Annotated in this window: 47 protein-coding genes (1 of these 47 running past the window's edge); 17 read left to right on the top strand and 30 right to left on the bottom strand. The window is 58.6% G+C overall.

Features of this window, described 5'->3' with window-relative positions; genetic code table 11:
• On the top strand, window positions 1-30 hold the final stretch of the coding sequence (gene sstT, locus ABD827_RS00235; RefSeq protein WP_298718509.1) for a serine/threonine transporter SstT. 1191 nt of this gene lie to the left of the window's left edge; only the last 30 of its 1221 coding nucleotides appear in the window; its start codon lies beyond the left edge, outside the window; it ends in the stop codon at window positions 28-30.
• A gap of 76 nt (window positions 31-106) precedes the next feature.
• Here the strand turns inward: sstT and ABD827_RS00230 are convergent, their stop codons facing one another.
• From ABD827_RS00230 to ABD827_RS00215, 4 genes are all read right to left on the bottom strand, one after another.
• Entirely contained in the window at window positions 107-1516 is a 1410-nt protein-coding gene (locus ABD827_RS00230) for a YfcC family protein (RefSeq protein WP_344961261.1), read from the bottom strand.
• 66 nt (window positions 1517-1582) lie between these two features.
• Window positions 1583-2692, bottom strand: coding sequence for an NAD/NADP octopine/nopaline dehydrogenase family protein (locus ABD827_RS00225; RefSeq protein ID WP_344961259.1), 1110 nt, complete (start codon window positions 2690-2692; stop codon window positions 1583-1585).
• A gap of 193 nt (window positions 2693-2885) precedes the next feature.
• Window positions 2886-3815: a LysR family transcriptional regulator gene (locus ABD827_RS00220; protein ID WP_344961257.1), complete on the bottom strand. Its 930-nt coding sequence runs from the start codon at window positions 3813-3815 to the stop codon at window positions 2886-2888.
• Window positions 3816-3941: 126 nt separating this feature from the next.
• Window positions 3942-4814, bottom strand: a complete 873-nt coding sequence (locus tag ABD827_RS00215) for a LysR substrate-binding domain-containing protein (RefSeq protein ID WP_344961255.1) — start codon at window positions 4812-4814, stop codon at window positions 3942-3944.
• A 92-nt stretch (window positions 4815-4906) separates the two neighbouring features.
• Between ABD827_RS00215 and ABD827_RS00210 the strand changes: the two genes are divergently transcribed.
• Window positions 4907-5872 carry a TDT family transporter gene (locus tag ABD827_RS00210; RefSeq protein WP_344961253.1) on the top strand — a complete coding sequence of 322 codons (966 nt, stop codon included), beginning with the start codon at window positions 4907-4909 and terminating at the stop codon, window positions 5870-5872.
• Between the two features lie 36 nt (window positions 5873-5908).
• Here the strand turns inward: ABD827_RS00210 and ABD827_RS00205 are convergent, their stop codons facing one another.
• From ABD827_RS00205 to ABD827_RS00120, 18 genes are all read right to left on the bottom strand, one after another.
• Window positions 5909-8389 carry a bifunctional diguanylate cyclase/phosphodiesterase gene (locus tag ABD827_RS00205; protein ID WP_344961252.1) on the bottom strand — a complete coding sequence of 827 codons (2481 nt, stop codon included), beginning with the start codon at window positions 8387-8389 and terminating at the stop codon, window positions 5909-5911.
• A gap of 29 nt (window positions 8390-8418) precedes the next feature.
• Window positions 8419-8655, bottom strand: coding sequence for a hypothetical protein (locus ABD827_RS00200; protein WP_344961250.1), 237 nt, complete (start codon window positions 8653-8655; stop codon window positions 8419-8421).
• A gap of 245 nt (window positions 8656-8900) precedes the next feature.
• On the bottom strand, window positions 8901-9566 hold the full coding sequence (locus ABD827_RS00195; RefSeq protein ID WP_344961248.1) for a hypothetical protein: 666 nt from the start codon (window positions 9564-9566) through the stop codon (window positions 8901-8903).
• Window positions 9567-9598: 32 nt separating this feature from the next.
• Window positions 9599-10000 carry a hypothetical protein gene (locus tag ABD827_RS00190; protein WP_344961246.1) on the bottom strand — a complete coding sequence of 134 codons (402 nt, stop codon included), beginning with the start codon at window positions 9998-10000 and terminating at the stop codon, window positions 9599-9601.
• Between the two features lie 209 nt (window positions 10001-10209).
• Complete coding sequence (locus ABD827_RS00185; protein ID WP_344961244.1) at window positions 10210-11253, bottom strand: NADP-dependent oxidoreductase; 1044 nt, start codon at window positions 11251-11253, stop codon at window positions 10210-10212.
• A gap of 23 nt (window positions 11254-11276) precedes the next feature.
• Complete coding sequence (locus ABD827_RS00180; RefSeq protein ID WP_344961242.1) at window positions 11277-12434, bottom strand: iron-containing alcohol dehydrogenase; 1158 nt, start codon at window positions 12432-12434, stop codon at window positions 11277-11279.
• Window positions 12435-12530: 96 nt separating this feature from the next.
• Window positions 12531-13115 carry a TetR/AcrR family transcriptional regulator gene (locus ABD827_RS00175; protein WP_344961240.1) on the bottom strand — a complete coding sequence of 195 codons (585 nt, stop codon included), beginning with the start codon at window positions 13113-13115 and terminating at the stop codon, window positions 12531-12533.
• Between the two features lie 152 nt (window positions 13116-13267).
• Entirely contained in the window at window positions 13268-14629 is a 1362-nt protein-coding gene (gene mnmE / locus ABD827_RS00170) for a tRNA uridine-5-carboxymethylaminomethyl(34) synthesis GTPase MnmE (RefSeq protein WP_344961238.1), read from the bottom strand.
• Window positions 14630-15046: 417 nt separating this feature from the next.
• Window positions 15047-16708 carry a membrane protein insertase YidC gene (gene yidC / locus ABD827_RS00165; protein WP_344961236.1) on the bottom strand — a complete coding sequence of 554 codons (1662 nt, stop codon included), beginning with the start codon at window positions 16706-16708 and terminating at the stop codon, window positions 15047-15049.
• A 3-nt stretch (window positions 16709-16711) separates the two neighbouring features.
• Window positions 16712-16957, bottom strand: coding sequence for a membrane protein insertion efficiency factor YidD (gene yidD / locus ABD827_RS00160; RefSeq protein WP_181068175.1), 246 nt, complete (start codon window positions 16955-16957; stop codon window positions 16712-16714).
• Window positions 16918-17280, bottom strand: a complete 363-nt coding sequence (rnpA, locus tag ABD827_RS00155; protein WP_298718464.1) for a ribonuclease P protein component — start codon at window positions 17278-17280, stop codon at window positions 16918-16920. The genes yidD and rnpA overlap by 40 nt, the downstream gene beginning before the upstream one ends.
• A complete protein-coding gene (gene rpmH / locus ABD827_RS00150; protein ID WP_188630650.1) occupies window positions 17280-17414 on the bottom strand; it encodes a 50S ribosomal protein L34 in 135 nt (44 codons plus the stop codon). Before rpmH ends, rnpA begins: the two co-directional genes overlap by 1 nt.
• A gap of 276 nt (window positions 17415-17690) precedes the next feature.
• Window positions 17691-18443, bottom strand: a complete 753-nt coding sequence (locus ABD827_RS00145) for an amino acid ABC transporter ATP-binding protein (protein WP_344961382.1) — start codon at window positions 18441-18443, stop codon at window positions 17691-17693.
• Window positions 18444-18672: 229 nt separating this feature from the next.
• Entirely contained in the window at window positions 18673-19338 is a 666-nt protein-coding gene (locus tag ABD827_RS00140; RefSeq protein ID WP_344961225.1) for an amino acid ABC transporter permease, read from the bottom strand.
• Between the two features lie 3 nt (window positions 19339-19341).
• Window positions 19342-20100: an amino acid ABC transporter substrate-binding protein gene (locus tag ABD827_RS00135; RefSeq protein ID WP_344961222.1), complete on the bottom strand. Its 759-nt coding sequence runs from the start codon at window positions 20098-20100 to the stop codon at window positions 19342-19344.
• Window positions 20101-20290: 190 nt separating this feature from the next.
• A complete protein-coding gene (locus tag ABD827_RS00130; RefSeq protein ID WP_344961219.1) occupies window positions 20291-21211 on the bottom strand; it encodes a LysR substrate-binding domain-containing protein in 921 nt (306 codons plus the stop codon).
• A 63-nt stretch (window positions 21212-21274) separates the two neighbouring features.
• Entirely contained in the window at window positions 21275-23284 is a 2010-nt protein-coding gene (locus ABD827_RS00125) for a CocE/NonD family hydrolase (protein ID WP_344961217.1), read from the bottom strand.
• Window positions 23268-24869 carry a BCCT family transporter gene (locus tag ABD827_RS00120; protein ID WP_344961215.1) on the bottom strand — a complete coding sequence of 534 codons (1602 nt, stop codon included), beginning with the start codon at window positions 24867-24869 and terminating at the stop codon, window positions 23268-23270. The genes ABD827_RS00125 and ABD827_RS00120 overlap by 17 nt, the downstream gene beginning before the upstream one ends.
• A gap of 570 nt (window positions 24870-25439) precedes the next feature.
• On the opposite strand from ABD827_RS00120, the gene dnaA reads away from it, so the two are divergent.
• The 4 genes from dnaA to gyrB are packed head-to-tail and all read left to right on the top strand — an operon-like array spanning window position 25440 to window position 31467.
• Complete coding sequence (gene dnaA / locus ABD827_RS00115) at window positions 25440-26834, top strand: chromosomal replication initiator protein DnaA (RefSeq protein ID WP_344961213.1); 1395 nt, start codon at window positions 25440-25442, stop codon at window positions 26832-26834.
• Between the two features lie 13 nt (window positions 26835-26847).
• The gene (gene dnaN, locus ABD827_RS00110) at window positions 26848-27951 is read left to right on the top strand and encodes a DNA polymerase III subunit beta (RefSeq protein ID WP_344961211.1); all 1104 of its coding nucleotides are present in this window, start codon (window positions 26848-26850) and stop codon (window positions 27949-27951) included.
• Between the two features lie 2 nt (window positions 27952-27953).
• Complete coding sequence (recF, locus tag ABD827_RS00105) at window positions 27954-29045, top strand: DNA replication/repair protein RecF (RefSeq protein WP_344961209.1); 1092 nt, start codon at window positions 27954-27956, stop codon at window positions 29043-29045.
• A 4-nt stretch (window positions 29046-29049) separates the two neighbouring features.
• Entirely contained in the window at window positions 29050-31467 is a 2418-nt protein-coding gene (gene gyrB, locus ABD827_RS00100; RefSeq protein ID WP_344961207.1) for a DNA topoisomerase (ATP-hydrolyzing) subunit B, read from the top strand.
• A 245-nt stretch (window positions 31468-31712) separates the two neighbouring features.
• On the opposite strand, the gene ABD827_RS00095 is transcribed toward gyrB, so the two are convergent.
• Complete coding sequence (locus ABD827_RS00095; RefSeq protein WP_344961205.1) at window positions 31713-34226, bottom strand: CoA transferase; 2514 nt, start codon at window positions 34224-34226, stop codon at window positions 31713-31715.
• Between the two features lie 755 nt (window positions 34227-34981).
• On the opposite strand from ABD827_RS00095, the gene ABD827_RS00090 reads away from it, so the two are divergent.
• The 6 genes from ABD827_RS00090 (at window position 34982) to ABD827_RS00065 (ending at window position 43397) form a co-directional block, all read left to right on the top strand.
• Entirely contained in the window at window positions 34982-36541 is a 1560-nt protein-coding gene (locus ABD827_RS00090) for a BCCT family transporter (RefSeq protein WP_344961380.1), read from the top strand.
• Window positions 36542-36627: 86 nt separating this feature from the next.
• Window positions 36628-37785 (top strand): iron-containing alcohol dehydrogenase, encoded by a 1158-nt coding sequence (locus tag ABD827_RS00085; RefSeq protein ID WP_344961203.1) that lies wholly within the window; start codon window positions 36628-36630, stop codon window positions 37783-37785.
• A gap of 67 nt (window positions 37786-37852) precedes the next feature.
• Window positions 37853-39352, top strand: coding sequence for a CoA-acylating methylmalonate-semialdehyde dehydrogenase (locus ABD827_RS00080; protein ID WP_344961201.1), 1500 nt, complete (start codon window positions 37853-37855; stop codon window positions 39350-39352).
• 180 nt (window positions 39353-39532) lie between these two features.
• On the top strand, window positions 39533-40435 hold the full coding sequence (gene gcvA, locus ABD827_RS00075) for a transcriptional regulator GcvA (RefSeq protein ID WP_344961199.1): 903 nt from the start codon (window positions 39533-39535) through the stop codon (window positions 40433-40435).
• 83 nt (window positions 40436-40518) lie between these two features.
• Window positions 40519-42201, top strand: a complete 1683-nt coding sequence (ilvD, locus tag ABD827_RS00070) for a dihydroxy-acid dehydratase (RefSeq protein ID WP_344961197.1) — start codon at window positions 40519-40521, stop codon at window positions 42199-42201.
• A 770-nt stretch (window positions 42202-42971) separates the two neighbouring features.
• Window positions 42972-43397 (top strand): Hsp20 family protein, encoded by a 426-nt coding sequence (locus tag ABD827_RS00065; protein ID WP_298718418.1) that lies wholly within the window; start codon window positions 42972-42974, stop codon window positions 43395-43397.
• Between the two features lie 95 nt (window positions 43398-43492).
• On the opposite strand, the gene ABD827_RS00060 is transcribed toward ABD827_RS00065, so the two are convergent.
• The 4 genes from ABD827_RS00060 to glyQ all read right to left on the bottom strand — a co-directional run bounded on the left by ABD827_RS00060 (window position 43493) and on the right by glyQ (window position 48464).
• The gene (locus tag ABD827_RS00060) at window positions 43493-44758 is read right to left on the bottom strand and encodes a valine--pyruvate transaminase (RefSeq protein WP_344961194.1); all 1266 of its coding nucleotides are present in this window, start codon (window positions 44756-44758) and stop codon (window positions 43493-43495) included.
• 161 nt (window positions 44759-44919) lie between these two features.
• Window positions 44920-45261 carry an antibiotic biosynthesis monooxygenase family protein gene (locus ABD827_RS00055; protein WP_298718414.1) on the bottom strand — a complete coding sequence of 114 codons (342 nt, stop codon included), beginning with the start codon at window positions 45259-45261 and terminating at the stop codon, window positions 44920-44922.
• 212 nt (window positions 45262-45473) lie between these two features.
• A complete protein-coding gene (gene glyS / locus ABD827_RS00050) occupies window positions 45474-47543 on the bottom strand; it encodes a glycine--tRNA ligase subunit beta (protein WP_344961191.1) in 2070 nt (689 codons plus the stop codon).
• Between the two features lie 9 nt (window positions 47544-47552).
• Window positions 47553-48464, bottom strand: coding sequence for a glycine--tRNA ligase subunit alpha (gene glyQ / locus ABD827_RS00045; RefSeq protein WP_344961189.1), 912 nt, complete (start codon window positions 48462-48464; stop codon window positions 47553-47555).
• Between the two features lie 133 nt (window positions 48465-48597).
• Between glyQ and ABD827_RS00040 the strand changes: the two genes are divergently transcribed.
• Both ABD827_RS00040 and ABD827_RS00035 read left to right on the top strand, forming a co-directional pair.
• Window positions 48598-49167: a DNA-3-methyladenine glycosylase I gene (locus ABD827_RS00040; protein WP_344961187.1), complete on the top strand. Its 570-nt coding sequence runs from the start codon at window positions 48598-48600 to the stop codon at window positions 49165-49167.
• An 88-nt stretch (window positions 49168-49255) separates the two neighbouring features.
• Window positions 49256-49906 carry an OmpA family lipoprotein gene (locus ABD827_RS00035; RefSeq protein WP_344961185.1) on the top strand — a complete coding sequence of 217 codons (651 nt, stop codon included), beginning with the start codon at window positions 49256-49258 and terminating at the stop codon, window positions 49904-49906.
• A 166-nt stretch (window positions 49907-50072) separates the two neighbouring features.
• On the opposite strand, the gene tusA is transcribed toward ABD827_RS00035, so the two are convergent.
• The 3 genes from tusA to fadB form a co-directional block, all read right to left on the bottom strand.
• On the bottom strand, window positions 50073-50318 hold the full coding sequence (tusA, locus tag ABD827_RS00030) for a sulfurtransferase TusA (protein ID WP_344961183.1): 246 nt from the start codon (window positions 50316-50318) through the stop codon (window positions 50073-50075).
• A 622-nt stretch (window positions 50319-50940) separates the two neighbouring features.
• Entirely contained in the window at window positions 50941-52116 is a 1176-nt protein-coding gene (fadA, locus tag ABD827_RS00025; RefSeq protein ID WP_344961181.1) for an acetyl-CoA C-acyltransferase FadA, read from the bottom strand.
• Between the two features lie 21 nt (window positions 52117-52137).
• The gene (gene fadB, locus ABD827_RS00020) at window positions 52138-54282 is read right to left on the bottom strand and encodes a fatty acid oxidation complex subunit alpha FadB (protein ID WP_344961179.1); all 2145 of its coding nucleotides are present in this window, start codon (window positions 54280-54282) and stop codon (window positions 52138-52140) included.
• Between the two features lie 275 nt (window positions 54283-54557).
• Here fadB and ABD827_RS00015 point away from each other — a divergent pair, with 275 nt between their 5' ends.
• From ABD827_RS00015 to hemG, 3 genes are all read left to right on the top strand, one after another.
• Window positions 54558-55187 (top strand): YigZ family protein, encoded by a 630-nt coding sequence (locus ABD827_RS00015; RefSeq protein ID WP_344961177.1) that lies wholly within the window; start codon window positions 54558-54560, stop codon window positions 55185-55187.
• A 92-nt stretch (window positions 55188-55279) separates the two neighbouring features.
• Window positions 55280-56737, top strand: coding sequence for a TrkH family potassium uptake protein (locus tag ABD827_RS00010; RefSeq protein WP_298718399.1), 1458 nt, complete (start codon window positions 55280-55282; stop codon window positions 56735-56737).
• A 9-nt stretch (window positions 56738-56746) separates the two neighbouring features.
• Complete coding sequence (hemG, locus tag ABD827_RS00005; RefSeq protein ID WP_344961173.1) at window positions 56747-57271, top strand: menaquinone-dependent protoporphyrinogen IX dehydrogenase; 525 nt, start codon at window positions 56747-56749, stop codon at window positions 57269-57271.
• The last annotated feature ends 400 nt before the right edge of the window (window positions 57272-57671 follow it).

Genomic DNA, 57671 nt, shown 5'->3' with positions numbered 1-57671 from the left:
GCCTGTCAGGCGGAGCAGAACAAGGCCTGACCTCAGGCCCGGTGATCGACAAAGGCCGCGGGCGTTATGATGCCCGCGGCCTTTTTTATTGATTCTGAACGGTGAATTAATTACCCAGTATCACCCCCAGGCTGAGCATCGCCATTACCATCAGAGTCAGCACGCCGAGCAGGGGGCCGATAAATTTCAGCCAGACGCCGTAGGATACCCGGCCGATGGCCAGGCCGCCCATCACGATGCCGGAGGTCGGCGTCACCAGGTTGGGCAGGCCGGAGGCGGACTGGAAGGCGGTGACCACCAGATCGCGGCCGATGCCGGAAAAGTCGGCCAGGGGTGCCAGTATCGGCATCGACAGCACCGCCAGCCCGGAGGAAGAAGGCACGATCAGGCTCATCACCGCCTCTATCAGGTAAATGGCGTTGATAAAGGCGATCTGGTGCATCCCCGACAGCAGATCCTCGGCATAATGGAGTATGGTGTGGGTGATATTGCCGTTATCCATCACCACGACCAGGCCGCGGGCAATGGCGATAATCAGCGCCACTCCGAGCAGATCCCGGGCGCCATCGATGAAGCTGCCGGTCAACTCGGCTTCTCCCAGCCGGCCCACCAGCCCCACCAGTATGCTGGCACCGATAAAGAGTGCCGACAGCTCGGCCATCCACCAGCCGCCCGCCGACACCCCCCACATCATGATGCCGAAGGTCAGGGCGAAGATAGCCAGGATCAGCTTGCGGGTCCGGGTCAGCTCGGGTGCCTGCTGTGCCTTGCCGTGCAGAAAGTGACGTTCGTTGTCTTCCTTCTGATGGGCAACCAGGGAGCGAGAGGGATCCCGTTTCACTTTTTCGGCATAGCGCATCACGTAGAAGACGCAGGCCAGCCAGCCCAGCACCAGAATGGCCAGGCGCAGGCCAAAGCCGTCCATGAAGTTGATTTCGGCGGCATTGGAGGCGATGACGGTGGCGAAGGGGTTGATGGTGGAGCCCAGACAGCCGATACCGGCACCGATCATGATGATGGCGACGCCCACTATGCTGTCGTAGCCGGCGGCGATCATCACCGGGATCAGCAGCGCATAGAAGGGAATGGTTTCTTCGGCCATGCCATAGACGGTGCCGCCGAGGGCAAACAGCCCCATCAGCAGGGGAATCATCCATTTTTCCCGGCCCTTGAGCCGGGCCATGCTGCCGTTGATGCCGGCATCGATGGCGCCGGTGCGGGTCACCACGCCCAAAAAGCCACCGATCACCAGCACAAACAGGGCCACATCGACGGCGCGGGCGGCATAGCTGGCCGGATCATAAAACCCCTGCACCGGGGCCATCAGTATCTCGACAATACCCTGCGGGTTGGCATCCACCGGCTGGTAGGAGCCCGCTACCGGTACCTCGCGGCCCAGGGTTTCGTTTTTTTCCATCTGATACTGACCGGCGGGGACGATCCAGGTCAGGGCCGCTATCACCATGGTCAGCAGGAACAGTATGGTATAGGCGGAGGGAAACTTAATTTTGGTCATCAGGATGTCCTTGTGTTCATCGACTGGATTACCGACGAGGGGGCGGAGAGCCCCCTCGGCTGGGTATCAGGCAACCAGTTCCATGATTTCCTGAACCGATTTTCCGGCCAGGCCCATTTTGTCCAGGGTGCGTCCGCTGCTGAAATAATCGGCTTCGTTATAGGCGTTGTCGATATGCAGGCAGGATTCGACCAGCGTGGTTTTTACTCCGGCGAGCCGGCCGAACTCGAAACAGGGCACCAGCAGATAGGCGGCATCTTCGGTGATGTAGCGATCCTGGGACGACTTGGGGGCGCTGTTGAGCTTGCCGTGGGTTTCCGAGGTACGGTTCAGCTCATGGACGCTGTCGGCGTTCAGGCCATAGAGGCTGTTCATGGCTTCCAGTTCGGATTTCAGCGTCAGGCCCAGGGCCTGGCCCACCGCCAGTCGTTCCTGCTCCATGACCGCCGCCGCCCGGGCGGTGGCGACGGAACAGCAGTCCTTGTAGTAATTGAACTGACCGTTGAAGTTTTCCAGCAGGCCCATGTTGAGGGTGGTCAGCAGCGGATGGCCGCCGAAGTTGATGTTTTCCAGCCCGGCGGCAATCACGTTGTCCAGGGCGGTCAGCGGCAGCGGCATCAGCGGCTGCAGGCGCTCAATGGCCTCTTGCGTGCGGCTGGCAGGCAGGGCAGCCACCGGCAGCTGCTCTTTCATGCCGAGGATGGCCAGTTGCGCCGGGCCGACGATGCGGGTTGCCCAGGGGATGGAAATGGCATCGACCAGGGTCACGTCCAGGGCCTGGTAACCTGCTTCCTGCTTGATGCGGTTAAACACCAGGGAGCCGTAATTGCCCGGCATCAGCAATATTGTCTGGCCATCGCGCAGGTGCGGCAGCATAGCCCTGAACAGGGGTTCCTGAGCGAAGGAAGGTACCGGCAGCACCAGCACATCGGAGAAAGCCACCGCCTCGGCCAGATCGCGACTCAGGGTATCGATGGCCTGGGTGCCGGCGAATTCCAGAGGCACGCCATTGAACTCGGGCAGGGCCTGAATACCACCGCGTTGAGCGATGTCGTCCAGTGGCTGATCGAAGCCGGGGGCGCCGTACAGGCAGACCCGGGCTCCCAGCAGGGAAAAATGATAGGCGGCGGTCAGGCCGGCATTGCCGGAGCCGATCACGGAGACACGAGTGGACATGGTTTTTCCTCTGGAGGTGGATTGCTGATGGCGCCAGACTAGGAAAAACCGGGAGCGCAGAATAATGCACAGGCCCTCTTGAACCATGCAGAAAAGACATGCTTCGGCGGGTGTCGATATGTAATTGGTTGATGAGTAAGGTGTTAATTTTATGATGCGTGCCGCTATTATCGAAAGATAAGTGTGACTCAGATCACTTTTTCTCGGAGAGATCGCGCATCGGTCCCATGTTTAATTCTATGCCCATGTCTGCGGCCAGCGCGGTAAAGTGATCGATAAAGCGCTGGGCATGGCGGTTGAGCGGGCGCAGAGCCGGATAGAGCACTTCAAATTCGAACGGCAGCGAAAAGGCCAGCGGCCGCTCTATCACGGCGTTATGCTCGCTGGCAATGCGGGCGGTAAAAGGATCGGTGATGGCCATGCCGAGCCCTTCTTGTACCAGCGCGGCCGCGGTAGTGGCCAACGAGACTTCTATCTGCTCGGTCATATTCAACTGATAGCGCCGCAGCAGGGCGTCGAACTGGCGCTGGCTGACATCTTTTTCATGGCGGATCAGCGGAAGATCGGCCAGATCATCCACATCAATATGCGACTTTTCTGCCAACGGCGAACTGGCAGGCAGCAGGCACACCGACTCGCATTTCACGCGCCGGGCCCTGACGCCGGCCAGTGGCTCATCGATAAAGGCAAAGCCGATGTCGGTGGTCTGGCTCTGGACCCTGTGTACCACTTCTTCCGAACGGTAGGTCTTCAGTGCCACCTTCATCTGCGGTGACTGGTGTAAAAAGCGGGCCAGGGTACGGGGAAGGAAGGTGTTGGAAAGCAGCGGCATGGCGGCAATATTGAGGCGCCCGAAACGGTGGGCGCGAATGGAAGCGGCGGCCTGATCCAGCCCGGAGACGGCCTCGAAGGCCCGGGCTACCTCCAGATAAAAGGCTTCGCCATCATCGCTGAGCTGCAGCCGGTTACCCTTGCGGATAAACAGCTGGAACCCCAGTCGCTGCTCTAGCGCAGACAACAAGCGGCTGACCGCCGGCTGGCTGAGATTAAGCCGCTCGGCGGCGGCGGTGACCGTCTGGCATTCGACAATAGCCTTGAAGGCATTGAGCTGGGAGAGTTTCATAAGGGGTTGGCCTGTCATCCTGATTTAGCCGAATTATACCCATCGGATTAACTTTTTGACTGTTATATCACTCCCGGGCAAAGGGCCCGCTTGGTCGATCCGCTCTGGTAAATGTCACTCACGGTGTCAGCCTTGGCCCTGTTGCAGGCAGAAGGAGATGAAACGGCGCTGCAGGGCCGAATGGTATTTTTGCTTGTGCCAGGCCAGCCGCAGGGTGCGCGACAACTGAATGTTGACATCGACAACGACCAGACGGCCGGTAGCCAGCCGATCCTGCGCCGCCCGGCGGGACACAAAGGCCAGCCCCAGCCCTTGCTCTACCGCCTGCATCACCGACTCCAGGGTGTTGAGTTCCAGCATGTTGCCCAGGGTGCCGAGCCTGGGCAGCAGCTCGCGGTCAAACTGCTCGCGGTTACCCGACCGTGGCTCACGCAGCACCCAATCGTAGTGTTCGAGTTGCGCCAGGCTCAGTGTTCGCTGGCGGGTCAAGGGGTGGTTCGGGTGGGTGACGATCAGCATCTCATCGCTGAGCCAGTCTTGCGTGACCAGCGCCGGATGATAATTTTCCCCCTCGATCAAGGCCATATCCAGCTCGAAGCGGGCCAGCATTTCACACAGGTTGTGGGTGTTGGTGATGCACACCCGGGCCTGCAGCCCCGGTTGCCGGGCCAACAGTTTGGGCAGCAGGTAATTGCCGATGGTCTGGCTGGCGCCCAACCGCAGGGTGCCGCTGGGTTCGGCACTGTCGTCAAACAGGTGCTCTATGTCGGTAATGCGGCTCAACACCTCTTCGGCCAGCGGCTGCAATTGTCGGCCCTGTGCATTGAGTTGCAGCCGTGGGTGCACCCGGTCAAACAACGGATTACCCAGGCGGCGCTCCAGCTCGGCCAGTGCCTGTGACAGGGCGCCCTTGCTCAGGAATAACTCTTCGGCCGCCAGCCCCAGATTGCCGTGGCGGGCAATGCTGGTAAATACCTGCAGTTGTTTCAGGCTTATCATTTAGAAATACCAAACGGTTTGTTTAAATCATTTAGATATCATGAATGTCAGGGCTTTTCTATGATGAGTACTCGTTATCGAGGAGGCCCATCATGCTGACTATTTATCGCCAACGTTTCGCCGCCGCGCCCACCCCCATGGCCGGGCTGGCACTGGGTATCGCCAGTCTGGGCTGGTGCTGGGAAAATACCGGCTTGTTTGCCGGTGGCGCCCAGGCGCTGGGGGCGGCCATCGCCGCCGTGCTGCTGCTGATACTGGTGGGCAAATTCGTGCTGCACCCCCGGCTGTTGGCGCAGGATCTGGCGCATCCGGTGGTGGGCAGCGTGGTACCCACCTTTGCCATGGCCACCATGGTTATCTCCAGCGCGGTCGGTGGTGACATGGGGGCCGCGCTCTGGTTGTTGGCGGTGGCGTTGCATCTGGTGTTTCTGGTGACCTTCGTCTGGCACCGGCTCAAGGACTTTCGGCTGCATCACATGGTGCCCAGCTGGTTTGTACCGCCGGTGGGCATCATAGTGGCGGCGGTTGCCAGCCCCGGTGGCGCCCTGGCCCCGCTGGCCCAGGGTCTGCTGTGGTTCGGCATGAGCTGCTATGCCCTGATGCTGCCGATGATGCTGTATCGACTGATCTTCTGTGCCGAGGTGCCGGACGCCGCCAAACCGACCATCGCCATTCTGGCCGCACCGGCCAGCCTGTCGCTGGCCGGTTACCTGACGGTGATCGGCAATCCTTCTCCGCTGCTGGTGGCGGTGCTGCTGGGCATCGCCATGCTGATGACAACGCTGATTTATCTGGCGTTTATCAAGCTGCTGCGCCTGCCGTTCAGCCCGGGTTATGCGGCCTTTACCTTTCCGCTGGTGATTGGTGCCACCGCCCTGTTCAAGGTGGCGGCGCTGGCCGGGCAATGGGGGCTGGATGCGCAGACTCGGGAACAGCTGCGTCTGCTGGCCGGCGGTGAGCTGATGGTGGCCACCCTGGTGGTGGCCTATGTGGCCCTGCGCTTCGCGCTGTTTTTCGGCCCGCAGCGCAAAATTGAACCGGGGCTGGCGCAATCCTGAGCCGCCAGGTCTAGGCGGTAGGCTCGGCACGCTTGCCTAGCCCTCTACTATCTGAAGCCGGGACGCCGAGTGCTGGTTCAGGTAGGCGGAAAACTCGCCGTGCAGCAGGGGTTTGCTGAAATAATATCCCTGAATGATGTCCGCTCCCTTCTGGCGCAGATAAGCCAGCTCGGTGTCGGTTTCGACCCCTTCGGCCACCACCTCCAGATTCAACTGCCGGGCCATGGCGATCACGGCGGACATGATCGCCTTGCCGTCGGTGCCCTGATTGAGGTCGGTAACAAAGCTCTTGTCTATCTTAAGCTCGTCTATCGGCAGCCCCTTCAGGGCACTCAGGGAGGAATAACCGGTACCGAAGTCGTCCAGCGCTACCCGGATGCCGGACTTGCGGATTTTTCTCAGTTGGGAGATGGCTTCTTCTCCCCGCATGATGCTGGACTCCGTTACCTCTACCGCGAGGCAGTCGGGAGCCAGATCCAGCCCCGTCAGGCAATCATGCAGCAGAGTGTGCATGTCTTCCCTGAGTAGCTGTACAAAGGAAACGTTTACCGACACACGGGGCACCGCATTTCCGGCGTTCTGCCAGGCCTTTATCTGATGGCAGGCCTCCAGAATCACCCAACGCCCCAGCGGCAGGATCAGGCCGGACTGTTCGGCGACGGGAATGAACACATCGGGCGGTATCCAGCCCTTGTCCGGATGATGCCAGCGCAACAAGGCTTCGCAGCCCACCAGACGGCCGCTGCGGGCGCAGATCTGGGGTTGGTAGGCCAGCTGCAGTTCGTTGTGGTTGAGCGCCCTGCGCAGATCATCCTTGATTTCCAGGTTCTTGAGCGAGGTGATGGCCGAGCTGCGACAGAAGAAGCGGTAGGTATTCTTGCCCTCGCGCTTGGCGTCGTACATCGCCAGATCGGCACTCATCAGCAACTCACTCACGCTTTCTCCCACCTCGGCGGCCAGCGCGATACCGATGCTGGCCCCGATACGCAGCTCTCGTCCATCGACTGCCAGCGGGGCGTCGAGGGCATCGAGAATGCGTCTGGCCACGGCTTCGGCGCCGGTCCGATCCCGTATGTTACGCAGCAGTATGGTGAACTCGTCTCCGCCCATACGGGCCAATTGGGGATGGGCTGTTTTTTCATCGGGGCCGAGCGGGCTGACGATATCGGCGCAGCGCAGGGTCTGCGCCAGGCGCCGGGCCACGGCCTGCAGCATGGCGTCGCCGGTTTCGTGGCCCATGGTGTCGTTGATATGCTTGAATTCGTCCAGATCGAGAAACAGCAGTGCAATGGCCGGGGGGCCACCATTGCTGTTGGCATAGTGCAGATCCAGTTCTTCCAGCAATCTGCGCCGGTTCGGCAGTCGGGTCAGGTTGTCGAGGTAGGCTATTTCGTGCAGATCCCGTTTTTGTCTTATTAGAGTCTGACCCATGTCTTTTACTGTGTTGGCCAGGCCCGTCAGCTCGTCATTGCTGCGGCTGTAAAAATGCCAGTCGTTATCTCCTTGTTCCAGTTGACGAGCTGCCCAGTCAAGTTTCAGTATCGGGCTTATCAACATTCGATTCAGCAGCCAGAACAGCAGCAGCATGCTGAACAGCATGACTACCGCGGTATGCTTGATGGCACTGGAGCCGAGATCCCACAGCAACTGGTGCAGCTTGGCGGTTGGCCAGCCAATGGAAAAATAGAGGTTGTCCATCAGGGCCACCTGTCCCACCAGATAGGGCCGGGCATCGAGCATCAGGCTTTCCTGATAGATTATCTGCTCGGCTTCGGTCGCTTTTTCCTGGGCAGACAGTATCGTCAGCCCTTCGGCCGACAGCCGAGTGTCTCCCTGCTCCAGCACCCGAGTCCCGTTGTCATGATGAAGCAGGCTGAATCCTTCGCTGAACAGGCTGCTGTTGTCGACGATCGGGTTCAGGAAGTCGAGGTTGGACTTGATCACCAGATAGCCCTTGAACTCGCCTCGACTGTTGCGGGTTTTTTCCACCGGGTTGTGCTGCACCAGTTTTCTGAGGGCCACCAGCATCCAGCGTTTGGTATCGGGATCGATCATGATGCCAACGTTGAAGTTGGTGTCCGAGGTTTTTATCGCCCGAAAATAGGCGGTATCCCGTTCATCATCGGCCTGGTTCCGGGCGTCGTCGGTCAGCAGGGCCATTTCTTCATAGCCATTCGGCATCAGCAGGCTGATTTCCTGATATTCGGGGTCGACCGACATGAAGGATTCGAACTCCCCGGCCAGCGCCTTATACATGACATGGACGCGAGTATTTTCTGCGGTCATCAGGTAACGGTTCAGTACCACATTGCTGGCCAGTACCTTGCTGTCGGCTTCGATCATCTGCAGTTTTGCCTGCAGCGTGCTTTTTACCTGCAGTAGGGAGTCTTTGGTCTGCACCTTGATCTGGTTTTTGACATAGTCCTGATAGAGTTGATAGGAAGTTCCGATCAGAACCACAGCCTGTATCAGCAACAGGGGGAGCAACCACAGGGCTATCTTCGGCTTGAGTTGCATTTCCCGCTCCTTTGCTGGTGAGTCGACCGTTAACGGATAGCCTGGTTAAGGTCCTGCATGATCTTTTTGTGCCGTTTGATAAGCTTCCGTGGTAGTGCCTGACAGGTTTCCGACTTCGCCTGTATGGTCTGATTCGGGTAGATAAGCAGATCATTCAGAAAGGCTTCCGGCAGCAGGGCTGCTGCCGCCTCGTTGGGCTCGGCACGGTAGATATAAAGCGCATTTCTTGCCGCCCGGCAGACGGCTGAGGGTAGGAAAGTGTTCATCCATGAACTCCTTTGGGCCGGTTAGCACCAATATGGACCTTATTGAGCCTATAAACATGATGCAACAATCCTGCGGCGTCAATGCGTTTAGCACAAATAAGGGGGGTGTACGAGTCCCTAATCCCGGCGACAGATGAGAAGAAGGATCTGATGTCCGGCTGCCAAGCGGCGGGTGTTCGACTTCGGTTCATTGATCAATTAACCACATGCTTGCTCTTGTCTGCGATGGCACCGCATATGCCTGTCTAGCCGCCGAAAAAGAAAAACCAGGTCGGCACCGGCGCCACGGCCAGGGCAATCAGGGAGAAAAAGCCGTGAAAAGGAATGAGCCTGCTCATGCCGACCACCAGGCCGATGCCGCCACCTCCGCCAAGCAGGGTATTGCCTGGCAGGTTGATGGCGGCGGCGATGATCAGGTAGCGGTATTTTAACAGCAGCGGGGCTATGCCCGCGGGTAACCGTTCGCCCAGTAGTGCCAGTCGCTGTTGCCGGTTCAGCGGCGCAAGCTGACTGACCAGGGCGCCGGCCCGGTAAAGGTGCAGCCAGTTCAGCAGCCGGTAGACCGGGCCGGGCGGCAGGAGCCTGCCGACCATGAAGCTGAGCGACAGGGCGGCAAGCGTGCACACATAGACCAGCAGGGCCCCCTTGCTGCCCAGCAGCAGCATCAGGGCCAGACCGATTTCTATCCCGGGCATGAAGGGGATGGCCATCAGGCCGATATAAAGGCAGGCCGTTACCAACACCATGACATTGAGCAGCGTATCGTGCCGGGGAAACAGCTGCAGGTCGAGCTGCCGGGCCAGCCAGCTTCCCCCCATATTCAACGCGATAATAATGCCGAACAACAGGGCGAGCCTGAGATAGCGTGTCAGCCTGGCATCCCCATCGGGCTCGTGATGCGAGTCATTCATATACCGTCCTGGGTAGCGTGCGGTAACATGCCTTATTGCTTCAGAGTACCTCTAAACCAGTACTCCCGGCGGGTATCCCAGTACCAGCGCGCCTTGGTCCATACAAAGGTGACTTCGGCGGTATCGCCACTCACCACTCCTTGCCAGGTGATGGTGCCGTGGGTCGGACTTTCGGTAACCGCACCGAAATGGATGCTGTCGTCAACCACAGTGGTTGAATATTCTCCACTTTTGAAATTATAAGGTGCACAGGACACCGAGGTGAACAGACCGTCCTGAAAGATGATTTCCTCGTGCTCGTCGGGATCCAGGGCCTCGCCCGCTTCGCCGTTGAGGCCGACAAAAGTCATTCCGTCCAGCAACTCGGCTTGAACGCCGAGCGGCACCATGCCCAGGAAGGCGATCAGCAGGCCATACCGCAACAGGATGTTCATCAGTGCCTCCAGCGAGCTATTGACCTGCCCGGACGGCAGGCGGGGAAAAATATTGCACTTAAGTGGGTGTTCACTTTCTATTTTAGCATTGTGGCCGAGCGAGCTGATTGGTCGGCGGAGAGCCTGAAGCAGGATTGATAGAGGGAATAAGGTCTGCACACGGAATCCCCCTCTGGAAGGCGGCGGCAGGACCGCCACCAATGTGGGGATCAGATCAGTTCGTCGTCGCCGACCCGCACTACCAGCTTGCCGAAGTTTTCGCCCTGCAGCAGGCCGATAAAGGCCTCGGGGGCATTTTCCAGGCCCTCGACTATCTGCTCGCGATAGTGAATCTTGCCGTCACTCAGCCACTGGCTCATGTCACGGGCAAATTCGTCATAGCGATGCGCGTAGTCGTCGAAGATGATAAAGCCCTTCATGGTCAGACGCTTGACCAGAATGGTGCCCATCAGCTGACCCAGGCGATCGGGGCCATCCGGCAATGCGGTGGCGTTGTACTGGGAGATCAGGCCACAGACCGGAATGCGGGCGCCGGTGTTGAGCAGCGGCAATACCGCATCCAGCACCTTGCCGCCCACGTTCTCATAGTAGACATCGATGCCGTGGGGGCAGGCTGCGGCCAACTGGTCGGCAAAGTCAGCCGCCTTGTGGTCGATACAGGCGTCTACGCCCAGCCTCTCCAGCGCATAGCGGCATTTTTCTGCGCCACCGGCCACGGCCACCACATGACAGCCCTTGAGCTTGCCGATTTGCGCCACCATGGAGCCCACGGCACCGGTGGCGGCGGCCACCACTATGGTTTCGCCCGGTTGCGGCTTGCCGATATCCAGCAGGCCCATGTAGGCGGTGAAACCGGGCATGCCCAATACGCCCAGGGTGTAGGAAGGCGGTACTTGGGCGGGGTCCAGTTTGATCAGGCCCTGACCGTCAGACAGGGCGTAGTCCTGCCAGCCGCTGTAGCTCAGTACCCAGTCGCCTACCCGATAGTCGGAGTGGTTGCTGGCCTGTACCCGGCCGACGGTGCCGCCAACCATGGGCTCACCCACGGCCACCGGCTCGGCGTAGGACTTGGCGTCGCTCATGCGGCCGCGCATGTAGGGATCCAGACTCATAAATACGGTTCGCAGCAGCAGCTGGCCGTGGCCAATCTCGGGGACGGTCGTTTCCTGTAGCGCAAAGTTGGCGGCGGTAGGCGCGCCCACCGGACGTGAGGCCAGGATAAGCCGGCGGTTGCTGTTGGCGGTTTGCTTCATTTTGTGTTCCTTGTACTTGCTGATTACAGGCTGGCGAGCAGTATCTGGCGGCAGTGTTCTGGCGTGACATCGCCGTGTTCACCCAGTGCGACCATGCCGTGGCGTTGCAGGCTGTCGATGATGCCGTCGATATGTTCGGCATTCAGACGGTAGTCGCCCAGGCGGGTTTTAACGCCGACGGATTCGAAGAAAGCACGGGTGTGTTCGATGGCGGCCTCGGCCTTGTCGTCCTCGCTGCCTTCGCGAATATTCCATACCCGCTCGGCATACTGCACCAGCTTGCCCAGTTTGGTGGCCTTGCGCTGGCGCAGCATCTCGGGCAGCACTATGGCCAGGGTCTGGGCGTGATCCAGGCCGTGCAGGGCGGTGAGCTCGTGGCCCAGCATGTGGGAAGCCCAGTCTTGGGGAACGCCGGCGCCAATCAGGCCGTTCAGGGCCAGGGTCGCGGTCCACATCAGGCTGGCGCGGGTCTGGTAATCTTCCGGTTCGGCCAGCGCCTTGGGGCCTATTTCAATCAGGGTTTGCAGCAGACCTTCGGCAAAGCGATCCTGCACCGGAGCCTGGGCCGGGTAGGTGAGGTATTGCTCCATGACGTGCACGAAGGCATCGACCACGCCATTGGCGACCTGACGGGTGGGCAGGGTGTAGGTCTTGACCGGATCCAGCACAGAAAAGCGCGGGAATACCCGCTCGCTCATGAAGGGCAGCTTGGCTTGCAGCGCCTTGCGGGTGATGACCGAGCCCTTGTTCATTTCGGAGCCGGTGGCCGGCAGGGTCAGCACGGATCCGAAGGGCAGGGCACGAGCGATATTCTGGCCACCGTTCAACAGAATTTCCCAGGCATCGCCTTCGAACAGGGCGGCGGCGGCAACGAACTTGGTGCCATCGATCACAGAGCCACCGCCGACGGCCAGCAAAAAGTCGAGGTCGTTATTGCGCACCACGGCCACCGCTTCCATCAGGGTTTCGAAGCTGGGATTGGGCTCGATGCCGCCGAACAGTTGTACTTCACGGCCCCCGAGGGCGGTGGTTACTTCGTCCAGGGTGCCGGTACGACGGGCACTTTCGCCGCCAAACAGCACCAGTACGCGGGCGTTGGCCGGTACCAGCTGCGCCAGGCTGGAGATCTTGCCGGCGCCAAATTCGATACGGGTCGGGTTGTAAAAGCTGAAATCCTGCATGAGTACCTTCGTTTCGTGTTAATGATAAAAGTTTAAATTAGACCGGTCGTCTAGTATTTTGTGCTGAAAAAGCCCGTCACAATACGGGCCAGATCGTCAGTTTGCCAGCAGCCGCCGGGTCATGCTCATCGCCATATCCAGATGTCGTTCATCACGATGCAGCTTGGTCAGCAGGCTGGCACCCAGCCACAGTTGATAGAGACTGGTAGCCAGCAGGGCCGGTGGTTGTGCCGGCAGGGAGCCATCGATGACGCCGGCGTCGATGCAGTCCTGAATGCGACCAATCACTCGATCGGTGCCGGTTTTCAGGGTCAGGCGCATCGGCTCCGACAGGTCGGCCACTTCTGCGCTGAGCTTGACCACCAGACAGTCACTGCGGCCTTGCGGGCTGCAATAGCGACGCTGCCATTCACTCCAGTAGCCCATCAGTCGTTCCCGACTGTTCTGACCCGGCTGGCTGAACAGGGCATCCAGTTCGATCAGGTATTGGCTGAAGTAATTCTCCAGCAAAGCCTGGGCATACTGCTCCTTGGACTTGAAGTAGTGATAGAAGGAGCCCTTGGGCACGCCCGCTTGCTGTAACAGGGCGCTGAGTCCGACCGAGCTGAAGCCCCGGGCGGCGAGAATATCGCGACCGGTGTCGAGCAGATGCTGGCGGGTGTCTTGATGTTTAGTATTCATGGGCAGCATGCTACAGGTAATTAGACCGGTCGTCTAGTGCGGTTTCCGTCTCTGAATATTCGTCTGGGCAGCCAATCGGCTCATAAATGGAGCCGGTTGGGCGTGTTATTCGGCTCATGCCGTTTAAGCACCGTAGCGAATCTATGTCGGTATTACTTACCGATACAGAACGAGCTGAAAATCTTGCCTAAAAGGTCATCGGAGCTGAATTCGCCGGTGATCTGGCTCAGCTGCTCCTGGGCCAGGCGCAGCTCTTCGGCCACCAGCTCGCCGGCCATGTACACTTCCAGCTGCTCCTTGGCCATGATCAGGTGCTGATCGGCGTGGTGCAGGGCATCCAGGTGGCGGCGGCGGGCGCTGAAGCCGCCTTCGGTGCCGCCCTGAAAGCCCATGCAGGCTTTCAGATGCTCCTTGAGCGCTTCCACTCCTTCGCCGGTCTTGGCGGAAATAGGGTATACAGGGTGTTCGCCATCGCTGACCACCGTCATCGGTTCACCACTCAGATCCGCCTTGTTGCGCACCACGGTCAGCCCAATGTGGGCTGGCAGCCGGTCGACAAAGTCGGGCCAGATGTCCTTGGGGTGTAGAGCATCTGTGGTGGTGCCGTCGACCATGAACAGGATGCGATCGGCCTGTTCGATTTCGCTCCAGGCCCGTTCGATGCCGATACGCTCTACCGCATCGGTGGCCTCGCGCAGGCCGGCGGTATCGATCACGTGCAGCGGCATGCCGTCCAGATGGATGTATTCGCGCAGTACGTCGCGGGTGGTGCCGGCGATATCGGTGACGATGGCCGATTCCTTGCCGGCCAGCGCATTGAGCAGGCTGGACTTGCCGGCGTTGGGCCGGCCGGCGATCACCACCTTCATGCCTTCGCGCATGATGGCGCCCTGACGGGCCTGGCGCTGTACCTCGGTCAGCCGGTCCATGATGCCGTACAGTTCGCCGGCGATCTTGCCGTCCGAGAGAAAATCGACTTCCTCTTCGGGGAAGTCGATGGCCGCTTCCACATAGATGCGCAGGTGAGTGAGGGCTTCCACCAGGCTGTGAACATGATTGGAAAACTCGCCCTGCAGCGATTGCAGCGCCGAGCGGGCCGCCTGTTCGCTGGAGGCCTCGATCAGGTCGGCGATGGCCTCGGCCTGGGCCAGATCCAGCTTGTCGTTGATAAAGGCCCGTTCGCTGAACTCGCCGGCCCGGGCCGGACGCAGGCCGGGCAGGGCCAGGATGCGCCGTACCAGCATGTCCAGCACCACGGGGCCGCCGTGGCCCTGCAGCTCGAGCACGTCTTCACCGGTGAAGCTGTTGGGGCCCTTGAACAGCAGGGCGATGCCCTGATCCAGCACCAGGCCCTGCTCGTCCTTGAAGGGCAGATAGTCCGCATAGCGCACCCTGGGTACCTTGCCGAGCACGGCCTGAGCCACGGCCTCGGCATGAGGGCCGGAAACCCGGATAATGCCCACACCGCCCCGACCAGGGGCGGTGGCCTGGGCCACTATGGTATCGTTCGACATCTGTTCTGTTACTCCACAACTACTGGCCTGTGCATAAGCCGAAGGGTGACATTATGCAGGTCACTCACATGTCAGGAGGAGGTAAAAGGGATTAGCTCAGCCGACCGTGACATGCCATGGCCAACAAAGGCTCCTGCAATGTTGGCATTCCCGCCATCCCTGGCGGTCAGATGGCATGTCCGAGCCCCAATGGGGCGAGTTCACTCGCCGTGACGAACTGTTTCAGCCTGACCGAACATCCTGTGAATGTTCGCAGTAGGCTGAAACAGAGAGTGTCATGTTCCATGGCGTGTCGGTGTAGCTAACCCTTTTGCCGCCTTCTCCACTATCTTGCCTGGCATTTTGTCACAAAAATAAAGGCGACCCTAGGGTCGCCTTCAGTGTATTGATTTCCGGCACTGGCGGCCAGTAAACCTCTTAAGAAGCGGCTTTGCTGTGCAGGCCTTTCTTCTCCAGCTGGCGGAAGATATACCACTGCTGGGTGATGGTGACCACGTTGCTCACCAGCCAGTACAGCGTCAGACCGGCAGGGAACCACAGGAAGAAGAAGGTAAAGATGATCGGCATGAACTGCATCACCTTCTGCTGCATCGGATCGGTTACCGTGGTCGGGCTCATCTTCTGGATCATGAACATGCTGACACCCATCAGGATAGGCAGCACGAAGTAGGGGTCGCGCACCGACAAGTCGTCAATCCACAGGAAGAAAGGCGCGTGGCGCAGTTCTACCGACTCCATCAGCACCCAGTACAGGGAGATGAAGATAGGCATCTGTACCAGAATCGGCAGACAGCCACCCAGCGGGTTGACCTTCTCTTTCTTGTACAGCTCCATCATGCCCTGGGACATCTTCTGGCGATCGTCGCCATGGCGTTCTTTCAGGGCCGCCAGCTTGGGCTGCAGCATGCGCATCTTGGCCATGGAGGTGTATTGAGCCTTGGTCAGCGGATACATGATGCCACGCACCACGAAGGTGGTCAGCACGATGGCCAGACCCCAGTTGACCACGAAGCTCTGCAGGAAGTGTAGCAGCTTGAACAGCGGCTGGGCGATAAACCACAACCAGCCGTAATCCACGGTCAGATCCAGATTTTCGGCGGCGGCGGCCATTTTGTTCTGCAGCTTGGGGCCGAGCCACAAGTCGGCAGACACGGTTTGCTCGCTACCCGGCGCTACGGTCACCAATGGTGCCTTGAAGCCGATGATGGCCTGGCCCTGATTGTTCAGCGAACGGCTGTACAGCTGGTTCTGTTCCTGCTTCGGTGCAATCCAGGCAGAGACAAAGTAGTGCTGCAGCATGCTGACCCAGCCGCCTGCGGTGGTCTGGTTCAGGTTGGCTTCACGTACCGATTTGAAATCATACTTGGTGTAGCGGGTTTCGCTGCTGGAATAGGCCGGGCCGCGATAGGCGGAGGCCATCAGCATGTTGCCGCCTTCTTCGTTCGGATTGACTTCGCTCTGCTTCAGCTGACCGTAAAGCTGGGCCTGTACCGGCTCGGCGCTCTGGTTGTCGATCACATAGCCGACCTTCACCACGTAGTTGTCACGGGTGAGGGTGAAGGTTTTGGTGAACGCCACGCCCTGATCGTTGGTGAAGGTCATGGGCACGGTCAGGCTGTCCTGACCGTCGGCCAGCTGGTAGCTGGTCTGCTCGGTATGATAGACGGGGCGACCGTTGGCGCTGCCATCCGGGCCGTCGCGACCGATAAGGCCGCTCTGGGCCACGTTGACGAAGTTGGAACCGTTGCTGAGCAACACGAACTTGTCATCGGAATTCAGTTCGTCGTCGTGCTCCAGCAGCTCGGCGCGCACCACGTCACCACCCCGGGTGTCAATGGTCAGCTTGAGGCTGTCGGTGGTGATGGTCACCAGACGGCGACTGGCAGCCGGGGCCACATCGGTCGGTACTTCGCCATCGGCCTGATCCGCTTCGGGAACAAAACTGGCGTCGTCGGTGCTGGTCTGGGAGCTTTGCTGGGCCACTTCTGGCTGCGGCGCCTTATCTGTCTGCCACTGTTGCCAGATGAGGAAACTCACCAGCAGCAGAGCGATAACCAATATATTGCGTTGAGATTCCATAGTTTATTTTCTTCGCTGTGTCGGGACCGGGTCGTGGCCGCTTGGACCTAAAGGATGGCATTTTAATAGACGTTTGACGGTTAACCAACCGCCTTTTAAAAAACCGTGGAGCCGGATGGCTTCAATAGCGTATTGCGAACAGGTGGGAGTAAAGCGACACCTGGGCCCGAGCAGAGGACTGATAACCAGCTGGTAAAGGCGAATAAGGCCTACGCTGAGTCGTTGCAGCGGCGAGAAAGCGTGCGCCATAGCCTATCCAGCAGCTCGAACAGCTCGTCGTTGGGCACATCCCCGATACCTTTCTTGGCGATCACCACAATATCAACGTTGGGCAGCTTATGTTGCTTCAGGCGAAAGGCTTCGCGGGCAACACGTTTGACCCGATTGCGCCAAACGGCACGTTTAAGTGCTTTTTTGGGTACGGCTAGTCCCAACCGGGGGTGACCCAGTTCGTTTGGTTTGGCAAGAAGTGTGAGATGTGGGGAAGCGGCTCTGACGGGGTTGTCGAAGACGTTTTTGAAATGGGCGGGAGTTAACAAACGTAACTCCCGTGTAAAGGCATGCCGGGCCATTAGGCGCTCAGACGGGCACGACCTTTGGCGCGACGAGCGGCCAGTACTTTGCGACCACCTACAGTGGCCTTGCGAGCACGGAAACCGTGGCTGCGTTTGCGCTTCAGATTTGAAGGTTGAAAAGTGCGTTTCATAGTAGTTATTACCGCTGTGTCAGTTTGCTATACAGTTTGACCATGTACTCGACAGACGCATAAACATCACCGAGACGGTCCCACCAAAGAGGCCGAATTCTAAACAGTTCTGTATATCACGTCAATCTACATGGTGTTGATTGACGACCCCACAGGCAAAGTATTTTACCGGACGGGATCGATCCCGGGATCCTTGAAGATCGCGGGGCTGGAATTATACAGCCCCCGCGGGCCGGCGCAACTAAAAGCGCGGGGATCCCGTGGCAGCGAGATCCGCTAGCCGTTCTCGTTCCGATCCGGCAATACCTTGCGCAAAAAGGCCCGGGTGCGGGGATCGGTCGGCTTGGTCAGCAGCTCGGACGGCGGGCCCTGCTCCACGATGTGACCACCGTCCATGAAGATTACCCGGTCGGCCACATCGCGGGCGAAACCGATCTCGTGGGTGACCACCACCATGGTCTGGTGCGCCAGCGCCAGCTTCTTCATCAGTCCCAGCACCTCGTCCACCCATTCCGGATCCAGCGCCGAAGTCGGCTCGTCGAACAACATCACCTTGGCATGGCTGGCCATGGCGCGGCCGATACCCACCCGTTGCTGCTGGCCACCGGACAGGGATGACGGATAGGCGTTTGCCTTATCTTCCAGCCCGATATCGCCGAGGATGCGCAGGGCTTCGGCGTTGGCCTCGGCCCTGGGCTTGTTCCATACGGTGATCAGCCCCTCGGCGATGTTGTCGCGGGCGGTCTTGTTGGCGAACAGCGCATAGTTCTGAAACACGAAGGAGGTACGCTTACGCAGCGCTATGGCCTCCTTGCCGTTGTGTTTGGCCAAATCGATGGCGAAGCCGTCGATCTCCAGGGTGCCGGCTTCCGGCGTTTCCAGCAGGTTCAGGCAGCGCAGCAGGGTGGATTTACCGGTGCCCGAGGGCCCCAGTATCACCACGATTTCTCCTTGCTTGATATCCAGACTGATGTCGTTGAGCACCGTCTGGCCGTTATAGATTTTGGTCAGATTGCGTAGCTTGATCATGTTGCCTCTGGTCATACGAATATCATTAAACACATGATTCGATGCCTGGTCCGTTGTCGCTGCCGCTTTAGCTGGCAGGGCCTTGTAGCCGCCACTTCAGTCGGCGGGGCCAGCTCCGCTGGCCGTTAACACCGATTCTGAAGGTACCACGCCGTTTGTGGGTTTACGCCGGCTAAAGCGGCGCCTACAGCGATAAGCAGCTTGTGATTGAATCATTAGTCCAGTGGCATCAATAGGCGGCGTTCAGCCGTCGCTCCAGCAAGGTCTGCAAATAGGTGAAGAACACCACCACCGCCCAGTAGATCAGGGCCACCGCGATAAAGGCCTCGAAAAACTTGAAGCTGCTGGAGGCCTCTTTCTGGGCCGAGGCCATGATTTCGGCCACCCCCAGGGTGAAGGCCAGCGAGGTGCTTTTGATCATGTCGATGAAGTAGTTCATCAGCGAGGGCGTGGCGATGCGCGCCGCCTGGGGCAGTATGATGCGCTTCATGGCCTGAGTGCGGGTCATGCCGATGCTCATGGCCGCTTCCATCTGGCTCTTGTGTACGCTCAGAATGGCGGCGCGAATCGATTCCGCCATGTAGGCGGCAAAATGCAGGGTCAGGCCGATGACGGCGGCACTGAAGGCATCGAGACCGATAAATATCGGCATGATCTGCGGCAGGCCGTAATACAGCAGAAACAACTGTACCAGCAGCGGAGTGCCACGAAAGAAAGAGATGAACAGCTTGGCCAGGGCATTGAGCACCGGTAGCTCGAAGGTTCTGATCACCGCCAGCCCACCGGCAATAATCAGGGCGAATACAAAGCCCAGCAGCGCCATTTCCATGGTCGTGCCCAGATATCCGAACAGGATCGGAAACAGCGCCAGGGTATAGTCGAGATCAAATTGCATGGTTTATTTGCTGGTGATGTCTGCGCCCAGCCATTTCTCCGAAATCTGTGTCAGGGTGCCGTCGGCGCGCATATCGGCCAGGGCCTGGTTCACCTCGGCCAGCAGTGCCTGCTGCTCGGGGGTTTTCACGAACGGGAAGGCATTTTCCAGGGTCTCGAACGGCTTGCCGGCCAGCTGCAGCGGCAGTCCGGCTTCCTTGATCAGCTGGGCGGAGCCGACGCGGTCCATGACGAAGGCATCGGTACGACCCAGCGCCACGTCCTGCTCCAGGTTGGTCTCGTAGGTGATGATGTTGATTTCGTTATTGGTGTCGTGCTTGCGCATCAGCTGTTCGAAGTTGGAGCCCAGGTTGACGGCGACCTTCTTGCCTTTCAGATCGTCCAGCCCCTGAATGCTGTCGTTGCCCTTGCGTACCACTATCTGGGCGCCGTCGTAGACATAGGGGTCGGCGAAATCATATTTTTCCAGCCGTTCCGGGGTAATGGTGATCTGGTTGGAAATGGTGTCGATACGACCGGTTTCCAGCATGCCGAACAGGCCGGAGAAGTTGGTGGTCACAAACTCTACCTCGCGGTCGAGACGCTCACCGATGGCGTTCCATACATCGACTTCAAAGCCCTGCAGCTCATCCTGTTTGACGAAGGTGAACGGATAGTAGCGACCGGACATGCCGACCTTGACCGCATCGGCCGCCATGGCCGGCGCGATCAGGGAAGTGGACAGGGCCAGGATAGCAGCCAACAGCTTGATGGATTTGAACATGAATAACTCTCCTTGTGGTCACGGCATGACCGCAGTGGCTGCAGTCATAACCACTACAGCATAAATGATGAAGGTCTTTTTATACCAGCCAAAGGCAGCATGCCAGTTTTTTACAAACTAATAACCTGACCAGGAAGGAAGCGGGTAAGAAATATTCGCAAATTGGTGGTCTCGTCGCCGGTCGGCAGCTTCAACCGTCCTGGTGTGGCAACAGCCATTGGGTGAACAGTCGAGTGGCGACCGAGGGGTGGCGGTGACTGGGCTCCAGCAGGCACAGATATCCCTTGCTGGGCATGCTGTGGGGCAGCGGCTGTACCAGAGTACCTTCCTGCAGGTAGGGCTGCAGCAGCCGGGCCCAGCCGAGGGCGATGCCCTGGCCGGCCAGGGCCGCCTGCATCAGCAGCTGATAGCTGTTGGTCTTGAGGGTATGGGCGGGGGCCTGGTAAGGCTCTGCCAGGGCTTCGAACCAGTCTTCCCAGGTCAGCCAGTCATGAAAGTAGTCTTCCAGTTCCAGCAAGGTATGTTCGCGCAGCATCTGCTGCGGGCTGGTGACAGGCCCGGCTTGCTGCAGATAACCGGCGTTACATACGGCGATGACTTCTTCCTGTTCCATGATGCGGGTGATCTGTACGCCGGGCGGCTCCTTTTCTCCGGGCACCAGATAATAGAGGGCAAGATCGAACTCGCTCAGATCCAGTTGCCGGGGGTCGGCCATGGTCAGGATGCGGATCTCGAGCTGTGGATGCAGCTGCTGTAGTGCGGGCAGTTTGCGGGTCAGCCACATGGAGGCGACGGTGGGGCTGGATGCCAGGGTCAGCTGCAGGCTGCCCTGACGCCGGGTCAGGGCGGCGGTGCCGCTGGCCAGTTCTCGCAGCAACCGCTGCACCAGCTGAAAATAACGCTCGCCCGCCGGGGTCAGGAGCACACCCTGGGCATCGCGATGAAACAGTGGCCGACCCAGACACTCCTCCAGCCGCTTGATTTGCCGGCTGATGGCGCTCTGGGTCAGGCTGAGTTCGGTCGCCGCCTGGGTGAAGCTCTGGCTGCGGGCCGCCGCTTCAAAAGCCTGCAGACAATTAAGGGGAGGTAGGGGCTTGATCCGTTGGAACATATCAGCTTCCTGGGCGTCCTGTACTGAATAAGCCCCTACCTTACTCCCGCCCTGCTTCCAAGGCTACTGGGCAAGCCGTGGAATACGGTATTCCCAGCTCTTGTCGTTGAACAAGTCACCATCCAGCCAGGCCTGCTGGCGGGCGCTCAGGTAGAAATGCTGCTCGTCACAGGCCAGGTGCAACTCGCTTTCTACCCGCACCTCCCAGTCATCCCGACCGGCCCGGTACAACCAGTGAATGTCGGCCTGGGTGGCGTCGGGATCCTCGGGGCGGGTGCGATATTCCTCGGTGGCTTTCTGCTCGACCCAAAGACCGTGATCGAGGAAGCGATAGGTGCCCATGTCGTCGTCCACCCGCACGCAGACTTCGCCACTGGCCACGTCTTCGGTGATGGTACGTTTTGGGCTGGACTCGCGCAGCTGTTCCATGTTGACCGGCTGGGCGGACTCCGGCGGCTGGAAGGGGTTGTCGATGGACTCGCCCCGGTATACCGGCAGGGTCAGGTGCTGCCGGCCGGGTGCCAGGCTCAGGGTGGTCAGCTTGGGACTGGGCCACAGCAGCGGAAAATGGGCGGTGGCGATGGCGACCCGCAGGCGGTGGCCGACGGGTACCTTATAGCCGATGTTGTCCAGCTGAACTTCGAAGTCGATCTCTTCGCCTGGCACCGGCGGCTCCAGCACTGCAGGGTCATTGCGCAGGGCCAGGTTGAGGGTGCCGTAGCTTATCAGGGTGGCGCGGCCGTCCGGTGCCACGTCGCTGAGGCGTACCGTCACCTGACCGCAGTTCTGATCCACCGAGCCTCTTAGCGCGAGGCGGGGGTTGCCCAGCAGCGGCAGCGGTTCGCTCAGCGGTGTACTGTCGAAACACAGGGACAGGGCGTCGTCCCGGCGCTGATCGGTCGGGAAGTCGGGGCCGAACCAGATGGCGCAGTATTCGCCGCCGTGCACCCCGGTGGTGAGCGGAGAGCAGATGCCGGCGGCAGAGTTCAGGGCATGTTCACCCGGCGTGAGGCCACCGTCGGTCAGACTGAACAGCTGTTGCTCTACCTGGCTGGCGGGCCAGCCGTCGGTCTGTACCCAGTCGCCGGGACGGTAAGCGGTCATGGCGGAAGGCGGCTGGGCCTCCTGCAGGTAGAAGGTGCACTCGGGCTCGTCCATGATGCCGGTGTCTATGCCCTTCAGCCAGTGATCCCACCAGCGCAGGGCTTCCTGCAGGAAGCCGATGGCCGGATCCGGAATAGCGAAGTGGGGATACTTGTGGATCCAGGGGCCGATCAGCGCCTTCTTCGGGCACTTGAGGTGCTCCATCATCCGTACCGGGGTGTTGCGATAGGCATCGCCCCAGCCACCGACGCAGTACACGGCGGCTTCAATATCTTCGTAATTTTCGCAGATGGAGCCGTGCTGCCAGTAGGCGTCCCGGGTGCTGTGTTCGATCCAGGGCTTGGCCAGCAGCGGCATGTTTTCCAGCCGGTGCTTCCACATTGCCTGCCAGTCGTCGCCCACCAGGCGGGGATCCGGCACGGCGGCGGAAAAGCTCAGCATGGTGGCGGCCCAGCCCAGGTTTTCCAGCAGCAGATTACCGCCCTTGAAGTGCACGTCGTCGGCGTAGCGGTCGTCGGTGGAGCAGATGGTGATGATGGCCTTCAGTGGCTTGGGCCGGCGCGCCGCCAGCTGCAGGCTGTTGAAGCCCCCCCAGGAGATACCCATCATGCCCAGATTGCCGTCGCACCAGGGCTGGCGGCTGATCCAGTCGATGACCTCGAGGGCGTCGTCCTGCTCCTGCTGCAGATATTCATCCAGCATCAGGCCGTCGGACTCGCCGTTGCCGCGAATATCCACCCGCACACAGGCGTAGCCATGGCCCGCCAGGTAGGGGTGGGTCAGGGCATCGCGTACCGCGGTACCGTCTACCTTGCGGTAGGGCAGATATTCCAGGATGGCAGGCACCGGATGCTGCTCCGCGTCGGCGGGCAGCCAGACTCGGGCGGCCAGCATGGTGCCGTCCTTGAGCGGGATCTGCAGGTGCTCTATTTCACGCACCTGACGGGGAAACTCATGCTTGATTTGCATTGGTCGGTATTCCTTCAAATGATGAGGTGTTGGTGTCGCTGGCCGGGGTTGGGGCCGGGCTGGGTGACATGGTCACCAGGGCCGGATTGGACAGCCAGTACCACAGGGAGCCACTGGCCAGCAGGATAATAAACATGGCGGGCAGGCCGCCCAGGTTGGACAGCATCTTGACGCCGTCGAGGCCGACGAAGGACACCATGACCCAGGATACGGTGCCGATCACCGAGCCCCACAGCACCTTGATACCCAGGCCGCTGTCCATGTCGCTGTCGGCGGTCAGACCGCGGGTGCAGAGACCGCCGATGGCATCGGTGTTGGAGTCGGCGGCGGTGACATAGGAGATGAAGGCGATAAACAGCAGCAGCACTATCATGATGTTGCTGCCCGGCAGCTGTTCGAAGATGCGGTACAGCACGTGTTCCACCCCTTCGTTGTTGAGTACCTCGTTCAGGCCGGCCGCCTGCTGCATATCCAGATAGATGGCCGTGCCGGAGAAGATGCAGATCCAGACGATGGCGAACAGGGACGGAAACAGCAGGTTGATACGGATGAATTCACGCACCGTGTAGCCGCGGGCGATTTTGCCGAGGAACAGGGCGGTCACCGGAGCCCAGGCAAACCACACCGCCCAGTAGAAAATGCTCCACCACTGGGGCCAGGGATCGCTGGCGGCGGCGCCGGTGAACAGGCTGCGGGTAAAGAAGGTATCCAGATACAGGCCGAACGATTCGGTGCCCAGGGCGATCATGAAGATGCTGGGGCCGAAGCAGAACATGAACACGCCCAGAAACAGCAGCAGCCAGGCGTTCAGCGCCGACATGCGCGCTATGCCTTTTTTCAGGCCGCTGGCGGCGGAAAGCACGAAGGTGGCCACGATCACCGCGATGATGATGCCGAGGCGCAGCGGCGTGGTTTCACCGCCCAGATACTGACCGGCGCCACCGGCCAGGGTCAGGGCGCCGGTACCCAGAGAAGAAGCCATGCCGGCCACCAGGGCATAGAGCGCTACCGCATCGATGACAGTACCGAAGCGGCGGGTGATGCGGGCGCCCAGCACCGGCTCCAGCATGCTGCCGATGGAAAAGCGCTTGCGCTGGTTATAGAAGGCGAGGGCAAACACCAATGAGGGAATGGTGTAGATGGCGTAGGGGGTAAAGGACCAGTGCAAAAACATGGTCGCCATGGCGAAGCGGGCGGCATCCGGTGAGCCCGCTGCCAGACCGGTACTTTCGGGCGGCCCGAACAGATGATAGAGCGGCTCGGCGGTGGTCCAGAACAGCACACCTACCGCCAGGGTGGTGCACAGGGTGATGGAAAACCAGCGCCACTTGGACAGCAGCGGCTCGGCTTTCTCGCCACCGATGCGGACTTTTCCGAGCGGCGAAAAGTAGACCACCACCGCCAGTACCAGCAGATACAGGCTGCCGAGGCTGAACAACCAGGAAAAGTTGTCCAGTATGGCGCTGTTCAGGGTTTTGGTGGTGGCGAGAAAGGTGTCCAGATCCAGATAGCTGGCGAGCAGGGCTGCCATGAGCAGCAGGAAGGTGGGCCAGAACACCAGAGGCCTGAGGTTGTTCGATGACATATGATCAATCACTCCGTGATGGGTACAACATATCCTTTTTGTTCTTTTCAGGAGGCAGGATAAAACACCCCCGGTTTTGCAACCTCGAATTAACATGGTTTTTCAGTCTGCCTAGGGGGTGGGGATCGCTCAATCAACATCTGGGCATGGGGTCATGATCATTGATCATGCCAATCTGGAAAACTAACTGCTCTTCCTGATTTCACAGTAAAGGGCGAACGAAGGGTTCACTCCACCGACACGCTGAACCGCATCCCTGCGACGCTCAGCACATGACGTCCTGTCATGTGATGGTCGCTGGAGTAGAACTCTTCATTCGCCTGTCTGCGGCAGAGTCGCCTGTGGGGGCGCCCTGCAGACACCTCGGTGCTCAGGATTTGATGGATCGGGCGATCCGCAATGGTGTGGGTAGCTTGTTTATAAACAGAAGGATCCTGTGCATGAAGTTGCAGTTATTCACAGATGTCAAGGATCATATTTTACAGGATCGAGACGATCCGGCTAGAGATCCGGACCCTTGATAAGTAGAATATCGGCCCCTTGATTGATCCCTTTGTTCCAGGAGTTCTGATGAGCGCTATGCTTTGGCAGCAGTGTCTTAACCGGCTACAAGATGAATTGCCTTCGGCAGAATTCAGTATGTGGATCCGGCCGCTGCAGGCGGAGCTGGGCGATAATACCCTGACCCTGTTTGCCCCCAATCGTTTCGTGCTCGACTGGGTGCGGGACAAGTATTTGCTGCGGATCAACGGCCTGCTGAGCGAATTTTGTGGCAGCAACTGCCCGCAGATGAAGTTCGAGGTGGGCAAGAAGCGTACGCCGGTCAACCTGGTGACCAGCAGCAGTAACAGCGGTAGCAGTGCCAGCAGTGGCAAGGCGCAGAATCGGGTGCAGAATACGCCCTCCTGGATCGAGCAGGCCGACGATCGGCCGCAGATCACCTACAAGAGCAACATGAATCCCAACTATACCTTCGACAACTTCGTCGAGGGTAAGTCGAACCAGCTGGCTCGGGCCGCGGCCCGTCAGGTGGCCGACAATCCGGGCGGCGCCTACAACCCGCTGTTTCTGTATGGCGGCACCGGCCTGGGTAAGACTCACCTGCTGCACGCGGTGGGCAACGGCATTCGCGCCCGCAAGGCCGATGCCAAGGTCATCTACATGCATTCCGAGCGCTTTGTGCAGGACATGGTCAAGGCGCTGCAGAACAATGCCATCGAAGAATTCAAACGCTATTACCGCAGCGTGGATGCGCTGTTGATCGATGACATTCAGTTCTTCGCCAACAAGGAGCGCTCGCAGGAAGAATTCTTCCACACCTTCAATGCGCTGCTCGAAGGCAATCAGCAGATCATCCTGACCTCGGATCGTTATCCCAAGGAGATCAACGGGGTCGAGGATCGGCTCAAGTCCCGCTTCGGCTGGGGCCTGACGGTGGCGATCGAGCCGCCGGAGCTGGAAACCCGGGTCGCGATCCTGATGCGCAAGGCGGACGAGAACAAGATGCGCCTGCCCGACGAGGTGGCCTTCTTTATCGCCAAGCGGCTGCGCTCCAACGTGCGTGAGCTGGAAGGGGCCCTGAACCGGGTCATGGCCAACGCCAACTTCACCGGCCGGGCCATCAATATCGACTTTGTGCGCGAGGCGCTGCGAGACCTGCTGGCGCTGCAGGAAAAGCTGGTGACCATCGACAACATTCAGAAGACGGTGGCCGAATACTATAAGATAAAACTGGCCGATCTGCTGTCCAAGCGCCGTTCTCGCTCGGTGGCGCGTCCGCGTCAGCTGGCCATGGCGCTGGCCAAGGAGCTGACCAATCATTCTTTGCCCGAAATCGGCGATGCCTTCGGGGGCCGCGATCACACTACCGTGCTGCACGCCTGCCGAAAAATCGGCCAGCTCCGGGAAGAGAGTCATGATATAAAGGAAGATTATTCCAATCTTATCCGCACCCTGTCTTCCTGAATCGGAGAACCCCATGCAGTTTACCATCAGCCGCGAAGCGATACTGCGACCCCTGCAATTGGTATCCAGTGCCCTGGGGGGCCGCCCCAACCTGCCGATCCTCAACAATATTCTGCTCAGCGTCGAGAACGACGCCCTGTCGATGACCGGCACCGACACCGAAGTCGAAATGGTGGCGCGGGTCGAGCTGCAGGGCTCGGTAACTGCGGGGCGCACCACGGTACCGGCGCGCAAGATGCTGGATATCTGCCGCGGCCTGCCCGATGGCGCCGAGCTGAAATTCACCCTGGAAGGCGAGCGGCTGATCCTGCGTTCCGGACGTAGCCGTTTCAACCTGTCCACCCTGGCGGCGGAAGACTTTCCCAATATCGAGGAATGGAGCTCCGAGCTGGAATTCGATATCAACCAGCTGGCATTGAAGAAGCTGATTGAATCGACCCAGTTCTCGATGGCCATTCAGGACGTGCGCTATTACCTCAACGGCATGCTGTTTGAAACCGACGGTCAGTGGCTGCGCACCGTGGCCACCGACGGCCACCGCCTGGCCACCTGTCAGCGTCAGCTACTGGCCGACGAATTGCCGGCCCAGCAGGTGATAGTGCCGCGCAAGGGGGTGCTGGAGCTGGTCAAGCTGCTCGAACATGAAGATCAGGATGTACGGCTGCAAATCGGCAAGAGCAACATTCGAGCGGTGACCTCCGGTTTTATCTTTACCTCCAAGCTGGTGGACGGTCGTTTCCCGGATTATCGCCGGGTGCTGCCGCGCGAGTGCGACAAGACCCTGATCTGCGGCCGTGAAGAGCTGCGCCAGGCCTTTTCCCGGGCGGCGATTCTGTCGAACGAGAAATTTCGTGGCGTGCGGCTGAACATGCAGGCACAGGTGCTGAAAATCACCGCCAACAACCCGGAGCAGGAAGAAGCGGAAGAAGTGCTCGATGTAGATTACCAGGGCTCGGATCTGGAAATCGGCTTCAACGTGTCCTATGTGCTGGATGTGCTCGGCACCCTCAAGTCCGACAAGGTCAAGGTCAGCCTCAAGGATGCCAGCAGCAGTGGTCTGATCGAGGCGGAAGACAGCGGGGACGCACTGTACGTGGTGATGCCGATGCGATTGTAAGCATGGCGTTGCTCAATCTACAGCTGAAGGACTTTCGCAATATCCATCATGGCCGCCTGGTGCCGGCCGCCGGTATCAACCTGCTGGTGGGCGCCAACGGCAGCGGCAAGACCAGCATACTGGAAGCCATTCATTATCTGGGCTTTGGCCGTTCTTTTCGTACTCACCTGACCGGTCGAGTCATTCGGCAGGGTGAACCGGCATTCACGCTCTTTGCCCGGGTGCAGCAGGATGAAGACAGCCTGCCGATGGGCCTGAGTAAAACCCGCGGTGGTGACACCCGTCTCAAGGTCGGCGGCCGTAGTGCCGAGCGATTAGCCGACCTGGCACACATTCTACCCATTCAGTTGATCCACCCGGAAGGGTATAATCTACTGACCGGTGGCCCCAAGTTGCGGCGGGCCTACCTGGATTGGGGGCTGTTTTATTCCAATGCCCGCTTTTTTACCGTCTGGGGACAGTACCGTCGGTTACTCAAGCAGCGCAATGCGCTGTTAAGACAGCAAAGACCCTACCGGGAACTGGGTTACTGGGATCAGCAACTGGTCAGTGTGGGTGAAGAGCTGAGTCTATTCAGGCAGCAATATGCCGAGGCTATCGAACCGGTCATCCGTTTGATAGCGGCAGATTTTCTGCCTGAATACGATTTTTCGTTCGACTTTTTTCGTGGCTGGGACCGGCAGACAACGCTGGCCCAGGTACTGGAGCAGGGCCTTGAGCGGGATCTGGGGCTGGGCTATACCCAGTCCGGACCGCACAAGGCAGAGATCAGGATAAAGGCCCGGGGCATGCCGGTGCAGGATTTGCTGTCGCGTGGCCAGCTCAAGTTGCTGGTGTGCGCCATGCGGCTGGCCCAGGGCCTTTATCTGAAAACCCGGTCCGGACAGGACTGCATTTTTCTGATCGACGACTTTGCGTCTGAGCTGGATGAACACAAGCGTGCTTTACTGGCACACCGGTTAACCGAACTGGGTGCCCAGGTATTTGTTTCCGCTATCGATGTGGCCCAGCTCAGTCAGATGATCACACGGGATAACAGCAAGCTGTTTCACGTGACACAGGGTGAAATCACCGAAACCCAGGAGTGCGAGTAAGCCAATGAGTGAACACACTTACGACTCTTCGAGTATTAAGGTATTAAAAGGTCTGGATGCGGTCCGGAAACGTCCGGGCATGTATATCGGCGACACAGACGATGGCACTGGCCTGCACCACATGGTGTTTGAGGTGGTGGATAACTCGATAGATGAGGCCTTGGCCGGGCACTGTAAAGATATTATCGTGACCATTCACGTGGATGGCTCTGTTTCCGTGTCCGATGATGGCCGGGGTATTCCGGTCGATATGCACGAAGAAGAAGGCCGCTCCGCCGCCGAGGTTATCCTTACTGTGCTGCACGCCGGCGGCAAGTTCGACGACAACTCCTACAAGGTGTCCGGCGGCCTGCACGGCGTGGGTGTGTCTGTGGTTAACGCCCTGTCCGAGACGCTGCAGCTGACCGTGTGGCGCAGCGGCAAGGTGCACGAACAGACCTACCGGCACGGTGAGCCCCAGGCGCCGTTGGTGGCGGTGGGTGATACCACCAAGTCGGGTACTCTGATCCGCTTCTGGCCCAGCCATGAAACCTTTACCAATACCGAATTTCATTTCGATATCCTGGCCAAGCGTCTGCGTGAGCTGTCGTTCCTCAACTCGGGCGTGTCCATTCGCCTGCTCGACGAGCGGGAGAACAAGGAAGTGCACTTCGAGTATGAAGGCGGCATTCAGGCCTTTGTCGAGTACCTCAACCGCAACAAGACGCCGATCCATCCCAAGGCGTTTCATTTCGTCTCCGAGCGGGAAGACGGTATCTCGGTTGAAGTGTCGATGCAGTGGAACGACTCCTATCAGGAAAATATTTTCTGCTTTACCAACAATATTCCCCAGCGGGATGGCGGTACCCACCTGGCCGGTTTTCGGGCGGCGCTGACCCGTACCCTGAACAGCTTCATGGACAGGGAAGGCTACAGCAAGAAGGCCAAGACCTCGGCCTCCGGCGACGATGCCCGTGAAGGCCTGACGGCGGTGATTTCGGTCAAGGTACCGGATCCCAAGTTCTCGTCCCAGACCAAAGACAAGCTGGTCTCGTCCGAGGTGAAAACCGCGGTCGAGCAGGCCATGGGCGAGCGCCTGAGCGAGTTTCTGCTGGAAAACCCGGGTGATGCCAAGATCGTGGTCAACAAGATCATCGATGCGGCCCGGGCGCGGGAAGCGGCGCGCAAGGCGCGCGACATGACCCGCCGCAAAGGTGCGCTGGATCTGGCTGGTCTGCCCGGCAAACTGGCCGACTGTCAGGAAAAAGACCCGGCGCTGTCCGAACTCTACATAGTGGAGGGTGACTCGGCGGGGGGCTCGGCCAAACAGGGCCGTAACCGCAAGAACCAGGCGATTCTGCCGCTCAAGGGTAAAATCCTGAACGTGGAAAAGGCACGCTTCGACAAGATGCTGTCTTCCCAGGAAGTCGCCACCCTGATCACCGCCCTGGGCTGTGGTATCGGCCGGGACGAATACAACCCCGACAAGATGCGTTATCACTACATCATCATCATGACCGATGCGGACGTGGATGGTGCGCACATCCGTACCCTGCTGTTGACCTTCTTCTACCGGCAGATGCCGGAAATTGTCGAGCGTGGCTATATCTATATCGCCCAGCCGCCGCTGTACAAGGTGAAGAAGGGCAAGCAGGAGCAGTACCTGAAAGACGAAGACGCCATGCTGCAGTACCAGACCAGTCTGGCGCTGGACGGCGCCAGCCTGCATGTGAACGAGTCGGCTCCGGCCATCGGCGGCGAGCATCTGGAAAAGCTGGTCAACGACTACCGCAAGGTACAGATGCTGATCACCCGACTGTCGCGCCGGGCGCCCGAGCTGGTGCTCAACGAGCTGATTTATCAGCCCGAGCTGAGCCTGGAAGCCCTGACCGATGAGGAGCAGGTCAAGAGCTGGATCGCGGCCATCAACCAGTCGCTGGCAGACAGCAACACCAACGGTGCCGAGTATCTGCTGGACTATGACTTCTTCGAAGAGCGCAGCTGTTATCTGCCCAAGGTAAAAGTGCGTCAACACGGCATCGAGCGGGCGTTCCCGATCAGCTATGACTTCTTTGCCTCCGGCGAGTACCGCAGCATAGTGGCGCTGGGCAAGGGTATCGCCAACCTGATGGAAGAAGGCGGTTACGTCAAGCGGGGCGAGAAGACCAAGGCGGTGTCCAGCTTCGCCGAAGGTCTGGAATGGCTGATGCACGAGAGCAAGCGTGGCCTCTATGTGCAGCGTTACAAGGGGCTGGGCGAGATGAACCCGGATCAGCTGTGGGAAACCACCATGGATCCCGGCTCCCGTCGCATGCTGCAGGTGACCATAGAAGACGCGGTAGCTGCCGATCAGCTGTTCTCCACCCTGATGGGTGACCATGTAGAGCCGCGTCGCGAGTTTATCGAGACCAACGCGCTCAAGGTCGCCAACCTGGATATCTGATCCGGTTTGTTCACCGATACCAAAGGCAGCCCGCGGGCTGCCTTTTTGTTGCTGTATTCAGGTTTACTGTGTTGTTACTGTTTCAAGGCAAAGGGTATCTTCCCCACATGACAGAGGAAGTCGCAAGAAAGACTCGGTTTCCGATTCCGTTACCCATATTAAAAATCCTGCCAATCGAGGGCTAGCCCGATTGGCAGGATGTGGGGAAGCTAATCCGGTGGATCAGCTTCTAGAGTGGGTGAAAATCAGCCAGGCAGATATTCATGCCCCCAGGCTTCACCGGCGATTCGGGTGGCCAGCATGGTATCGATTTCCTCTTCGCTGTAACCGATATCGGCCAGGATGCTCCGGGTGGAATGTCCAAACTGCTCGGTCGGGGTCAGGGCGACGACCGATGCTTCGGCAGGACGAATCGAGTAATGATCGATTTGGGTCACGCGATGGCCGCTGGGGTGGTTGTCGTAGACAGAGAAAGCGTAGCTGCCCTTGTCTGTACCCACTTTCCCGTCGGCTTCGCGGGTGTATGATTCCCGCAGCTCTTCGATACTGAGCGGTCTGGCGGCAGCAATATTGGCGGCGTGCAGCACATTCACCCAATAGTCGGAAGTGGCCGTCTTGAAGGTTGCCGTCAGGAATTCAGCCGTATTTTCCGCGTCCTTGATGCCTGCCAGACCTTCCACTCCGGTCAATTTAGCAAGCTCGGACGGGTTGGCATCCAGGAAGACCCAGCCATCACCGGTTTGATAGAAATGCGACAAGGCATGGTTGCCCAGCACTTCCCGGCCCGAAGGCTCGTTGAAGGGGCCACGGCCCTGATAATCGAAGGCAAAGGAAACCTGTGCCAGATTGGTGATGGCCGACAGCGAGGTTCGGGCCCGGGAAACGGCACCTGTTTTCAGCTGGTGATAGAGCGACACTGCCATGCCGAGGCCGCCGGCAAAGCCGCAGTTTACATCCAGAGTGCCCAGGTGAGCGTGTTCTTCCGGGGTTTCCGGGCCACCGAAACGGCTCATGATACCGCTGTTGGCCTGAATGATATCGTCGTAGCCGATGTAGTCTGTCTTGGGGCCGCGACGGGGTCCACCCAGACAGTCCAGGCGACAGAACAGCACACCAGGATTGATGGCTTGCAGGCTGTCGTGATCGAGCCCCAGCGGTTTCATCTGGCGTTCGGGAGCGTTGATCACCACCATATCGACCGAGCGTACCAGCCGGTGGAAGGCTTCTTTGCCTTCCGGCGAGGTGATGTCCACCAGGGCACTCTTCTTGCCCATGCCGGTCTGGAAGCTGAACAGGGTACCGATCAGCGGGTCATAAAAGGGAGTGACCGGGTCCAGTTTGATGACATCGGCACCGAAGCGACCCAGGAAGGCGGTGGAATGAGGCCCGGCGATGACGTTGGTCAGATCCAGTACTTTCAGGCCGACCAGCCAGCCTTTCTGGCTTGCTGACTTGATGTCTTTGCCCTGGGGGCGGGTAACGACTTCCTGCTTCGCCACCGCAGACAGTTCGGCCAGGGCCTGCTCGAAGCTGACCTTTTTTCTCGGACGAGGAGACAGCATCTGCTCCGCTGACTCTTCCAGCCAGGTGACGGGGCCGGGCTGCTTCATCAATCCGAACTCGGGATCTTCCACTTCCACAATCAGGCCGGAGGCATTGGTGTGCTCGTCGTTAACCCACTCTTGAGTGGTTCTGTGAGGCGCACCGGGGATCTGACCTTCACCGAACACCCGGCCCCATTCGGTCGAGGTTTTGGTCAGGAAGACTTCTTTCATGCGGACGGAGATAATATCGGCCCACTTCTTCGGCAGAGGGTAGACGCCGATGGAAGTTTCACCCTTCCACTCGGCGATCGGCAGGTACAGATCTTCCACGTCCGGCAGACCATCGACAACCAGCTGTTCATACAGGCCCAGAGCCTGCAGGCAGCGCTTGGCATGGTTGCGGTGCGACGGACACACCACATAGAACATGCGGCCGTCGGCACATTCGTAGGTACGGTAGAAGGGATCGAGATACTCCTGCAGATCCTCGTAGCTCACATCCATCGGCTGATTGGCCGCCTTTCTGCGTTCGATTTCTTCTTCACGCATGGTCTTGTAGCGATCCGGCATACCCTCTATGACGATAGAGTTGTAGGACAGGCCTTCCATCAGTGCGGCGGCGATGGGCACTTCTATGGTATCACCCCGACCAGTCTTTTCCCGGGCCAGCAGCGCCATGACTACCGAGCTGGCTGCCAGAGTTGTGGCATAGGCCGAGCCCAAAGGCAGCGGAGAGAAGCTGGGGTTAAGGCCCATCAGCACCCGGTTGAAGCCCATGTCGGTAAAGGCGCCCGAGGTCGCTGCCACCACCGCTTCGGTGGCTTTCCATTCGCGACGCAGCTGGTCATTGCTGGCAAATCCGGGGAGAGACAGAGTCACCAGCTCCGGGCGTGCCGTGCGCAGTTGTTCGAAGTCTATTCCCAGTTTTTTCATCACCCCTGGCCGGAAGTTTTCGATCACCACATCGGCCTGATCGATCAGGGAAAACGCCTGTGCCAGCCCGGAAGCGGTTTTGAGATCCACACTCAGGCAGCTCTTGTTCCGGTTGAGAACGGCATTGGCCGGATGATCCCATTGCGGGCCTGTAGGGGGATCGACATGAACAACGGTAGCGCCGAGATCGGCAAGTATCATGGCAACAGCCGGACCTGCAATCTGCTGACCAAAGTCAACAACGCGGACACCTGACAAGGGCAATTGATTTTCCTGTTTCATGCTTATCTATCCTTTTTAATTCAGCTTGTCTTAAACTCTGCCGCTCATTGGACCTGCCAATGCACCGGAGTCGGCACTGGTGGATGTATGTTTCTTAATGCCTGCTTGGCAGGGGTGATACTAGGATTGAAAAAAACCGGAAACCAGCAATAAAAAATAACCCTGAGCCATCATTTTATTTATTGGTCAGCAATTCCTCTTTTACTCGTTGATTTTTATTGTTTGAAGTAAAGGGAATGAATGTATTTTTGTATGCGGGATAAAGAGAAAAAAGAAAAAAGAAAGGTAATCGTTGCCGAGGCCGTCGGTTCTTTGTGTGGCTGTGCAGATCCAGTCACTTTACACTCTTTCATGCTCCATGCTTGGGGTTCGTTAACTTGGGAATTCAAACAGGGATTATGGTGATGGCGTTGTCTTCGCTCCCGAGAGACAGATCCGTGAACCATGGGGTGGGTATTGTTATCAATCCGGATGTTACGTGCCGCCAGCCCTGTTTACGCCGGCCAGGCCATAAATATTCTATGACCTGAGGCCGTTTTTTTATTGCTTCTCACCACTTCACATTTCGATAACAATCGGTGCGGCATCAGGGCTTCTCCGCTGAATCAGGGCAAATTGGCAGATAGCGGCGAGGCTGATAGCGACAGAGTCCATCATAACGGCACCTGGGGTGACCGGTGATGGCCAGGGTGAATAAATGAGAGGACTTCATTTTGGAAAAAGATAAAGGACTATTATCACGGGGCCATCCGGTCATGGTATTTGGTTCGGCAATACTGGTGATCGCATTTGTACTGTTTACGGTAATCAATCCCGAATATGCCAATGCTATTTACACGTCGGCCAAGGATTTCATTGCCAGAGAGTTAGCCTGGTATTATATCGGATTGGTCAGTTTTACATTGTTTTTTGCTATTTGGCTTATTTTCAGCCGTTATGGAAATATTCGGCTAGGAAAGGATGATGAAAGGCCTGAGTTCAGTAATTTTTCCTGGTTTTCCATGCTATTCGGTGCCGGAATCGGAATAGGAATTCTGTTCTGGAGCATTGCCGAGCCCATATATCATTTTCAAAGCAACCCGCTGATTGCCGAAGGTGAACAGATGACGGTGGAGGCGGCTCAGGTTGCCATGCGCATCTCCATTTTTCACTGGGGGCTGCATGGCTGGGGTCTGTTTGCGGTAATGGGGCTGGTATTGGCCTATTTTTCCTATCGCAAGGGACTGCCGCTGTCGATTCGTTCCAGTCTCTATCCGATTTTCGGTGAGCGTATCTATGGTCCCATCGGCCATGCGGCCGATCTGCTGGCCGTTTTTGGTACTGTTTTCGGCATCGCGACCTCTCTGGGATTAGGGGCGCAGCAAATCAACGCTGGATTGCAGTATCTGACCGGCATTGAGGTATCGAGTGGCAACCAGGCCATTCTGATCGCCGTCATTTCCATTATTGCCACCATTTCGGCGCTGACCGGCGTCAACAAGGGAATTCGAATCCTCAGCGAGCTGAACATGCACCTGACAGTGCTGATTCTGGTCCTGTTTATTGTCTTCGGCCCGACCGCCTATCTGCTGGGGTCCTTTTTTACCAATATGGGGGACTACCTGTTTCATGCGGTGGAGCTGGGCTTCTGGGTCAATCCGGATCCTGAAAGTCCCTGGCAGGGATGGTGGACTCTATTTTACTGGGGCTGGTGGATTGCCTGGTCACCCTTCGTCGGTATCTTTATCGCCCGGATTTCACGGGGGCGCACGATTCGGGAGTTCGTACTGGGGGTGTTGATTGCTCCTACCGTGCTTGGCGCCTTCTGGATCACCATCTTTGGCAATACCGCCCTGTTCATGGAGCTGTTCGGCAATGGTGGCGTAACGGCGGCGGTCAATGAAGACATCACCATGGCCCTGTTCAAGACCATCGAGTTTCTTGATCTGGGCCAGGCGCTGACCATGCTGTTTGCCATCGTCTGCACCATCATGCTGGTGACCTATTTCGTAACCTCGGCCGACTCCGCCACTCTGGTTATCTGTACCCTGATTTCGATGGGGCACGAGCATCCACCGGCCCGCTACCGGGTGTTCTGGGGAATCGCAATTGGCGGGGTATCGGCCGTGTTGCTGTTCGCCGGTGGGCTGAAGGCCCTGCAGACGGCCTCCATTGTCGCGGCACTGCCCTTCTCGGTAGTGGTGATTATGGCTATCTACGGCCTGTGCAAGGCGCTCAAGCAGGACCTGGAGTCCGAAACCGGGCTGGCACTCGAATACGAGCGGGTAAGTGAGCAGGCTCAAGAGGCTACCGAGAAAGCAGCCAGCGGTGTCTGAAATTTACCGGGTGTCTACCGGACCGGGTGAGGGCTGAAAGCCAGCGCTCACCGTTTAATAATTGTTCAGCAGGATTGGAGTCTTTTATGTCAAATCAGATTATTCTTCCACGGATCATGCAGGTTGGTGCAGGCGCCAGCAACGAAGTGCCCAATGTGCTGGCCAGCCTGGGCTGCAAACGCCCCCTGATCATCACCGACAAGATGATGGTGGAGCTTGGCTATGCCGGTCGTATACAGGAATGTCTGTCTGGCCACCAGATAGCCTCGGATGTTTTCGCCGATACGGTGCCCGAACCCACCGTCAGCTCGATACAAGCCGGGGTCGACAGGGTCCGTGATGGCGACTACGACAGCATCATCGCTCTGGGCGGCGGCAGCCCCATCGACAGTGCCAAGGCCATCGCCATCCTCGGCAAGCACGGCGGCGCCATGCGGGACTATAAGTTCCCCCGTATGGTCATCGAAGCCGGGCTGCCGATCATCGCGGTGCCGACTACCGCAGGCACCGGCTCCGAGGTCACCCGGGTCACCATTATTACCGATGAGACGACCGACGAAAAAATGCTCTGCATGGGCATCGGTTTCATGCCGGTCGCGGCTTTGGTGGATTACAACCTGACCTTGAGCCTGCCATCGCGGATTACCGCCGACACGGGCATCGATGCCCTGACTCACGCCATCGAAGCCTACGTCAGCAAGAAGGCCAATCTCTATAGCGACAGTCAGGCGCTGTCGGCGATGCGACTGCTGGCTCCCAATCTGCGGCGTGCCTATCACAACGGGGCAGACAAGGAAGCCCGCGAGGCGATGATGCTGGGGTCGACTCTGGCCGGCGTTGCTTTCTCCAACGCCTCGGTAGCGCTGGTCCACGGCATGAGTCGCCCCATTGGTGCCGCCTTCCATGTGCCTCACGGCCTGTCCAATGCCATGTTGCTGCCGAGCGTTACCCAGTACTCCCTGCCTGCGGCGCCGGAACGCTATGCGGATTGTGCTCGTGCCATGGGGGTGGCCGATGGACAAGACAGTGTCGAGGTGGCCAACGACAAGTTGCTGAAAGAATTGCATGCGCTCAACGATGAACTACAGGTTCCTACGCCGGCACAGTTCGGTATAGACCGCCAGACGTTTTTCGATCTGATGCCGACCATGGCCGAACAGGCGCTGGCCTCCGGCTCACCCAATAACAACCCCAGAGTACCGAGCATCGACGACATGATCGTTATCTATCGCCAGCTCTGGTAAGCAGAATTCATTACCCACAATTCAAAGGCAGCCGTGCGCTGCCATGTATGGACACGAGGAAAATAATATGACGACTGTAGGACACCTGATCAATGGCCAGCTGGTTACCGAAGGAACCCGGAGCCAGGATGTATTCAACCCCGCCACCGGCGAAATCAGCAAGCAGCTCGACCTAGCCTCGACAAAAACCGTCGAGCAGGCGATTGCCGCCGCTCAGGCTGCCTATCCCGCATGGCGCAATACGCCGCCGCTCAAGCGGGCACGCGTCATGTTTCGCTTCAAGGAGTTGCTGGAACAGAATGCTGACCGGATTTGTCAGTTGGTCGGTGAAGAGCACGGCAAGATCTCCCATGATGCCATGGGCGAGTTGCAGCGTGGTATCGAAAACGTGGAATACGCCTGCGGTGCCCCCGAGTTGCTCAAGGGTGAGCATAGCAAGAACGTGGGTCCCAATATCGACTCCTGGAGTGAATTCCAGCCGCTGGGTGTGGTGGCGGGGATTACTCCGTTCAACTTCCCGGTGATGGTGCCGCTGTGGATGTTCCCCATGGCGATTGTGTGCGGCAATAGCTTCATACTCAAGCCTTCCGAGCGGGACCCCTCATCCACCCTTTATATTGCCCAGTTGCTGCAGGAGGCCGGTTTGCCCGATGGCGTGATGAATGTGGTCAATGGCGACAAGGAAGCGGTCGATGCCCTGTTGCACGATGAGCGCGTTAAGGCGGTGAGCTTTGTCGGCTCTACTCCGATTGCCGAATACATCTACAGCACCGCCACCGCCAATGGCAAGCGCTGCCAGGCGCTGGGTGGCGCCAAGAATCACGCCATCGTCATGCCTGATGCGGATATAGACAATGCGGTCAACCAGCTGCTCGGGGCCGCCTTTGGTTCTTCCGGTGAGCGTTGCATGGCGTTGTCGGTCGCCGTTGCCGTCGGCGATGCCGCCGGGGATGCGCTGGTAGCCAGGATGACAGAGGCGATGCAGGCGCTGAAGGTGGGCCCCTATTCCGATAGCAGCAATGACTTTGGCCCGGTGATCACCCGTCAGCATCAGGAAAAGGTGCTGGGTTATATCAACAGTGCCGAACAGCAGGGGGCCACCATAGTGGTAGACGGGCGCACCCCCGAGGTTGCCGCCGGCCATGAAAACGGCTACTTCGTCGGCGGGACCCTGATCGATAATGTCACGCCCGAGATGACCAGTTATCAGGAAGAGATTTTCGGGCCCGTGCTGCAGGTGATACGAGTCAATACTATGCAACAGGCCATGGATCTGATTGATGCTCACGAGTATGGCAACGGTACCTGCATCTTTACCCGCGATGGTGAAGCGGCGCGTTATTTCTCCGACAACATCCAGGTGGGTATGGTCGGCATTAATGTGCCCTTGCCGGTGCCGGTTGCCTATCACAGCTTTGGTGGCTGGAAGCGTTCCCTGTTCGGTGATCTGCATGCCTATGGTCCGGATGCGGTTCGTTTCTATACCAAGCGCAAGACGGTCACCCAGCGCTGGCCTTCGGCCGGGATCCGTGAGGGTGCCGAGTTTTCGATGCCAACCATGAAATAAAAAATTTCGGCGGTCATCCGTCGTACTTTTCTCGCTAGTTTGAGCCGCATCTCCTTTGGGGGATGCGGCTCTTTATTTTGATGGCTATAGCGTCGAAGATGGGGGGATCCCCGGAAGGAACAGGAATGTCTGTATCGGGATAATTCATCCAGGCCGACAATTTGTGCAAAGAAGGACACCATGAAGAAAAGGCTCCCCCCTCTGAATTGGCTACGCTCATTCGAAGCCGCCGCACGTCATCTGAGTTTTACCCATGCTGCCGGCGAACTGAGCCTGACCCAGGCGGCGATCAGCCAGCAGGTGAAGGGGCTGGAATCCCAGTTGGGGGCAGCGTTGTTCAAGCGCCTGCCCCGAGGGCTGGAGTTGACCGATGCCGGGTTGGCCTATCTGCCCGCTATCCATGAAGCCATCCAGCGGTTGTCGGTGGCCACCGATGAAGTTTTTGGTCAGGGACGTATCCACCAGCTAACGCTCAGGGTCAACCTGGTTTTTCTGACCACCTGGCTGGCTCCTCGCCTTGGCCGCTTCAGGGCTAGGTACCCGGATATCGGCTTGCGCTTCACCAGCAATATCTGGTGCGGCGAGAGTGACAAGGAAGCGGATGTGGAAATCCGCTATGGTCAGGGTTCCTGGGCAGGCCTGAAATCCGAACGCTTGACCTGGGATGAACTGTTTCCGGTGTGCAGCCCGGCACTGCTCAATGATTCATCATCATTTGAATCTCTTGATGCGCTGGGCCTGCATCCCCTGCTGCATGTGATCGGTTATGAAGAGGGCTGGGGCTACTGGCTTAACAAGACGGGTTACAGTCATCTCGATACACCTCGCGGGCTGCAATTCGATACCCTGATTTCGGCGTTGGAGATGGCGGCACAAGGCCAGGGCTTTGCGCTGGGCAGAAGCTCACTGGTTGAAGGCATGATTGCCGATGGTCGGCTGATTGCGCCCTTCAGCCAGAAGGTGGCTACCTCGGAAGCCTTTCACCTGGTGTATCCCGCCCATCAATACATACATCCTCATGCGGAAATCTTTCGCTCCTGGATTGTGGAGGAGGCCACCGCCGGCCGGGAGCGGCTGGAGTAGGTCATTGTAACGGGCGCCGCAATACACCGTATCTGACCAGCTACACTAGCTATACCGTTTAGCCGAGATAGCAGGGCAGCTTTATGACTCAGGACAAATCCCGTCAATACTCCAGCCAGGTGGTGGACGGCCCCACCAAGGCGCCGGCCCGCGCCATGCTGCGCGCGGTCGGCTTCGAAGACGCCGACTTCAACAAGCCCCAGGTGGGCATCGCCTCCACCTGGAGCAATCTCACTCCCTGCAACATGCATATCGACGGCCTGGCCGTAGAGGCGGGCCGCGGTGCCGATGCGGCCGGCGGCAAGAGCATCATCTTCAACACCATCACCATCTCCGACGGCATCGCCAACGGCACCATTGGCATGAAATATTCACTGGTGTCCCGGGAGGTGATTGCCGACTCCATTGAAACCGTAGCGGGCTGCGAAGGCTTCGACGGTCTGGTGGCCATCGGCGGTTGTGACAAGAACATGCCCGGCTGCCTGATTGGCCTGGCCCGGCTCAATCGGCCATCGGTGTTTGTCTATGGCGGCACCATAGCGCCGGGCGCCAATCACACCGATATCATCTCGGTGTTCGAGGCGGTGGGGGCCCACGCCAAGGGCGACAAGTCGCTGATAGAAGTGAAACAGATAGAAGACACCGCCATTCCGGGCCCTGGTGCCTGTGGCGGCATGTACACCGCCAACACCATGGCCTCGGCCATCGAGGCCATGGGCATGAGCCTGCCGGGCAGCTCGGCGCAGAATGCGACCTCGGACGGCAAGCTGCAGGACTGCCACGAGGCGGGGGCCGCCGTGTTGAACCTGCTGGTGCGGGATATCAAGCCTTCCGATATCATGACCCAGGCGGCGTTCGAGAATGCCATTACGGTGGTGATTGCCCTGGGCGGCTCGACCAATGCGGTGCTGCACCTGCTGGCCATGGCCCACGCCATCGACGTCGAGCTGAGCCTGGACGACTTCGTGCGTATCGGCAAGCGGGTACCGGTGCTGGCCGACTTGCGGCCCAGCGGTCATTACATGATGTCGGAGCTGGTGGCCATCGGCGGCATACTGCCGCTGATGAAAACCCTGCTCGAGGCGGGTTTGCTGCACGGCGACTGCCTGACGGTGACCGGAAAGACCCTGGCGGAAAATTTAGGCTTGGTGTCGCCCTATCCGGCGGGGCAACAGATCATCCGGCCGCTGGATAATCCGATCAAGGCCGACAGCCACCTGCGGGTATTGTATGGCAACCTGGCACCCGAGGGGTCGGTTGCCAAGATCACCGGCAAGGAGGGGCTGACCTTCAGTGGCCCGGCCCGGGTATTCGGCTCCGAAGAAGAAACCCTGGAACGCATTCTGGACGGCACCGTGAAAGCGGGGGATGTGCTGGTGATCCGTTACGAAGGCCCGAAAGGCGGGCCCGGCATGCGCGAGATGCTGAGCCCGACGTCCGCCATCATGGGCAAGGGGCTGGGGCAGGATGTCGCGCTGATCACCGACGGCCGCTTCTCCGGTGGCAGCCACGGTTTCGTGGTCGGCCATATCACGCCGGAAGCCCAGCAGGGCGGTCCGCTGGCCATCGTCGAAGACGGCGACATCATCACTATCGATGCCGAGCAGAACAAGCTGGAAGTGCAGTTGTCCGATACGGACATCGCCGCCCGATTGGCCAAGTGGCAGGCACCGCCACCGAGGTATCGGCGCGGGGTACTGGCCAAATACGCTCACACGGTCAACTCAGCATCAAAGGGTGCCGTGACCGATGCGCTGGATGATTGAACTTAGGCTTTTAGCCTGTCTCTTAATCAAAAGTTTTTGTTGATCTTAACGAGGCCATCAGGCAAAGCGCACTGCTCAGCCGACACGCCGTAAACCCCTCCCTGGGGGCTCAGACCGCGCCATCCTTGGCGCGGATGGTCGGTTGAGCAGACACCCTTTGCCCTCCCATCGGCAGCGGAGTGGTCTGTCAGTGGTGCTCACCGACGACTCCGAGCCTCAAAAGAGGCGGCTGGGATAGACTCTGTCGACCATCACATGACAGGACGTCATGTGCTGAGCGTCGCAGGGATGCGGTTTAGCGTGTCGGAAGAGGCTACCCAGTTGCCTCTGAGCATATCTTATGAGCTGACAGAGTTGTGACTAAGAGACAGGCTTTTAGCTAAATGCTTACATATCGGGCAAAGGGCCCGCTCCATCGACACGTCGTAAACCCTTCCCTGGGGCTCAACCGTGCCATCCGTGGCGCGGCCGGGAAATGCTCCTGCCGTCCAGGCATTCCCGCCATCCATGGCGGTCAGATGGTCGGCTGAACAGATCCCTTTGTCCTCTTTGATGCTCCGGCGTGGCCTGCTGCCTCTGATCTGAGGCCTCAATATGAATTGGTATAACATCGGCTGAAAAATCCGCAAACAGGCTCTTGAAAGTGATATTCGAGGGCCCTATATCTTTATTGAGGCAAGGGAATCGCTCAACCGAGGATTCCATGATTACAAGCTTCGCCCGTCCATGATGGAGGGCACCTTTAACATCGCTCACAAGAGGATATTATTATGTCACGCTTCGATCTCACTCCCCTGTATCGTTCCGCCATCGGCTTCGACCGCCTGGCATCCCTGATGGAAAACGCCGCCAGCGGCAGCAGCAACACCGGCTATCCGCCGTATAACATCGAGCTGCTCAGCGAAAACCACTACCGCATTTCCATGGCGGTGGCCGGCTTTGCCCGCGAAGATCTGGACATCACCAGCCACGAAAACACCCTGATGGTGAAGGGTCATAAAGAGCAGGAAGAGTCCCAGAAGAATTATCTGTATCAGGGCATCGCCGAGCGCGGTTTCGAGCGCCGTTTCCAGCTGGCCGATCACGTCAAGGTGACGGGCGCCGACATGGAAAACGGTCTGCTGCACATCGACCTGGTACGCGAGGTACCGGAAGCGGCCAAGCCGAGAACCATCGCCATCGGCAAGGCCGAATAACCGCCGTCAGGCAGTCATAAACAACAACGCCGGCAAAGTTGCCGGCGTTGTTGTTTATGACTGCTGTGAGGCCCTCACTCCTCACCCCTCACTTTTTACGGCTTGGTCACTGGTGCCTGATAGATCGCCAGTACTTCCTCGGCCAGTATCTTGATGCCGGCCTGCACATCGGCTTCCGACTGGGCGTAGTTGAGGCGAATACATTGCTTGCTGTGCGCCCAGTCGCCGTCTTCGATGCCCGGGAAGAAATAATGGCCGGGCACCACCAGCAGGCCTTTCTGCTTCAGGCGTTCATACAGCTCCTGACTGTGAACGGGCAGATCTTCAAACCACAGCCACAGAAACAGCGCACCTTCCGGCTTGTGAATATGAAACTGGGGCAGGGGGATCGCCTGCTGCAGCCAGGTGACCGCCTGCTGCGCCTTGGCCTGGTAGAAGGGCCGAATCACCTCGTTGCTGAGGGTGATCACGTCGCCGTTTTCCATCATCGGCAGGGTCAGGGCCGGGCCCATGCTACCGGGGGCCAGGTTGATGATGCCACTAATGTTGGTCATGGCCTGGATAATGGCGGGCGGTGCTACCACTATGCCGCATCGCACGCCGGGCAGCCCCAGCTTGGACAGGCTCATGCACAGTATGGTGTTGTCGTTCCAGAACGGCTTGGCATCGGTGAAGATGATGTTGGGGAAGGGCATGCCGTAGGCGTTGTCGATCAGCAGCGGTATGCCTTTCTCGCGGGCGATTTCGTCCAGACGCATGATTTCTTCGTCGGTCAGCACGTTGCCGGTGGGGTTGGTCGGGCGCGATACACAGATCAGGCCGATGTCGTCACCCACTTCCAGCCGATCGAAGTCGACGTGATACTTGAACAGGCCGTTTTCCAGTCGGGTGATGGTGGGTTTGCAGGCTTTGAAGTGATCTTCGCTCAGGGCGCCATCGCCATAGCCGATGTATTCCGGCGCCAGCGGAAACAGCACCTTTTTCTTGCGGCCGTCGCCAAAGTCGCCGGCCAGCAGATTGAACAGATAGAAGAAGGCGGTCTGGCTGCCGTTGGTCAGGGCAATATGCTCGGGGCCGACCGGCCAGCCCAGCTCCTTGGACAGCAGCTTGGCCAGGGCGCAAATATAGGCATCCTTGCCCTGGGGGCCGTCGTAGTTGGCCATGGCTTTCAGCAGATCGCCGTTTTTCACCAGTTGCCGGGATTGCTGATCCAGATAGGCGAGCACTTCCGGAATGGCGGCCGGGTTGCCGCCGCCGAGCATGATGGTGTTGGGGGTGGTCAGGCCCTGGTTGAGATCGTCCATCAGCTGGGTAATGCCGGCGTGGCGGGTAAACTTCTGACCGAATGCTGAAAATTCCATGAGATAACTACCAAAGAGAAAGCGGTTGCCGAAAGAGTCACGTTATCCGATATCGTCTCTGGTGTCGACCGAGGCGGGGAGCGACGACATCGCCCTGATGCTGAGCACGGTATTCAACACCAGGGCGATGCGTCCGGGGGGCTTATGGGGGCTAGTGAGGGCTAGTAAGAATAGGTCTGGGTCGGTCGGGCGTATTTGGCCGGTTGGGCTTCGTAGCTGACCTTGAGCGCCAGTACGGTGCATTTTTCATCGCTTTCCATGAAGGGGCTGAGTTCGTTGAGCATGTGCAGCCGGGCGGAAGAGTTCTGCCAGCGTTCCCAGCATTCGATATTTTCCCAGTTGGAAATCACATAAAAATGATTGGGGTGATGGGCATCGCGGTAGGCGTCCCCTTTCAGAAAGCCGGGCCTGTCGGTGATTTGCAGCATCAGGCTGCGCACTTTCTCCAGGTAAGCGTCTTCCAGCCCTTCGGCGATATGGCGTTCGATAATGACCTTGATCATCGGCACTCTCCTTGTCGTCTTTTGATGTTATTAATATGTAACACAAATTCCGGGTCATTTGGTAATACCAGCCGGATTAAATATCCGGCCAGATCGCTCATAACGCTGGTGTGGAGCCCTGTGGCCTCATGACGTAATCTAGCGGACATAAGGCCAGCCAAATAAAAAGCCCCGCATCGGCGGGGCTTTCGAGATTCAAAAGGCGAGGGCTATTATTGCAGCAATGATATGTCGGCTATCTGCAGGAACAGGTTGCGCAGCTGGTTGAGCAGCGCCAGACGATTGAGGCGCAGGGCCTCGTCTTCCGCCATCACCATGACCTGATCGAAGAAGCTGTCCACCCCTTCACGCAGGGCGGCCAGTTCGCTCAGGGCGCTGTCGTAATCGGCGGCGGCGAACAGCGGCGTCAGACGCTCGGTCAGCTCGGCCAGCTGGCTGGCCAGGATCTTCTCGGCTTCGTCCTGCAGCAGGGCCGGGTTGACCTCGCTCGGGATCTCACCCTCGAACTTGGCCAGAATGTTGCCCACTCGCTTGTTGGCGGCGGCCAGGGCGGCGGCGGCGTCCAGCTTGCGGAACTGGCTGACGGCCTTGACCCGGGCATCGAAGTCGGCCGGACGGGTCGGGCGGCGTGCCAGCACCGCCTGAATGACATCCACGCCGTAACCCAGGTCCTGATACCAGGCGCGGAAGCGGCCCAGCATGAAGTCCAGGATCTCGTCGGCGGCCTTGGTATTGCTCAGCTTGTCGCCGTACAGCGCCTTGGCCTGCTCGATCAGAATCGGCAGGTCCAGGTCATAGTCTTTTTCGACGATGATGCGCAGGGCACCCAGGGCGGCGCGCCGCAGGGCGAAGGGGTCCTTGTCGCCTTTAGGCGTCTGGCCGATGCCGAAGATGCCGACCAGGGTGTCCAGCTTGTCGGCCAGCGCCACGGCGGCGGAGATGTCCTGGCTGGGCAGATCGTCTCCGGCAAAGCGGGGCTGATACTGCTCTTTCAGCGCCAGGGCCACGGCTTCGTCTTCACCGTCGTGGCGTGCATAGTGCATGCCCATCACCCCTTGAGTGTCGGTGAACTCGAACACCATGTTGGTGACCAGGTCGCATTTGGACAGCAGGCCGGCCCGTTCCGCCTGGGCCTTGTCGGCACCGATGGCGGCGGCGATAAAACCGGACAGCGCACCGATGCGCTCGGATTTCTCGCGTACCGACCCCAGCTGCTTCTGGAACAGCACGCTGTCCAGTTGCTCCAGCCGGGAGGCCAGGGTGGTCTTGCGGTCGGTATCGAAGAAGAATTGCGCATCGGCCAGGCGAGGGCGCACCACTTTTTCGTTACCGCCGATGATCTGACTCGGGTCCTTGGACTCGATATTGGTGACGAAGATGAAGGTCGGCAGCAGCTTGCCTTCAGCGTCGTAGACCGGGAAGTATTTCTGGTCACCCTTCATGGTGTAAACCAGTGCTTCGGCAGGGACTTCGAGAAACTCATTCTCGAAGTTGGCGGTCAGCACCACCGGCCATTCCACCAGCGAGGCCACTTCTTCCAGCAGATCGTCGTCGAGGTCGGCGATGCCATTCACGGCGGCGGCGGCCTGCTCGACGCCGGTCTTGATGATGGCCTTGCGACGTTCGAAGTCGGCCAGCACCTTGCCGGTGTGCTCCAGCGCCTGCAGATAGTCGTCGGCATGGGCGAGTTCAAACTCCTGCTCACCCATGAAGCGGTGACCGCGCAGGGTGCGGGCCGAATCGACCCCCAGAATGGTAGCCGGCAGCAGCTGGTCGCCCAGCAGCAGGGTCAGGGTATGCACCGGGCGGATAAACTGGATGCTCTTGTCACCCCAGCGCATGGCCTTGGGGATCGGCAACCGGCTCAGGGCCTGTTCGACCATGGCGGGCAGCAGCTCGGTGGCGGCCTTGCCCTTGATGTCGGCAAGGTGCACCAGCCACTCGCCCTTGTCGGTTTTCAGGCGTCCGGCCTGGCCGACGTCGATGCCGTTGCCCCGGGCCCAGCCCATGGCGGCCTTGGTGGGGTTACCCTCGGCGTCGAAGGCGGCCTGTACCGCCGGGCCGCGCTTTTCCAGCTGCTTGTCGGGCTGGGCGGCGGCCAGGGCGGTGACATACACCGCCAGACGGCGGGGGGCCGCATACCAGTGCACTTCTGCGAAGGGCAGATCGGCGTTGGTCAGTTCTTGCTTGAGGTTGTCGGCAAAGGCTTCGCCCAGGCTGCGTAATGCCTTGGGCGGCAGCTCTTCGGTACCGAGTTCAACCAGAAAATTCTGTTCAGCCATGCTGGTCCCTTATCCTTCTTTTTTACACATGGGGAAGCCCAGGGCTTCGCGGGAGGCGTAGTAAGCTTCGGCGACGGCCTTGGTCAGGGTGCGGATGCGCAGGATATAACGCTGACGTTCGGTGACCGAAATGGCCTTGCGGGCATCCAGCAGATTGAAGGCGTGGCCCGCTTTCAGAATGCGCTCGTAGGCGGGCAGCGGCAGCGGCGTTTCCAGTGACAGCAGATGCTGACATTCTTTCTCGCACTGTTCGAAGAAGCCGAACAGGAAGTCCACGTCTGCATGCTCGAAGTTGTAGGTGGACTGTTCCACTTCGTTCTGATGATAGATATCACCGTAGGTGGTCTTGCCCAGCGGGCCGTCGCACCACACCAGATCGTAGACCGAGTCCACGCCCTGAATGTACATGGCCAGACGCTCCAGACCGTAGGTGATTTCACCGGTGACCGGCTTGCATTCCAGGCCGCCGACCTGCTGGAAATAGGTGAACTGAGTCACTTCCATGCCGTTGAGCCAGACTTCCCAGCCCAGGCCCCAGGCACCCAGGGTCGGGTTTTCCCAGTTGTCTTCCACAAAGCGGATATCATGCACCAGCGGATCCAGCCCCAGCGCCTGCAAAGAGCCCAGGTACAGTTCCTGCAAATTGTCCGGCGAGGGTTTGATCATCACCTGAAACTGGTAGTAATGCTGTAACCGGTTGGGGTTTTCGCCATAGCGGCCGTCGGTGGGACGGCGGGAAGGCTGCACATAGGCGGTGGCCATCGGCTCCGGACCGATGGCGCGCAGGCAGGTCATGGGATGAGAGGTGCCGGCACCTACTTCCATATCCAGCGGCTGTACTATGGTGCAGCCTTGCTGGGCCCAATAATCCTGCAATGTCAGGATCAGACCCTGAAAGGTATTGATATCGAATTTTTGCATGATGTTCGCGCCTTGATATAGGTGCATTCGCAGTGTGAAACTAGGCGGATGAGTATACCTTCTGACCCGATGCGAATATAGGCTTAGGGTGTGCCCCGTTCGCATTACAGCATACAAATGGCAAGGAGAAAGCATGCTGGCACGCTGTGGTTGGGTCAATGACGACCCCAAATATCAGGCTTATCACGACCGGGAGTGGGGCGTACCCGAGTACGATGGTCGGGCCCTGTTCGAGAAGCTGTGTCTGGACGGCCAGCAGGCGGGATTGAGCTGGTTTACCATTCTTTGCAAGATACCGGCGTACAGATCGGCCTTTGCCGATTTCGACCCGCAGATCATCGCCACCTTTACCGACGAGGATGTCGAGCGGCTGATGCAGGACAAGGGCATAGTGCGCAACCGGCTCAAGATACGCTCGGTGATCGCCAATGCCCGGGCTTATCTTTCCATGCAGGAGCAGGGCATCGATTTCAGTCGCTGGCTGTGGGACTTTGTCGGTGGCGAGCCGGTGATCAATCGCTGGCCGACCCAGGATGAGGTGCCGACCAGCACGAATGAGTCGGAGGCCATGGCCCGGGCACTGAAACAACATGGCTTTTCTTTTGTCGGTGGCACCATCTGCTATGCCTTCATGCAGGCCACCGGCATGGTCAACGATCACCTGTTGAGCTGCCACCGGCATCCGGATCACGACAACCGCTGACATCTAGAGTGAAATGAGGCTTGGTAGAAGCCTGTGAGCAGGGCTATATTGTGGGGTACTTGTGCTTGCTACATATGGAACCTATTTTATGAAAAAAATCTGTCTGGCGGTTGCCGCGACCCTGGCTCTTTCCGCCTGTACCACCAACCCTTATACCGGTGAGCGTCAGACGTCCAAAGCCGCCATCGGTAGTGGCCTGGGTGCCCTGGCCGGCGCGGTAATTGGCGGTGTTTCTTCTGGTGACAGTGACCGGAGCAAAGGCGTTCTGATCGGTGCCGCCAGTGGCGCGGCCCTGGGCGGCGGCGTGGGTTACTACATGGACGTACAGGAAGCCAAGCTGCGTGATCAGATGCGCGGTACCGGCGTCAGCGTGACCCGTAATGGCGACAACATCATCCTGAACATGCCGAGCTCCATCACCTTCGCGGTAGATAGTGCCGATCTGTCACCCAGCTTCTATAACACCCTGAGCGGTGTGGCCATGGTGCTGAAAGAGTACGAGAAGACCTACGTCAACGTGGTCGGCCACACCGACAACACCGGCTCCGCCAGTCATAACCAGGCCCTGTCCGAGCGTCGTGCCGCTTCCGTCGGCCAGTTCCTGATCAGCCAGGGTGCCGCCGCCAATCGCTTCAACATCCGTGGTGTCGGCTTCAACCAGCCGGTGGCCAGCAACAACACCGCCGACGGCCGTGCCCAGAACCGTCGGGTAGAGATCACCCTGAGCCCCATGTCCTAAGCCATTCGGTTCCTGGTAACAGAAAAATGCCCGCTCATCAGCGGGCATTTTTTATTTGGTGAGGCGTTAGGCGTGAATAGTGAGGCGACAACTATCCTGCACGGGGGAGGGGGACTTGCAGGTATGGATTTACCCCTCCCCCCTCACACTTTACACCTCACTGCCCTTAATTCCCTTTACGGATCAGAAACTGATACGGCAGCTGCTCTATCTGGCTGGACAGCAGGGCGTGATCCATAAACTGGCAGAAGCTGGGAATATCCCGAGTGGTAGAAGGATCGTCGGCAGTCACCAGCAGGGTTTCACCGGCGGTCATGGTGCGCACCTGTTTGCGGACCATCATTACCGGCTCGGGGCAGCGCAGGCCGGTGGCATCAAGGTGATGCTGGGCATCGGAAAGAGACATCGTCATATATTCGCTATCTTGCAATAAACCCGACTATTTTAATGCTGTTTAAATTATGGTCAACCGTTAAGGAAGCTTTAAGCGGCAAGCTGTCAGCTGTAATACCCATCCCGGACAAAGGGCCCGCTCCACCGACCCGCTCAAGCACCTCCTTGTGACGCTCAGCACATGACGTCCCTGTCATGTGATGGTCGGTGGAGCAGATCCCTTTGCCCTCCTTGATGCTCAGGCGTCGCCTGTTAGCACTGCCTGCGGACAACTCGGAGTTCCAGAAGAGGCAACAGAGAACGGCTCCCACGACCGTGAAATGCCAAGGACGGCATTTCCGAGCCCCCATGGGGCAGCTTGCTGCCGTATATCTTTGTTGGGTAATGGACCGAATATCCAGTGAATATTCGCAGCCGGTTACCCAGCAAAGATGGCTAGCCCAGTGGCGTGTCGAGGGAGGCGGCTGTGTTGCCTCTGGTCTGGAGCCTCAATATGACCAGATCATTACTGGATTGGTATAAGAAGACAAAGGAGGTTGCTCCGCCGGCCTTCCGTTTCAGGGAAACGGAGAGCGTACATGGAGGTATCTACAGCGAGTCGGCGGAGCAGATCCTTTGTCTGACTTATCTACAAACGACAGTTATACCCGCTCGAATACGGTGGCGATGCCCTGGCCCAGGCCGATACACATGGTGGCCACGCCGAAGGTGGCGTCTTTGTGTTCCATCAGGTTCAGCAGCGTGGTCGAGATGCGAGCACCCGAGCAGCCCAGCGGGTGACCCAGGGCGATGGCGCCGCCGTTGAGGTTGACCTTGTCGTCCATTACTTCCAGCAGCCCCAGTTCTTTCAGCACCGGCAGCGACTGGGCGGCGAAGGCTTCGTTCAGCTCGAACAGGTCGATATCCGCGATCGACAGTCCGGCACGCTGCAGAGCCTTGTGTACTGCCGGTACCGGGCCGTAGCCCATGATGGCGGGGTCGCAGCCGGCCACGGCCATGGCCCTGATGCGTACGCGAGGTGTTAATCCTAACGCCTTGGCCTTGGCGGCAGACATCACCAGCATGGCGGCGGCCCCGTCGGACAGGGCCGAGGAAGTGCCGGCGGTGACGGTGCCGTTGGCCGGATCGAACACCGGCCGCAATTGCGCCAGCGACTCCAGGCTGGTGTCCGGGCGAATCACTTCATCGTGCTCGAACAGGGTCAGGCTGCCGTCGGCGCCGTGGCCGTTGGTGGCCAGAATCTCGCAGGCAAAGCGGCCGTCGAGGGTCGCCTGATGAGCCCGCTGGTGGGAGCGTACCGCAAAGGCATCCTGCTGTTCGCGGCTGATGTGGTGCATCCGGCCCAGCATTTCGGCGGTCAGCCCCATCATGCCGGAAGCTTTAGCTACGTTCAGCGCCAGGCCCGGGTGAAAGTCGACGCCGTGGTTCATCGGCACATGGCCCATGTGCTCGACGCCGCCGACGATAAACACATCGCCGTCACCGACCATGATGGCGCGACTGGCATCGTGCAGCGCCTGCATGGAAGAGCCGCACAGCCGGTTGACGGTAACGGCGGCTACTTGCTTGGGCAGGCCGGCCAGCAGGGCGGCGTTGCGGGCGATGTTGAAGCCCTGCTCCAGGGTCTGCTGCACGCATCCCCAGTACACATCTTCGATATCGGAAGCGGCCAGCGCCGGATTGCGGGCCAGCAGACCGCGCATCAGGTGGGCGGATAAGTCCTCGGCCCTGACGTTGCGAAAAGCGCCGCCCCTGGAGCGACCCATGGGAGTGCGAATGCAGTCGACAATAACGACCTCGTTGAGTGCCTTGTTCATGCTGTGGTCTCCTTGCGCCAATCAGTAAAATGTCTTGTTGTCGGTGGCCATCTGGCGCAGACCGGAGCTGACGTGATAGAGGGGGCCCAGATGGGCAAACTTGTCGGCCAGCGCCACATAGGCGGCGAGCCCCATGTTGTCCAGGTAGCGGAACACGCCACCATGAAACGGCGGGAAGCCGATGCCGTACACCAGTGCCATGTCTGCCTCGGCGGGGGAGCCGATGATGCCTTCTTCCAGGCAGAGCACCACTTCGTTGATCATGGGAATCATCATGCGGGCCATGATGTCGTCCGGCTCGAAGTCGGTGCGCTCGGCTGCCACCTCGGCCAGCAGTTGGTAACTCTCGGCGTCCGCTTCTTTTCTGGTTTTGCCTTTCTTGTCCTGACTATGGGTATAGAAACCCTTGCCGCTCTTCTGGCCGAAGCGTTGCTGTTCATACATCACATCGATGGCATCCTTGCCGGTCTTGCCCATACGGTCGGGAAAGCCGTCGGCCATCACCGCCGCCGCGTGGTGGCCGGTGTCTATACCCACCACGTCCAGCAGCCAGGCCGGGCCCATGGGCCAGCCGAACTGTTTCTCCATCACTCGGTCGACCTGCACGAAGTCGGCGCCATCGGCCACCAGTTGATTGAAGCCGAAGAAGTAGGGGAACAGCACCCGGTTGACGAAGAAGCCCGGGCAGTCGTTGACCACTATCGGTGACTTGCCCATGGCGGCAGCATAGGCGACGACTTTATTGATGGTGTCGTCGCTGGTCTGCTCGCCACGAATGATTTCCACCAGCGGCATTCGATGCACCGGATTAAAGAAGTGCATGCCGCAGAAACGTTCCGGCCGCTTGAGGCTTTTGGCCAGGGTCGAGATGGGTATGGTCGAGGTGTTGGACGCAATCACAGTCTCATCTGTGACGTGAGCTTCCACCTCGGCCAGTACCTGTGCCTTGATTTTGGGGTTTTCGATCACCGCTTCCACCACGGTGTCTACGCCCTGCAAGCCGTCATAGCTGAGGGTGGGGGTGATGCTGGTCAGTACTTTGGCCAGCCTGGTACCATCAATTTTGCCGCGCTCCAGCTGCTTGTTGAGTAGCTTGCCCGCTTCGTTCATGCCCAGGGTCAGCGCCTGATCCTTGATGTCTTTCATTACCGCCGGAATGCCTTTCACCACCGATTGATAGGCGATGCCGCCGCCCATGATGCCGGCGCCCAGCACCGCCGCCTTGCGGGCGGGCTCGGCGGCCCTGGCCGCTTTTTTGGCCTTGCCCTTGATAAACTGGTCATTGAGGAAAATGCCGACCAGGGCCCGGGCGGCCGAGGTCTGGGTCAGGGTGATGAAATTGCGTTGTTCGATGCGCAGCGCTTCATCCCGGCCCAGTCCGGCGGCGGCTTCGATGGTGGTTACCGCCATCATCGGCGCCGGATAATGGGGGCCGGCCTTGGCAGCTACCATGCCCCTGGCGGTGTTGAAGCTCATGGCGGCTTCCAGCTTGTCCAGCGTCAGGGAGGCGGTTTTCTGCGCTCTTCTGGCTTGCCAATCCTGCTTGCCGAGGGCGGCGTCTTTCAACAGTTGTATGGCCGAGGCCTGCAGCATATCGGTGTTGACCACCGCATCCAGTACGCCCAGCTTGAGACAGGCATCTGCCTTGTTATCCTGACCGGTGGTAATCCATTCCATGGCGTTGTCGGCGCCGATCAGCCTGGGCAGCCGTACCGTGCCGCCAAAGCCGGGCATCAGGCCGAGTTTGGTTTCCGGCAGACCGATGCGGGCGCTGGCATCGCCGATGCGAAAGTCGGTGGCCAGAATGCACTCGCAGCCGCCCCCCAGGGCATAGCCGCGCACCAGGCTCACGGTAGGGAAGGGCAGATCTTCGATGCGGTTGAAAATGCGGTTGGCTTGGGACAGCCAGTCGTCGAGGGCGGCCGGGGGCAGATCGAACATGTCCAGAAATTCGGTGATATCGGCACCCACAATAAAGGCGTCTTTATTGCTGGTTAGAATGAGTCCTGTTATGTCCGAATGTTGCTCGAGTGCACTTACGGCTTCTTCCAGTGAGGCCAGGGTGGCACGGTTCAGCTTGTTTACGCTGCCTTTACTGTTAAAACAGAGTTCAGCAATACCTCCTTCCACTATTTCTACAGAGAGGGCTTCGCCTTGGTAGATCATGCTCATGTCTCCTTAGATTCCCTTGGGCTGCTCCGACTCTCCCGGGCAGGAATAAAATCACTATGAACAGAAAATCAGCAGAGTTCAATGACTGATTAAAACAATTGTTTTAATTTAATTCGGTTATTTTCAGCGGGTTTAAACGCGGTGAGCCATGAGCAATAGATGACTTCCCCGGCCGATTCAGCAACAATGTCGCGCTATTTTTCGCCGGCGCATCTATGCAGCCGGATAATCAATATTAGGCGGCTTTGTCTCGTCTGGGAGTGAACATCATGAATATGTCTCCCTATCTGATACCGGCCACTGCGGTGGTATGGGAGCAGGAGATCAAAAAAAGCCGTTTTATCGCCTATCTGGCTCATACTCCGGACGCGGAGGCCGCCAGGGCCTTTATCGGGTCGGTGCGCGCTCAAGAGCCCTCGGCGGGGCATCACTGCTGGGCCTTTGTGGCCGGCATGCCGACCGACTCGCGAGTGCTGGGCTTCAGCGACGACGGCGAGCCCTCGGGCACGGCGGGTAAACCCATGCTGGCGCAGTTGCAGGGATCGGGGGTGGGCGAGATAACGGCGGTCATCGCCCGTTATTTCGGTGGTATCAAGCTGGGTACCGGGGGCCTGGTACGCGCCTATGGTGGCACTCTGGCGTCGGCACTGACGCAACTGCAAACCGTTGAGCGACGGATCATGGCTTCGTTGAACGTCAGGGTCGCTTACGGCGATATGGCGTTGCTGGAATTTTTGCTCGGTGAATATCAGGGGCAATGGCTGCAGGTGGATTACGGTGCCGAGGTAACCGGTGTGCTATCGGTTGAGGCGCGGGCCGTGCCGGAGTTTTGTCGCCAGCTGCTGGATCGTAGCCAGGGGCGAGTGGTGGCCAGACCGGTAGAGCCGGAGACTGGCTGAGTTCAGGGTCTGTTGACCTTTCGAGGTGACGTTGCAGATCGCACAAAACCTAACCGTGAAAGGTCAACAGACCCTTGTATATTGGAAGTACCATGCATATACGCACAATTATCCGCATCGTGGGCATTCTGGTTGCTCTGTTCAGCGTGACCATGCTGGCCCCGGCGCTGGTGGCCTATATTTATCGCGATGGCGCCGGCCTCGATTTTTTCAGTGCCTTCGTTATCTGCCTGATCCTGGGGCTGGCGCTGTGGTTTCCCAATCGTACCCACAATAAAGAACTGAGGGCCAAAGAAGGCTTTCTTATCGTGGTGTTGTTCTGGACGGTGCTCGGCAGCGTGGGGGCCATTCCCTTCATGCTCAGTACCGAACCGGATATGACGGTGGCCGAGGCGTTTTTTGAATCCTTTTCTGGTCTCACCACCACCGGCGCCACCGTGATCAGCGGCCTGGATACGCTGCCCAAGGCGATTCTGTTCTATCGCCAGATGCTGCAGTGGTTGGGTGGCATGGGCATCATAGTACTGGCGGTGGCCATACTGCCCATTCTTGGCATCGGCGGTATGCAGCTGTTTCGTGCCGAAATACCCGGGCCGGTCAAAGACAACAAGGTGGCGCCGCGCATTGCCGAAACGGCCAAAACCCTGTGGTACATCTATCTGTTGTTGACCATTTCCTGCGCCCTGCTGCTGTGGCTGGCGGGCATGAACCTGTTTGATGCCATCTGTCATTCCTTTTCTACCGTGGCCATCGGCGGCTTTTCGACTTATGACGCCAGCGTGGGCCATTTCAACAGCCCGATGATCAACCTGATTATCGTGGTGTTCCTGCTGATTGCCGGCGTGAACTTCAGCCTGCACTTTGCCGCCTTTGCCAACCGGGGAGTGCGGCTGTCGGTGTACCGCCTCGACCCGGAAGTAAAAGTGTTTATCGGCATACAGCTGATACTGACACTGATCTGTCTGTCTGCGCTGTGGGCGCACCGGGTATATTCGGATCCCTGGCAGGCGCTGGACCAGTCACTGTTTCAGGCGGTATCCATTTCCACTACCGCCGGCTTCAGTACCACCGGTTTTGCCGAGTGGCCGCTGTTTCTGCCGTTACTGCTGATGTTCTCTTCCTTTATCGGTGGTTGTGCCGGCAGTACCGGCGGCGGTATCAAGGTGGTCCGCATCATGTTGTTGAACATGCAGGGGATGCGCGAGCTGAAACGACTGATCCATCCAAGAGCCGTCTATCGTATTAAACTTGGCAATAAGGCGTTAGCTGATAAAGTGGTGGAGGCGGTGTGGGGTTTTTTTGCCGCTTATGCCCTGGTCTTCGTACTCTGCATGCTGGCGCTGTTGGCGACCGGTATGGAAGAGCTGACCGCCTTTACTGCCGTGGTGGCGACGTTGAATAATCTCGGACCGGGTCTGGGGGATGTTGCCGCCAATTTCGGTACCACTACCGACGGCGCTAAATGGATAATGATCCTGGCCATGCTGTTCGGCCGTCTTGAAATATTTACCTTGCTGGTACTGTTTACGCCTGCCTTCTGGCGTAGCTAAGAGGAGTCTATGGAAAAACTGTTGGTACTTTATTCATCTCGCAATGGTCAGACGAGAAAAATCATCGAAGCGATGCAGGATGAATTTAGCGGTTACGATGTGGAAGTGGCGGACTTGCATGGCCCTATTCGAAAAAACCTCAGCAAATATGACAAGGTGCTGATTGGCGCTTCTGTGCGCTACGGTCATTTTCACCGGGATCTCTACACTTTCATCAATGTCCACAGCGAACAGCTGGCCGCGGCCGATGCGAGTTTCTTTTGTGTCTGCCTCACCGCGCGCAAGCCGGAAAAAGCCGATCCCGGGAACAACGCCTACATCAAAAAGTTTTTGACCAAGTCGCCCTGGCGGCCGCGAACCATCGGCGTATTCGCCGGCGCACTGAAATACAGTGAATACAACTGGTGGCAGACCCGTCTTATTCAGATGATCATGAAGATGACTGGCGGTAGCACCGATACCAGTCGGGATCTCGAGTTTACCGATTGGGATAAAGTCAGGGACTTTGCCCGTCAACTGACGGGTAAAAGATAACCGGCTGTCGAGAAAATATACGTAAAAAGCAGTTTCAGTGTGTTTTATGCACAAAACCGCTTTTTTTAATAAAAATGTCAAAAAAGCCCTTGCGCAAAATCCGCGGTTCCCTATAATGCGCATCCACTGACACGGGGCAACACGCCAACGGTCACAAGGGTTTGAAACGAACGAAACAAAGTTTGAATCAACGCTTGACGAACAACACGGAATGCGTAGAATACGCATCCCTGACCTGAACAAGGTCAACGCTCTTTAACAATATATCAAGCAAACTGTGTGGGCACTCGCAGGTAGTTGGGAAACAAAAAATATTGTTTTTCAATGACTTGTCGAAGTGCACTAGAAATAGCAAAACTTCAGTAATTCATTGAGCATCAAGTCTTTAATTGAAGAGTTT

Origin of the sequence: Oceanisphaera sediminis, from assembly GCF_039539745.1 — a bacterium.
In the GTDB taxonomy this organism is placed as follows: Bacteria; Pseudomonadota; Gammaproteobacteria; order Enterobacterales; family Aeromonadaceae; genus Oceanimonas; species Oceanimonas sediminis.
The sequence above is the reverse complement of the archived record's forward strand: the minus strand, read 5'-3'. Positions and strand labels throughout refer to the sequence as shown.

Bases quoted from the DNA above. Each gene is read 5' to 3' on its own strand.
- ABD827_RS00230 (WP_344961261.1), bottom strand. From the start codon at position 1,516: ATGACCAAAATTAAGTTTCCCTCCGCCTATACCATACTGTTCCTGCTG.
- ABD827_RS00225 (WP_344961259.1), bottom strand. From the start codon at position 2,692: ATGTCCACTCGTGTCTCCGTGATCGGCTCCGGCAATGCCGGCCTGACC.
- ABD827_RS00220 (WP_344961257.1), bottom strand. From the start codon at position 3,815: ATGAAACTCTCCCAGCTCAATGCCTTCAAGGCTATTGTCGAATGCCAG.
- ABD827_RS00215 (WP_344961255.1), bottom strand. From the start codon at position 4,814: ATGATAAGCCTGAAACAACTGCAGGTATTTACCAGCATTGCCCGCCAC.
- ABD827_RS00210 (WP_344961253.1), top strand. From the start codon at position 4,907: ATGCTGACTATTTATCGCCAACGTTTCGCCGCCGCGCCCACCCCCATG.
- ABD827_RS00205 (WP_344961252.1), bottom strand. From the start codon at position 8,389: ATGCAACTCAAGCCGAAGATAGCCCTGTGGTTGCTCCCCCTGTTGCTG.
- ABD827_RS00200 (WP_344961250.1), bottom strand. From the start codon at position 8,655: ATGAACACTTTCCTACCCTCAGCCGTCTGCCGGGCGGCAAGAAATGCG.
- ABD827_RS00195 (WP_344961248.1), bottom strand. From the start codon at position 9,566: ATGAATGACTCGCATCACGAGCCCGATGGGGATGCCAGGCTGACACGC.
- ABD827_RS00190 (WP_344961246.1), bottom strand. From the start codon at position 10,000: ATGAACATCCTGTTGCGGTATGGCCTGCTGATCGCCTTCCTGGGCATG.
- ABD827_RS00185 (WP_344961244.1), bottom strand. From the start codon at position 11,253: ATGAAGCAAACCGCCAACAGCAACCGCCGGCTTATCCTGGCCTCACGT.
- ABD827_RS00180 (WP_344961242.1), bottom strand. From the start codon at position 12,434: ATGCAGGATTTCAGCTTTTACAACCCGACCCGTATCGAATTTGGCGCC.
- ABD827_RS00175 (WP_344961240.1), bottom strand. From the start codon at position 13,115: ATGAATACTAAACATCAAGACACCCGCCAGCATCTGCTCGACACCGGT.
- mnmE (WP_344961238.1), bottom strand. From the start codon at position 14,629: ATGTCGAACGATACCATAGTGGCCCAGGCCACCGCCCCTGGTCGGGGC.
- yidC (WP_344961236.1), bottom strand. From the start codon at position 16,708: ATGGAATCTCAACGCAATATATTGGTTATCGCTCTGCTGCTGGTGAGT.
- yidD (WP_181068175.1), bottom strand. From the start codon at position 16,957: ATGGCGCACGCTTTCTCGCCGCTGCAACGACTCAGCGTAGGCCTTATT.
- rnpA (WP_298718464.1), bottom strand. From the start codon at position 17,280: ATGGCCCGGCATGCCTTTACACGGGAGTTACGTTTGTTAACTCCCGCC.
- rpmH (WP_188630650.1), bottom strand. From the start codon at position 17,414: ATGAAACGCACTTTTCAACCTTCAAATCTGAAGCGCAAACGCAGCCAC.
- ABD827_RS00145 (WP_344961382.1), bottom strand. From the start codon at position 18,443: ATGATCAAGCTACGCAATCTGACCAAAATCTATAACGGCCAGACGGTG.
- ABD827_RS00140 (WP_344961225.1), bottom strand. From the start codon at position 19,338: ATGCAATTTGATCTCGACTATACCCTGGCGCTGTTTCCGATCCTGTTC.
- ABD827_RS00135 (WP_344961222.1), bottom strand. From the start codon at position 20,100: ATGTTCAAATCCATCAAGCTGTTGGCTGCTATCCTGGCCCTGTCCACT.
- ABD827_RS00130 (WP_344961219.1), bottom strand. From the start codon at position 21,211: ATGTTCCAACGGATCAAGCCCCTACCTCCCCTTAATTGTCTGCAGGCT.
- ABD827_RS00125 (WP_344961217.1), bottom strand. From the start codon at position 23,284: ATGCAAATCAAGCATGAGTTTCCCCGTCAGGTGCGTGAAATAGAGCAC.
- ABD827_RS00120 (WP_344961215.1), bottom strand. From the start codon at position 24,869: ATGTCATCGAACAACCTCAGGCCTCTGGTGTTCTGGCCCACCTTCCTG.
- dnaA (WP_344961213.1), top strand. From the start codon at position 25,440: ATGAGCGCTATGCTTTGGCAGCAGTGTCTTAACCGGCTACAAGATGAA.
- dnaN (WP_344961211.1), top strand. From the start codon at position 26,848: ATGCAGTTTACCATCAGCCGCGAAGCGATACTGCGACCCCTGCAATTG.
- recF (WP_344961209.1), top strand. From the start codon at position 27,954: ATGGCGTTGCTCAATCTACAGCTGAAGGACTTTCGCAATATCCATCAT.
- gyrB (WP_344961207.1), top strand. From the start codon at position 29,050: ATGAGTGAACACACTTACGACTCTTCGAGTATTAAGGTATTAAAAGGT.
- ABD827_RS00095 (WP_344961205.1), bottom strand. From the start codon at position 34,226: ATGAAACAGGAAAATCAATTGCCCTTGTCAGGTGTCCGCGTTGTTGAC.
- ABD827_RS00090 (WP_344961380.1), top strand. From the start codon at position 34,982: ATGGTATTTGGTTCGGCAATACTGGTGATCGCATTTGTACTGTTTACG.
- ABD827_RS00085 (WP_344961203.1), top strand. From the start codon at position 36,628: ATGTCAAATCAGATTATTCTTCCACGGATCATGCAGGTTGGTGCAGGC.
- ABD827_RS00080 (WP_344961201.1), top strand. From the start codon at position 37,853: ATGACGACTGTAGGACACCTGATCAATGGCCAGCTGGTTACCGAAGGA.
- gcvA (WP_344961199.1), top strand. From the start codon at position 39,533: ATGAAGAAAAGGCTCCCCCCTCTGAATTGGCTACGCTCATTCGAAGCC.
- ilvD (WP_344961197.1), top strand. From the start codon at position 40,519: ATGACTCAGGACAAATCCCGTCAATACTCCAGCCAGGTGGTGGACGGC.
- ABD827_RS00065 (WP_298718418.1), top strand. From the start codon at position 42,972: ATGTCACGCTTCGATCTCACTCCCCTGTATCGTTCCGCCATCGGCTTC.
- ABD827_RS00060 (WP_344961194.1), bottom strand. From the start codon at position 44,758: ATGGAATTTTCAGCATTCGGTCAGAAGTTTACCCGCCACGCCGGCATT.
- ABD827_RS00055 (WP_298718414.1), bottom strand. From the start codon at position 45,261: ATGATCAAGGTCATTATCGAACGCCATATCGCCGAAGGGCTGGAAGAC.
- glyS (WP_344961191.1), bottom strand. From the start codon at position 47,543: ATGGCTGAACAGAATTTTCTGGTTGAACTCGGTACCGAAGAGCTGCCG.
- glyQ (WP_344961189.1), bottom strand. From the start codon at position 48,464: ATGCAAAAATTCGATATCAATACCTTTCAGGGTCTGATCCTGACATTG.
- ABD827_RS00040 (WP_344961187.1), top strand. From the start codon at position 48,598: ATGCTGGCACGCTGTGGTTGGGTCAATGACGACCCCAAATATCAGGCT.
- ABD827_RS00035 (WP_344961185.1), top strand. From the start codon at position 49,256: ATGAAAAAAATCTGTCTGGCGGTTGCCGCGACCCTGGCTCTTTCCGCC.
- tusA (WP_344961183.1), bottom strand. From the start codon at position 50,318: ATGACGATGTCTCTTTCCGATGCCCAGCATCACCTTGATGCCACCGGC.
- fadA (WP_344961181.1), bottom strand. From the start codon at position 52,116: ATGAACAAGGCACTCAACGAGGTCGTTATTGTCGACTGCATTCGCACT.
- fadB (WP_344961179.1), bottom strand. From the start codon at position 54,282: ATGATCTACCAAGGCGAAGCCCTCTCTGTAGAAATAGTGGAAGGAGGT.
- ABD827_RS00015 (WP_344961177.1), top strand. From the start codon at position 54,558: ATGAATATGTCTCCCTATCTGATACCGGCCACTGCGGTGGTATGGGAG.
- ABD827_RS00010 (WP_298718399.1), top strand. From the start codon at position 55,280: ATGCATATACGCACAATTATCCGCATCGTGGGCATTCTGGTTGCTCTG.
- hemG (WP_344961173.1), top strand. From the start codon at position 56,747: ATGGAAAAACTGTTGGTACTTTATTCATCTCGCAATGGTCAGACGAGA.